47 protein-coding genes are annotated in these 46,508 nt (G+C 41.1%); 10 read left to right on the top strand and 37 right to left on the bottom strand.

The features are described from left to right. A partial coding sequence (locus H5073_RS08045; protein WP_182678504.1) for an IS3 family transposase occupies nt 1-117 on the top strand: 117 nt, incomplete at its 5' end. Here the strand turns inward: H5073_RS08045 and H5073_RS08040 are convergent. The 27 genes from H5073_RS08040 to yciH all read right to left on the bottom strand — a co-directional run bounded on the left by H5073_RS08040 (nt 90) and on the right by yciH (nt 26,402). Then, nucleotides 90-260 carry a hypothetical protein gene (locus H5073_RS08040; RefSeq protein WP_182678705.1) on the bottom strand — a complete coding sequence of 57 codons (171 nt, stop codon included), beginning with the start codon at nt 258-260 and terminating at the stop codon, nt 90-92. The two genes, H5073_RS08045 and H5073_RS08040, sit on opposite strands and share 28 nt — an antisense overlap. Further along, a complete protein-coding gene (locus H5073_RS08035) occupies nt 257-664 on the bottom strand; it encodes a type VII toxin-antitoxin system MntA family adenylyltransferase antitoxin (RefSeq protein ID WP_182678702.1) in 408 nt (135 codons plus the stop codon). The genes H5073_RS08040 and H5073_RS08035 overlap by 4 nt, the downstream gene beginning before the upstream one ends. A gap of 357 nt (nt 665-1,021) precedes the next feature. Next, nucleotides 1,022-2,032: a UDP-glucose 4-epimerase GalE gene (gene galE / locus H5073_RS08030; RefSeq protein WP_182678700.1), complete on the bottom strand. Its 1,011-nt coding sequence runs from the start codon at nt 2,030-2,032 to the stop codon at nt 1,022-1,024. Nucleotides 2,033-2,313: 281 nt separating this feature from the next. Beyond that, nucleotides 2,314-3,207: a UTP--glucose-1-phosphate uridylyltransferase GalU gene (galU, locus tag H5073_RS08025; protein WP_182678699.1), complete on the bottom strand. Its 894-nt coding sequence runs from the start codon at nt 3,205-3,207 to the stop codon at nt 2,314-2,316. Nucleotides 3,208-3,495: 288 nt separating this feature from the next. Next, complete coding sequence (locus H5073_RS08020; RefSeq protein ID WP_182678697.1) at nt 3,496-3,786, bottom strand: SGNH hydrolase domain-containing protein; 291 nt, start codon at nt 3,784-3,786, stop codon at nt 3,496-3,498. A 146-nt stretch (nt 3,787-3,932) separates the two neighbouring features. Continuing rightward, complete coding sequence (locus H5073_RS08015; protein WP_182678695.1) at nt 3,933-5,363, bottom strand: phosphomannomutase; 1,431 nt, start codon at nt 5,361-5,363, stop codon at nt 3,933-3,935. 3 nt (nt 5,364-5,366) lie between these two features. Beyond that, complete coding sequence (locus tag H5073_RS08010) at nt 5,367-6,782, bottom strand: mannose-1-phosphate guanylyltransferase/mannose-6-phosphate isomerase (protein WP_182678693.1); 1,416 nt, start codon at nt 6,780-6,782, stop codon at nt 5,367-5,369. Between the two features lie 13 nt (nt 6,783-6,795). Continuing rightward, the gene (locus H5073_RS08005) at nt 6,796-7,797 is read right to left on the bottom strand and encodes a hypothetical protein (RefSeq protein ID WP_182678691.1); all 1,002 of its coding nucleotides are present in this window, start codon (nt 7,795-7,797) and stop codon (nt 6,796-6,798) included. After that, nucleotides 7,790-8,380 carry a DapH/DapD/GlmU-related protein gene (locus H5073_RS08000; RefSeq protein WP_182678689.1) on the bottom strand — a complete coding sequence of 197 codons (591 nt, stop codon included), beginning with the start codon at nt 8,378-8,380 and terminating at the stop codon, nt 7,790-7,792. Before H5073_RS08000 ends, H5073_RS08005 begins: the two co-directional genes overlap by 8 nt. A gap of 2 nt (nt 8,381-8,382) precedes the next feature. Then, entirely contained in the window at nt 8,383-9,489 is a 1,107-nt protein-coding gene (locus H5073_RS07995) for a glycosyltransferase (RefSeq protein ID WP_182678687.1), read from the bottom strand. Next, the gene (locus H5073_RS07990) at nt 9,470-10,390 is read right to left on the bottom strand and encodes an EpsG family protein (RefSeq protein ID WP_259394852.1); all 921 of its coding nucleotides are present in this window, start codon (nt 10,388-10,390) and stop codon (nt 9,470-9,472) included. Before H5073_RS07990 ends, H5073_RS07995 begins: the two co-directional genes overlap by 20 nt. Before the next feature lie 38 nt (nt 10,391-10,428). Further along, entirely contained in the window at nt 10,429-11,319 is an 891-nt protein-coding gene (locus tag H5073_RS07985) for a glycosyltransferase family 2 protein (RefSeq protein ID WP_182678683.1), read from the bottom strand. Continuing rightward, nucleotides 11,306-11,902, bottom strand: a complete 597-nt coding sequence (locus H5073_RS07980; protein ID WP_182678681.1) for an acyltransferase — start codon at nt 11,900-11,902, stop codon at nt 11,306-11,308. Before H5073_RS07980 ends, H5073_RS07985 begins: the two co-directional genes overlap by 14 nt. Next, nucleotides 11,895-12,488 carry a CatB-related O-acetyltransferase gene (locus tag H5073_RS07975; RefSeq protein ID WP_182678679.1) on the bottom strand — a complete coding sequence of 198 codons (594 nt, stop codon included), beginning with the start codon at nt 12,486-12,488 and terminating at the stop codon, nt 11,895-11,897. Before H5073_RS07975 ends, H5073_RS07980 begins: the two co-directional genes overlap by 8 nt. After that, a complete protein-coding gene (locus tag H5073_RS07970; protein WP_182678677.1) occupies nt 12,466-13,941 on the bottom strand; it encodes a lipopolysaccharide biosynthesis protein in 1,476 nt (491 codons plus the stop codon). Before H5073_RS07970 ends, H5073_RS07975 begins: the two co-directional genes overlap by 23 nt. Continuing rightward, nucleotides 13,941-14,768, bottom strand: a complete 828-nt coding sequence (locus H5073_RS07965) for an NAD(P)-dependent oxidoreductase (RefSeq protein ID WP_182678675.1) — start codon at nt 14,766-14,768, stop codon at nt 13,941-13,943. Before H5073_RS07965 ends, H5073_RS07970 begins: the two co-directional genes overlap by 1 nt. Continuing rightward, nucleotides 14,769-15,326 carry a dTDP-4-dehydrorhamnose 3,5-epimerase gene (gene rfbC / locus H5073_RS07960; RefSeq protein ID WP_182678672.1) on the bottom strand — a complete coding sequence of 186 codons (558 nt, stop codon included), beginning with the start codon at nt 15,324-15,326 and terminating at the stop codon, nt 14,769-14,771. An 18-nt stretch (nt 15,327-15,344) separates the two neighbouring features. Continuing rightward, nucleotides 15,345-16,208, bottom strand: coding sequence for a glucose-1-phosphate thymidylyltransferase RfbA (rfbA, locus tag H5073_RS07955; protein ID WP_182678670.1), 864 nt, complete (start codon nt 16,206-16,208; stop codon nt 15,345-15,347). Nucleotides 16,209-16,297: 89 nt separating this feature from the next. Then, a complete protein-coding gene (gene rfbB / locus H5073_RS07950) occupies nt 16,298-17,374 on the bottom strand; it encodes a dTDP-glucose 4,6-dehydratase (RefSeq protein WP_182678668.1) in 1,077 nt (358 codons plus the stop codon). A gap of 27 nt (nt 17,375-17,401) precedes the next feature. Then, the gene (locus H5073_RS07945; RefSeq protein WP_182678666.1) at nt 17,402-18,370 is read right to left on the bottom strand and encodes an exopolysaccharide biosynthesis polyprenyl glycosylphosphotransferase; all 969 of its coding nucleotides are present in this window, start codon (nt 18,368-18,370) and stop codon (nt 17,402-17,404) included. A gap of 154 nt (nt 18,371-18,524) precedes the next feature. Continuing rightward, nucleotides 18,525-19,487, bottom strand: coding sequence for a Wzz/FepE/Etk N-terminal domain-containing protein (locus tag H5073_RS07940; RefSeq protein ID WP_182678664.1), 963 nt, complete (start codon nt 19,485-19,487; stop codon nt 18,525-18,527). A 269-nt stretch (nt 19,488-19,756) separates the two neighbouring features. Next, nucleotides 19,757-20,113, bottom strand: coding sequence for a four helix bundle protein (locus tag H5073_RS07935; protein ID WP_182678662.1), 357 nt, complete (start codon nt 20,111-20,113; stop codon nt 19,757-19,759). A 171-nt stretch (nt 20,114-20,284) separates the two neighbouring features. Then, complete coding sequence (locus H5073_RS07930) at nt 20,285-23,086, bottom strand: SLBB domain-containing protein (protein ID WP_182678661.1); 2,802 nt, start codon at nt 23,084-23,086, stop codon at nt 20,285-20,287. A 942-nt stretch (nt 23,087-24,028) separates the two neighbouring features. Further along, complete coding sequence (gene rfaH, locus H5073_RS07925) at nt 24,029-24,520, bottom strand: transcription/translation regulatory transformer protein RfaH (protein ID WP_182678659.1); 492 nt, start codon at nt 24,518-24,520, stop codon at nt 24,029-24,031. Between the two features lie 266 nt (nt 24,521-24,786). After that, nucleotides 24,787-25,206, bottom strand: coding sequence for a Holliday junction resolvase RuvX (gene ruvX / locus H5073_RS07920; RefSeq protein ID WP_182678657.1), 420 nt, complete (start codon nt 25,204-25,206; stop codon nt 24,787-24,789). A 225-nt stretch (nt 25,207-25,431) separates the two neighbouring features. After that, nucleotides 25,432-25,992 carry a YqgE/AlgH family protein gene (locus tag H5073_RS07915; protein WP_182678655.1) on the bottom strand — a complete coding sequence of 187 codons (561 nt, stop codon included), beginning with the start codon at nt 25,990-25,992 and terminating at the stop codon, nt 25,432-25,434. Between the two features lie 80 nt (nt 25,993-26,072). After that, nucleotides 26,073-26,402 (bottom strand): stress response translation initiation inhibitor YciH, encoded by a 330-nt coding sequence (yciH, locus tag H5073_RS07910; protein ID WP_182678653.1) that lies wholly within the window; start codon nt 26,400-26,402, stop codon nt 26,073-26,075. A 258-nt stretch (nt 26,403-26,660) separates the two neighbouring features. Between yciH and H5073_RS07905 the strand changes: the two genes are divergently transcribed. Beyond that, nucleotides 26,661-27,215: a DUF4136 domain-containing protein gene (locus tag H5073_RS07905; protein ID WP_182678651.1), complete on the top strand. Its 555-nt coding sequence runs from the start codon at nt 26,661-26,663 to the stop codon at nt 27,213-27,215. 278 nt (nt 27,216-27,493) lie between these two features. Here H5073_RS07905 and hemH read toward each other — a convergent pair whose 3' ends face one another. The 4 genes from hemH to H5073_RS07885 all read right to left on the bottom strand — a co-directional run bounded on the left by hemH (nt 27,494) and on the right by H5073_RS07885 (nt 31,600). Next, a complete protein-coding gene (gene hemH / locus H5073_RS07900; RefSeq protein WP_182678649.1) occupies nt 27,494-28,540 on the bottom strand; it encodes a ferrochelatase in 1,047 nt (348 codons plus the stop codon). A gap of 97 nt (nt 28,541-28,637) precedes the next feature. Further along, the gene (locus H5073_RS07895) at nt 28,638-29,186 is read right to left on the bottom strand and encodes a glutathione peroxidase (protein WP_182678711.1); all 549 of its coding nucleotides are present in this window, start codon (nt 29,184-29,186) and stop codon (nt 28,638-28,640) included. A 253-nt stretch (nt 29,187-29,439) separates the two neighbouring features. Further along, nucleotides 29,440-30,552, bottom strand: coding sequence for a PilT/PilU family type 4a pilus ATPase (locus tag H5073_RS07890; protein ID WP_182678647.1), 1,113 nt, complete (start codon nt 30,550-30,552; stop codon nt 29,440-29,442). A 10-nt stretch (nt 30,553-30,562) separates the two neighbouring features. Continuing rightward, the gene (locus H5073_RS07885) at nt 30,563-31,600 is read right to left on the bottom strand and encodes a type IV pilus twitching motility protein PilT (protein ID WP_182678645.1); all 1,038 of its coding nucleotides are present in this window, start codon (nt 31,598-31,600) and stop codon (nt 30,563-30,565) included. A gap of 34 nt (nt 31,601-31,634) precedes the next feature. Between H5073_RS07885 and H5073_RS07880 the strand changes: the two genes are divergently transcribed. From H5073_RS07880 to hemW, 6 genes are all read left to right on the top strand, one after another. Further along, nucleotides 31,635-32,342 carry a YggS family pyridoxal phosphate-dependent enzyme gene (locus tag H5073_RS07880; protein WP_182678643.1) on the top strand — a complete coding sequence of 236 codons (708 nt, stop codon included), beginning with the start codon at nt 31,635-31,637 and terminating at the stop codon, nt 32,340-32,342. A gap of 171 nt (nt 32,343-32,513) precedes the next feature. Then, nucleotides 32,514-33,332: a pyrroline-5-carboxylate reductase gene (gene proC, locus H5073_RS07875; RefSeq protein WP_182678641.1), complete on the top strand. Its 819-nt coding sequence runs from the start codon at nt 32,514-32,516 to the stop codon at nt 33,330-33,332. Nucleotides 33,333-33,476: 144 nt separating this feature from the next. Next, nucleotides 33,477-34,025: a YggT family protein gene (locus tag H5073_RS07870; RefSeq protein ID WP_182678639.1), complete on the top strand. Its 549-nt coding sequence runs from the start codon at nt 33,477-33,479 to the stop codon at nt 34,023-34,025. A gap of 181 nt (nt 34,026-34,206) precedes the next feature. Beyond that, nucleotides 34,207-34,656, top strand: a complete 450-nt coding sequence (locus H5073_RS07865) for a DUF4426 domain-containing protein (protein WP_182678637.1) — start codon at nt 34,207-34,209, stop codon at nt 34,654-34,656. Nucleotides 34,657-34,906: 250 nt separating this feature from the next. Further along, complete coding sequence (rdgB, locus tag H5073_RS07860; RefSeq protein ID WP_182678635.1) at nt 34,907-35,509, top strand: RdgB/HAM1 family non-canonical purine NTP pyrophosphatase; 603 nt, start codon at nt 34,907-34,909, stop codon at nt 35,507-35,509. A gap of 8 nt (nt 35,510-35,517) precedes the next feature. Beyond that, complete coding sequence (gene hemW / locus H5073_RS07855) at nt 35,518-36,720, top strand: radical SAM family heme chaperone HemW (protein WP_182678633.1); 1,203 nt, start codon at nt 35,518-35,520, stop codon at nt 36,718-36,720. Between the two features lie 296 nt (nt 36,721-37,016). Here the strand turns inward: hemW and phoR are convergent, their stop codons facing one another. The 4 genes from phoR to H5073_RS07835 form a co-directional block, all read right to left on the bottom strand. Next, nucleotides 37,017-38,315, bottom strand: coding sequence for a phosphate regulon sensor histidine kinase PhoR (gene phoR / locus H5073_RS07850; RefSeq protein ID WP_182678631.1), 1,299 nt, complete (start codon nt 38,313-38,315; stop codon nt 37,017-37,019). Nucleotides 38,316-38,433: 118 nt separating this feature from the next. Beyond that, nucleotides 38,434-39,123, bottom strand: coding sequence for a phosphate regulon transcriptional regulator PhoB (gene phoB, locus H5073_RS07845; protein ID WP_182678629.1), 690 nt, complete (start codon nt 39,121-39,123; stop codon nt 38,434-38,436). A 9-nt stretch (nt 39,124-39,132) separates the two neighbouring features. Next, nucleotides 39,133-39,273 (bottom strand): hypothetical protein, encoded by a 141-nt coding sequence (locus H5073_RS07840; protein WP_182678628.1) that lies wholly within the window; start codon nt 39,271-39,273, stop codon nt 39,133-39,135. Between the two features lie 29 nt (nt 39,274-39,302). Beyond that, nucleotides 39,303-40,256 (bottom strand): porin, encoded by a 954-nt coding sequence (locus tag H5073_RS07835; protein ID WP_182678626.1) that lies wholly within the window; start codon nt 40,254-40,256, stop codon nt 39,303-39,305. Nucleotides 40,257-40,520: 264 nt separating this feature from the next. On the opposite strand from H5073_RS07835, the gene rdgC reads away from it, so the two are divergent. Next, complete coding sequence (gene rdgC, locus H5073_RS07830) at nt 40,521-41,432, top strand: recombination-associated protein RdgC (RefSeq protein WP_182678623.1); 912 nt, start codon at nt 40,521-40,523, stop codon at nt 41,430-41,432. 301 nt (nt 41,433-41,733) lie between these two features. Next, nucleotides 41,734-43,599: a DUF885 family protein gene (locus H5073_RS07825; protein ID WP_182678621.1), complete on the top strand. Its 1,866-nt coding sequence runs from the start codon at nt 41,734-41,736 to the stop codon at nt 43,597-43,599. A 421-nt stretch (nt 43,600-44,020) separates the two neighbouring features. On the opposite strand, the gene H5073_RS07820 is transcribed toward H5073_RS07825, so the two are convergent. Beyond that, entirely contained in the window at nt 44,021-44,965 is a 945-nt protein-coding gene (locus H5073_RS07820; protein WP_182678620.1) for a LysR family transcriptional regulator, read from the bottom strand. 492 nt (nt 44,966-45,457) lie between these two features. Continuing rightward, nucleotides 45,458-46,294 (bottom strand): YggN family protein, encoded by an 837-nt coding sequence (locus tag H5073_RS07815; protein WP_182678618.1) that lies wholly within the window; start codon nt 46,292-46,294, stop codon nt 45,458-45,460. Nucleotides 46,295-46,508: the final 214 nt, after the last annotated feature.

The following is a 46,508-nucleotide window of genomic DNA, read 5'->3' as shown; positions in this document are numbered from 1 at the left end:
CAAGATGTGACTGCTTACATGAAATATTACAACTTGGAGCGACTTCATTCTGCTAATGGTGATCTGTCACCTGTAGAATTTGAAAATTCTCAACTAAAAGTGTCCAATTTGGGTTGACCAGTACAGCGTTCAGCAGCGCGGTAATCCCTGCCAGTTATTGTGGACAACAATGCGAGCTCATCGAGTTCTTGGCGGTATTCATTTAAATGATTTTTCACTTCCATTAAATAAAGGGATAAACCTTCATCTGCTTCATTCATATACCCTCATCCCCTTTAGAATGCGCTATGGTTTCGTATTCAAACTGACTATAAATCCTTTGACGCTCTTTCATTTCCCTTGAAATATTCTTATTCAGCAACACCTTACCATACTCAATGACATTGACTGCTAGATAGCTAGGGATAGTATTAATATCAACCACTGAAATCGTTTTTTCAGGCAAATTTAACTCACTATTCCATTGCAGAGCATACTCATGGGGACGAATAGCTCTATCAAAAGGACTCAAATTAAAATTGTTAAATGCAATCGCAATATCGAAGTCACTATGCTGTGTAGCAGTGCCTTTGGCTCTAGAGCCATATAACCAAATGATGGCTATATCGTCATCTGTTACAGCCTGCTTGACTATGTGGTCTAAAATTTTATCTGATGTTGGCATAATGTATTCAAAAAGGTTATAAAAAACGAACGCCCTACGGGCTTACAGAATACAGTTTACGGTAAACGAAGTATTCCGTTATCTGTAAGCGCAGCGTTCCGTATTCCGTGAGCAAAGCGTTCCGTTATAGATTCTAGAAGCGAAGCGCCCTCGCAGGACGAAGTCCGCCCTCGGTCCTAGAAGCACAGCGTTCTAATAAAGAAGATCCTAGGAACTCGCAAGCTCGCCGGAGGGCGTCGCTTCGCGACTGCTAGATTCTAGATTCTAGGTCCTAGCAGCGCAGCGTCCTCGCAGGACGAAGTCCGTCCTAGTCTCTAGCAGCGAAGCGTCCTAGAAGGCCGAAGGTCGCCCTGCTCTTTATTTATACCCATTAGGATTTTGGCTTTGCCATTTCCAACTGCTATTAACCATATCGCTCAAAGAATGGGTCGCTTGCCAACCAAGTTCATTTAGGGCTTTGTTAGGTTCTGCATAACAAGCGGCGATGTCACCTGCTCGGCGCTCAACCACTTCATAGGCAAGCTTTTTGCCACAAGCCTTTTCGAAAGCATTAATCATTTCAAGTACGCTATAGCCTTGACCTGTGCCTAAGTTGTAAGTCACAAAGCCGGAGCCTTTAGTGATTTTCTCTAATGCCTTGATATGACCTAAGGCTAAATCAACTACATGAATATAATCACGTACCCCAGTGCCATCGTGGGTGTCATAGTCATTGCCAAACACATTCACATGGCTACGCTTACCGACTGCCACCTGGGCAATAAAAGGCAATAAGTTGTTTGGAATACCGTTAGGATCTTCGCCAATTAGGCCACTTTCATGAGCACCGACTGGATTAAAATAACGTAAACAGGCAATATTCCAACTTAGGTCTGCTTTAACAAGATCTGCTAGCATGTGCTCGACCATGAGTTTTGATTGCCCGTAAGGATTGGTCGCACTGGTCGGGAAATCCTCAGTGATAGGCAAAGCCGCAGGATCGCCATACACAGTCGCCGATGAGCTAAATACTAGGTTTTTAACACCAAATTCTGCCATCACTTGGCATAGAGTTAAGCTACCAGTGACATTATTTTCATAATAACGTAATGGTTGCTCAACAGATTCACCCACGGCTTTAAGGCCAGCAAAGTGGATCACCGCCTCTATGGTATTGTTAGTAAAGATGTCACGTAAGCAAGCTTTATCTAAAATATCACCTTGATAGAAAGTGACCTTTTTCCCCGCTAGAGCTTCAACGCGGTTGATCGATTCGAGGCTAGAGTTAGATAAGTTATCGAGGATAATGATATCTAAACCGACGGCTAACATTTCTAAAATAGTGTGCGAGCCTATATAACCCGCACCACCTGTGACTAAAATACTCATAAATTCCATTATCTATTGTTGATTTGCCGTTAGCACAGCCTTAAGACGAACGCCCTTTGGGCTTACAGAATACGGATTTCAGTCTTCTGCTTTTTCTGCTATCCGTAAGCGCAGCGTTCCATTATCAGCAAATACGAACGCCGCTTTGCGACTACGGAACGCCCTGCGGGCTACAGAATACGGATTTCGGTAAACGCAGTGTTCCGTCTTCCGTAAGCGCAGCGTTCCGTTATCTATTTACGCTGGACGAAGTCCGCCCTCGCAGCCGTAGGCGCTCTATCTCAGCTTTTACTTATACCCATTACGCTAGCAATGCGATCACGAAAAGCAGCGCCCAGCTTAGCGTCACGCAAACCATATTCAACAAATGCCGCCATATAACCGAGTTTGTCGCCACAATCGTGTGATTTACCCGTCATATTAAAAGCTTCAACCGTATCTTGTTCGATCAGCATATCGATAGCATCGGTTAATTGAATTTCATCGCCGGCGCCCGCTGGGGTTTTTGCCAATAAATCCCAAATCTTTTCAGACAATACATAACGGCCAACCACTGCAAGATTCGATGGTGCCTCATCAATGGCAGGTTTTTCTACCATGGCTTTGATTTTTGCAGAATCACCAGGGGCAATCTCAACACCACCGCAATCGGCTATGCCGTATTTATTGACTTCAGATTCGGGTACTGCCGTCACCATGATCTGGCTGGCTAAAGTGGATTTGAAGCGCGCTATCATGGCCGCTAGATTTTCAGTTTTTTGGTTGGCAGTGTATTCATCTAAAATTACATCGGGCAAGACGACAGCAAACGGATTATTGCCAATACAAGGCTTAGCACATAACACCGCATGCCCTAACCCCTTAGCCTCACCCTGGCGCACATGCATTATGGTCACATCTTTAGGACAAATAGCTTGCACTTCATCCAATAACTGCCGCTTTACCCGCTTCTCAAGAGTCGATTCAAGCTCATAGGAAGTATCAAAATGGTTCTCGATAGCATTTTTGCTGGCATGGGTCACTAATACAATCTCTTTCACACCCGCTGCCACACACTCATTAACGATATATTGAATAAGCGGCTTATCGACTAACGGCGGCATCTCTTTAGGTATGGCCTTTGTTGCCGGTAACATACGGGTGCCAAGACCAGCAACAGGAATAACGACTTTCATAAAAAAACCTTAATAATAAAATGAGACCTAAAATTACATCCCTAAAAACAGTAAAATTCAACTACGCACTAACAAGATAATTTTTTTATAAGATGTCAATTATCAATTTGTTGTGCACAAAACGGCACCTAAAAAATATAAGAAGATAAAATTAGTCACTTAAAGCAAATAACGCGTTAAAGCTTGCACCGGCCTAAGCCGTTAAAAAACCATTTACTAATCGTTGATACGCGCTATGGTACAAAAAAAGACATGAATAAATGAAACTTAAAGGTGATATTAGAAAAGTTACAAATAACTATGGACTTTATCTTTTATTATATTTTCTACAATATATTTAGAACCTTCGAGTGATAAATGTCCATAATCCCATACTAAAGGAGTATTTTTATTATCGACTTTAGCAAGACAGCCTCTCTTGTCACATAACGGGTCTATTATAGAAATATATTCAATGTCAGAATTTTCATATTTAATATGTAAATTACGATTTACTTTAAACACGGCATTGACAAATGATACATCAAAAAACCTAATTTCATCAGGATTAAAATGTCGCTTAGCAATGATAACTGCCATTGAGGGACTGGCCCAACTAAAATTAGTTTTGACTTTAAATTATGCTCATGTAAATACTGGAGTATTTCGTTATAGTCATTTTGTTCATGATCAATGCGTTGAGCTAAGATAATTACTTTAGGCATGATTTTCAATAGATAGATTATTTAAACATTTAACTTTATAGATTCCAAGGCTTTTAAAGCCTTACATACAAATCGTCTAGATTCCAATACACTTTCAGCCTCGACATAACAACGAAACTCAGGTGCATTACCCGATGGGCGTAAATGAATAATTAATCCGCTTGCTAAGGTTAGCCGCAGGCCATCGGTTGCATTGACATTAACAAGCTTATCAGCATTAACGCCCAATATCGTAAGTAACTCTTGAGGTGAAGCATGCACCCTTGCAATGATTGCTTTGCTTTTGTCGGTTGGAAAATCTTTTAATCGGTCGCTATGAGTATAACGTTGCGGTAAATTTGCTACTTGAGCAGCAATACCTGTTGTTTTTGATAAGGCTAATACCGCTAAGACTGGTAACACCGCATCACGGGTTGGTAATGCGGTTAAAGGCTTACCTTTAACCATAATGTTAGAGCCTAATAAAAAACCACCATTAGCCTCAAAACCCGCAACTCTCTGGTATTTTTGTTTAAGCTTATCAAACTCAGCAATCACGTAAGGAGAGCCAATCTTTGTGCGACTAACATTTTTAAAATACCCACTAGCCTCGATTGCTGTATTGCAACTAACAGGAACCGCCAAGGCTTCTATGCCTAACGATTGAGCACATAACAACCCTAGAATATCACCCCGTAACCATTGACCATTTTCATCTGCAATCAAAGGTCTATCGCCGTCACCATCAGTAGAAAAAATAGCATCAAAACCAAACTCTTTAGACCATAACAACGCCTTTCGCACATCATCGTCTGATACAGCTTCTGTATCGATAGGAACAAACTCATCACTTCTTTCTAGGGATGTTACCTGGGCGCCAAGGCTTTGAAATAAAGCAGCATAGAGATCCCTACCAGCACTTGAATGCTCATAAATACCAATATGCTTACCTTTTAATAAGTCTTTATCAAACAGTGAAACATAACGCAGGCAATAATCTGTCGCAGCTGAAGCATCAACCGTTAAATCGGCTAAATCTGTTAGGGGGGAAAATGCCGTTTCAGTACTGAGAATTGCCAGTTCATCGGCCTTAGTTATTTCACCATCAGGACGGTAAAACTTAAGCCCATTACGATCAAAAGGAATATGACTTCCCGTTACCATAATGGCTGGAATAGCAAGCGCCATTGACTTAAAAGCTAAAGCTGGGGTAGGGAGCACTCCATAATAAATAACTTCTATGCCAATTAAATTAGCCGCACTAACACAGGCTTTAGCCATGTTTATACTACTAGGTCTATTATCTATCGCTAAGGCAATAGTATTAACCTTAAAGGAGGACTTCATTACTGCTAAAAAAGACAGTGTAAACGCAGCACAAACATCAGCGGTAAAATCGGTAACAAGTCCTCGTGCACCGCTAGTACCAAAAGCAACCCCTGAATTAGCTAAAACTAAATGACTAGTTAACATGCGTTATTTCCCTTCAATTCTGCCATAACGATCTTCAAAACGAACAATATCGTCTTCCCCAAGGTACGAGCCTGATTGTACTTCAATAAGCTCTAGGTCTACTTTTCCAGGGTTTTCTAATGCATGAATAACACCAACGGGAATATAAGTAGATTGATTTTCAGTCAGCAATATAGTTTTATCACCATTAGTCACTTTGGCTGTGCCTGTTACTACAATCCAATGTTCAGCTCTATGGTGATGCATTTGCACTGACAATTTAGCACCAGGCTTAACAGTTATGCGTTTAACTTGAAACCGCTCACCATTATCGATTGAGTCATACTTACCCCAGGGACGATACACTTCACGATGGAATGTAACTTCACTGCGATTTTCAGCTTTAAGTTGATTAACTATGTCTTTAACTTGCTGAGAATTGTCTTTATGAGCAACAAGAACCGCATCTTTGGTGTTAACTATGACTAAATTTTCAACACCAACGGTGGCAACTAATTTATCTTCACTAAAAACTAAGGTGTTATTAGTATCAACAGCTTTAACATCGCCTTTGAACACATTGCCATTGTTGTCTTTTGCAGATACATCCCATAATGCCGCAAAACCACCTACGTCGCTCCAACCTGCATCCATAGGTACAACGACAGCATCTTGAGTTTGCTCCATTACTGCATAGTCAATGGATTCATCTGGACAAGCTTCAAACGCGGCTTTGTCGACACGAATAAAGTCCAGATCATTATTTTGTACTTGCATGGCTGATTCGCAGGCAGCATAAATGTCTGGTCGAAACGCTTTAAGCTCGGTTAAGTAACGGCTAGCTTTAAATAAAAACATGCCGCTGTTCCAATAATATTCACCGCTTTGAATATATTGTTGCGCTGTGACGAGATCCGGTTTTTCAACAAAACTGTCGACAACAAAACCGCTTTGAAATTGCTGGCCACGCTTAATGTAACCGTAGCCAGTTTCAGGTTTATTACCAACAATACCAAACGTAACCAGCTTATCTTGTATCGCGAGCTCAGCCGCTTTAGCGACACTTTGTTGAAATGCACTTACGTCATCAATAACATGGTCTGCAGCCAAGACTAACAATAACGGGTCTTGGCCGTGCTCTGTGGCTTTAAATGCTGCTAATGCAATGGCTGGTGCAGTATTTCGACCTGCTGGTTCTAAAAATATTCCGCTATGTTCAATCCCAAGCTGCCTAATTTGTTCTGCTGCAATAAAACGATGTTCTTCATTACAGATTAGCATTGCTGGCGTATGTTCCAGCCCTTTTAAACGTGTGATAGTGTTTTGTAGCATTGTTTGCTCACCACTTAACGTTAAAAATTGCTTAGGGTAATTACCGCGTGAAAGCGGCCATAAACGTGTACCAGAACCGCCAGCCATAATAATAGGTGTAATTGTCATAATGCCGCCAATACTATTTTAAAAGTGCGTCCAACCAATGGGACAAAGAAAGAGGTGTTGTTGATATATTGCCAACGGTAAGTTGCTTAACAAATTGTTGTTTTTTCTCGTTGCTCCACACGGTTCCATTGGTGCGATCGAGAATGTCGATGGCTGCTATTGGTTGGTGTAATAACACGTATTGATTTGTTGTCAGCAAGTTGTAATCAAGGCTCAATGTTTCCCATGTGCGCATGGTTAAACCCGACTGTCCTTTATGGTGTATGTCGATAATATAACGACTATCAGAAAAAATATCGTTCATTGTATCTCTATCTATAATATCGAATGTAATCCATTCTTTAGGACATTTTCTTACATAGGGATCAAGTAAATAAAATACGCAGTATTGTATTTTGCTTTGAAAGTATATTTTGATAAATGACGAAGCAGAGTGAGTTTGTTCATTATTGATCAGCTTATATAACAGCTTTGCTCTGTCGCCGTGATAACTGCCAATAAAACTGTATTGATAGCTGTGGGCTGATTTGTTTGATGCTGCGCTGCGAGTGTTATCATCTGGATAAAATAATGGCACATACTCTAATTGATGTTGCTGGCAATCGGCAAAGTCGAATGACATAGCCTTATCTGCTACCGCAGCTAATTGAACAAATCCATTTGAGTTAGCTATAGAATCCCAACAATATACAACCACTCGGACTTTTGGATTTAATCTCTTAATCCCCTGTATTAAAAGCGATGAAATACATGTACCTTTGACAATAATAACGGTGGTTATATCGTGTATTAACGGGGTGATTTTTTCGAGTAGTTGTTGGCTATATTGACGCGAAATAAAGTGATTGTAGTTAGCCACGTTATATTTAATTAACGCTTTACCAATAGAAGAACATAGTGGTCTGTCGGAAAAAGAGTGTACAGAGGTAAAATACTTTGTTAGTTGATTTTCTATCAGTACTTTATAGTCGAAAAATGCGGGACAAATTAATACTGCGTGGTCGTTGTTACCCATGAATTGCTAGCCACTTTTTTTGCTCGAAGTTATAGGTTTTAATTACTTTGGCAGGATTACCTACTGCAATTGAGAATGCCGGTACATTTTTAGATACCACAGCATTAGCGCCAATGATTGCACCTTGGCCAATGGTTACACCGGGTAAAACAACCACTCCTTCACCTAACCATACATTTTGCTCTATTACGACGGGCGTACCTGTTAATGGTCTGTCTTTGCATATTGATAGAGGGTCTGAATGCAAGTCCCCGCCGTAACTACCATGATTGAGATCGGTAATAAACACTCGACTGGCGATTAACACATTGTCGGCAATACTGACACTTTTCAGGGCCGCGATGTGCACAGAGTCATTCACCTGACAATTGTTACCAATAGCTATATTAATTTCACCATGTTGGCCATGCGCTTCGAAACGACAATAACGACCGCTTGCAAAACCCTTTCCTATCCGCATATTTTGCTTACCACGACATTCGAACGGACGACGAATTATTTTGGCTTGTTTGAACAGAAAATAGGTTAATACTTTCTCATAAGCTAATGACAAAATACCAAAGTAGCCATAATGTTTGAACATACTTACCCCTTTAAAAACACAATACGAGAATCTAAAAAAGCATTAACACAAACATGGTTAACACCTGAAATATTGAACGCCTCAAAAACGGTTCTCCTATCAATACAATCGTTACTTTCTATGTACTTTGAAATAAATTTTGTTAATTCTGAATGATTTAAAACATAACCATTAATGCCATTACTCACTTTCGATACAAAAAATGGTAAATCTGAAACTAATACAGGCACCCCAAGTGAGTTAGCAATATCAATCTGCGATGTTGCAGTGACATTATCATACATGACATACATAAAATCAGACTGTGTCAGTTCTGCCGCAACAGCCTCTGAAGTAACAAAATCATTGACCCATTTAACATTACGGGCGTTGCAATAACGTTGATATAATAATGGGGCACAGGATTTTAAATCACCTCTCCCAAAGATTGACAGCTCGATAACAGAATCACTTAATTTCTCAAAAGTTTTTTCAAGTACTGATAATCCTTTATACTGAGTGATACTACCGAAGAAAAATATTCTTATTGGCTTTGCCTTAACAAAATTCTTACTTAAGGCATTACTAATAGTATAAAAATCTGCAGAAAGGGGTAATGGTGCGTATATAACGTTGGCACATTTATAAATTTTTTTAGCTGAACGAATTAGAGATTCAGAAGAAACTACGACTTGTTTCACTTTAAAAGACATTATTAAATCTGAAATATAATAATTTACTCCTCTAAAGAAACCAGCCCTATTGATACGAGACTCTAATTCATGCCCCCAACAATTAACTTCAACTTTTTTACTCATAAGTAATGTGAATAAAGCGGAAAATATTCCTTGGGAGAATATAAATACAGATAGATGATTTCTTCTAATATACAAAGCTAGTTTTGCAATTGAAATAAGACTTTTTACAGGAGAAGACATTTTATAAAAAAAAGTATTTCCGTTATAGTTCCCATCTAATTCAACAGTCGCATCTTTAGGGAAGTAGAACGTAGCATCCACATTATCTTCTTTAAATGCTTCATATAAACCAGCATAAGAAAACCACATAGCAGAATCACGACCTGACATAGAGATGAAAGCAACTGAATTTTTATTGATAACCTTTTTCATAAACGCCCTCTTTTATAGCGGATTGATCTGCAGAAATTAAAAGTCCTATTTTTAAGGTGCATAAAGAGAAAGAAGCAACCAATAAAATATATATCAAATATTTATCTTTAAACCTTAAGTAAACGAAAGGCATTACTAGTACTAAAGCCAAGGGATAAAGCCTCACCATTACAGGTGCAAAGCTTAATAAACAAATGAAAAAATATAAAAACAATGCTGTGTAATCACCTGAAAATTTATATAAGATAAATGGTAAAATCAAAAGAACCGCTAACTGAATAACAAAAACACCACTTCTTAACTCAAAACCTCCTAAATGATAATAATCGAAGAACTTACTCGTCAATAAAGGAAGAGCTATAGACACAACTATTACAACAAAAAATAACAAGAAAACCTTATTGACTTTCCAAATATAAAGCAGCAACAATAAAAGGCTAGAGATATGAGACAAAATAGCTAGAATTACAAAAAAAATAGAAAGTTTAATACAACCTTTTCTAAATGTAGTATAAAACAATAAGCTAAAATGAATTGCTAAAGATTGTCTCAATAAGTTCAACTCGAAAGTTATAAATGATATTGGGATATAAAAACACAAAAAAAACAAAACTGTATACTTGTCAGAATTAAACAAAAACACTGAAAAAAGTATTATATTTATAAATTTTAGAAAAATTAAAAAACCAAAGTATTCGAATCCAAAACTGTTCGCAAGATACATCAACAGTAAATAAAGTGGTTCAAATAACGTAAAGGTATCTTGTTCGTATGCCCACTGATATATCACATGATCAGGGCCCGAATTTAAGTGAAAAAGAATATAAAATGAATATAAAAAAACTAAAATTAACTTAAAAAACTTTAGCGCACCATCTTTACACAAAGGAAAGAAAAACATAGGAATATATAAAAACAATAAATAATAAAGTGTCATCCTTACTTTATACCTTTTAACCCATCGTACATCCCTCTAAAAAATGCATTCCTAAAATTTCTCTTTGATAATAAAGCCTTAATGGTTCTAGATAATAAAGTATAAAATATACTAACAAATCTATATGGAAATTTAAGATTTTTTCGAATAAAAAACAAACGATTCCGGGTTAAATAATAAACCCCGAAAGTTGATAAATCTCCACCAGTAGAAGAGCTAACTTTATGACTAATTACTGCATCTGTATTTAGGTAAACATATAATCCTTTACTACTACAGCGATATAAGAAGTCAGTATCGTCATAATAAACAAAGTAGTCTTCATCCATTAAGCCAACTTCATCGAACACTTGTTTGTCTATTGCTAAGAAACACGTTGGAGCATATGAATAATATTTTCGATAATTACTAGGTGAGAATGGTGCATTTCCTGCATTAATATGTGGAGCAACACCTCGGAGCTCATCAAAATAGCCTCCTGCATACCAAATCATTCCAGCTGGATAATCTAAAATTAACGGACTTACTAGCTTCTCACCTGTATTTAAGCTTTCATAAATACGGCTAAATACCTTAGTATCTAAAAAGATTAGATCGTTATTAATCAGAGTAACTACATCACAATTTTCAATTAAAGCTTGTTCAATACCTTGATTATTACCCGCTGCAACGCCTAGATTCTTTCCTTTATTATCAATAAATGATGCAGGTATCGAATATTTAGTCGATAGCGTTTTACATAAGTTTAAAGATTCGGGTGTTGAGCTATTATCAACAATAAAAAGATGGAAGTTAGTATACTCTTGCAATGAAATACTGATGAAAAAGTCACTTAAGACATCTGGAGAATTATATAATACTGTTACTAGCCCCAGTTTTTTATGTTGATTCATGGTTAACTTTTTCCCAAGTCTGGCTTTCATGACAATAACGTTTGATTATTCTGGCTGGCGCACCAGCGACTACACAGTAATCTGGTACATCTTTTGTGACGACAGAGTTTGCTGCGATAACTGAATTTTTACCGATACAAGCACCAATAATACATACATTTTCACCGATCCAAGCCCCTGATTTAATAAGCACATCACGGTGGTATTTAACGGGTTGATGAATTATCGGTAAGGATATTGAATCGAAGTCGTGTAAATTATCTGAAATATAAACTTTATCAGCAACTAAAACGGCATCTTCAATGATGACTTTTCTTACTGAAACAATATGAACATAATGGCCAATATAACAATCATTTGAGATGATTAACTGCGGATCATTATCATCAATTTTAAGCGCTAGTAACCAAGCATCAGGCATAAATGATGTTCTACAACCTAAATCGATATATTTTGCACCTTGAATATTTCTAGGCTTATAAATAGTCGTTTTTTTACCAAATGACTTAAAATCGCCTTGAAATAGAATGTTCCAAAATAATAAGTAAATACGACGATTTACTTTATAAATAAACTCATACATGTGAATCATCAACCTTGGATAAATATTCATTCAAGCTAGTATCATCGAGTTCCCACCACGGAATATTAGTCAATTCAGGTTGAGTTCGATACTTAATTATCTTTGCAGGTACTCCGGCGACTATAGCGTAGTCATCAACATTCTTAGTAACGATAGAACCGGCAGCAATAACAGCACCATTCCCTACAACGACACCATCCAAAATGATTGCATTTAATCCAATCCATACATCGTTACCTATAGTGACGGTTTCTGATTCAATAAATGGTTTTGATCTTGAAAAATGTCTATAAGGAAAAATAGTATTGCTAGAAAAAGTTGATGGATGTGTAGAAACCCAATCAAGCGGGTGTAATCCAATGCCAATTTTAACGCCATCGGCAATAGAGCAATAACTACCAATTATTGCGTTGCTCACAGTTCCCTTACCAGCAAAGTAAGTGTATTTCCCTATTGATGAATGAGATATATCTATTTTTTTAAAAAGTATTGTCTTGTCCGCAAAAATAGAACTTTTATTTAACTTTTTATAATAATTAGACTTTAATACAACTAAAAAATCTCTAACTAATTGCTTTAGTTTCATTAACAATACCTTTAACTTTCACAAAACATTTACTCAGATAGAACCCAGTAGCAATAAATACAACAACTTGTGCTAATTGCAGATAGATGCGATTAGCATCACTTACATAATCAAAGGAGAAAATTGAGATTACAGCTATTGAAGGTATTAGCAGAAATGACAAAAATATAATTAAAGCACTTTTATCTAAAATAGTTTCTTTTGAGTATTTTATTGTATACACCAACATAATAACTAATGCAGACAGTATTGTTGAATATGCTATACCGATAGCCCCAAATTCCTTTACGAGCAGCATTGATAGTAAAAAATTCAACACGCCTTCAAAAACAGGGAAGTGAGCAATTTTTAATTGCTGAGCATTAGCAACTAACTTCATACCGTAAGGTGCAATCACCATTCTAATGGCAAATGCGACTAGTAAATAATTGAAGTAGTTATTAGCTAGCTCACCATTACTGTCGCCAACCCAAAGCTGAAGTATTGGCAAAGAAATATAACTGGAAATGTTAACGCCCAAAAATATCGTCAATGAAAATATCATTGATAACGATATTACAAGTTCATCAACGCCTTTTTTATTATCTGCCTCATTCAACTTTACTATTGGTTGAATAATCGGGTTTACAATCGCACCTAACAGACCAACGATTGCATTCATCATGGTCATTGCTAATACAAAATAGGGGAGATTTTCAAAGTCATAAATGGAAACAACAAAAATGCCGATCCCTGATATAAGAAACTGAGCAATATTCCAAATAGTTAGCCCACCGAAGAACTTAATAAGCTCATCGATTTTACCTTGAAAACCAAATGAAAAATGATGTTTTTCAAAAGCACGAAACTGTTTGTACATAAACAAATATGAAAACACATTAATCACAAAATAACTTGACGCAATAGCAATTAAGCCATAGTCGGCTAAAGATACTACTGTGATACCAATAAACACTCTGGATATTAGATTAATATTTGCCGTGACATGGTTCTTCTCAATTCCAATGAAATAACCAATGAAAACCGTCGCAAATATACCGAGAGAAAATGTTCCAAAAACCAGTAAGAATGCTATTTTTGATTCAAAAATTATCTCATTTGGAATACTCGTGAATATTGATTCAAAATTAATAAGAACAACAGAAAGCACGAGTAAGAAAAAGATAAAAATATAGAGAGTAATATTGAAGTAGTTGTTAATAACGTGATTTAACCCTCGCTCATCATTGTTAAACTTGAACTGAGATGTAAAGCGACCTATGGTTATTTGTCCTGCTACACCAAAAATACTAACCGCAATTCCAGCTTGAAGACAAATAGACCAAACTGAAAACTCATCCAAACTTAATATGTTTATCAAAAATGGCGATATTACAATGCCTAAGATAACATTTGAAAAACCATTGATTATATTAGCCAAAGAGTTTTTTAATAAACGATTAAACCCGCTCATTAATTGGTTCTTAACACTTGTTTAAACTCGGTAATCATTTCTTGTAAATCGACTAATACATTTTTAGGGTGATAACTTGGGATAATGTTCTTTATTGATGTTAGCTCTGTTGTAGGAAATGACTCATTTGGGAAATCTATTTCATGCCAGATAATTTCGCATTGCGTATATTCTTGTAACACATCAGCAATTTGCTTTGCCGTTATGTTATAACCTGCTGCTACATTAATGATCTGATTATGACATTGATCGGTTGACGCAATTTCGATACAGCTAGAAGCAACATCTTTTACTGAAACATAATCTTTGGCATAATCTTTTGCGATATACATGTCGACTTTGCCATGGTTTATCGCATTACGAGTAATGGCGGGTAAAAATAACGGACTATTTAAGGCAACGCCATAAACATTACTTGGCCTAACAATACAGACATTTCGACCGCTTTTAAGGCATAACTCTTCTGCGACTAACTTAGTTAAATTGAATAGACGACGGTTATCATTGACACATACCGTTAGGTTTACTTGTTCATTAGCTAATGCTTGATTCATGTATACTCGAGTTGAAGATACATAGAGTAAACGTTCAAACTTTGCATGCTGTAATAGTTGGGCTAATAGACTCACATTGGCTTCTAATACAGAAAATGGGGTATTTTTACAGTCGCCGTTGCCGGCGCAGTATAAAATAATTCCTAAATCGCGCTCGAACACACTAGTGTCATCTCTTGCAGGTACAAAGGTACTATGTCCTTGGGCTTGAAGTTGATTGACGATTTCTGAACCAATAAAACCTCGGCCACCAAATACGGTATAAAGCGCCATTTATTGCCCCCACCCATTAATAATTTTATCTTTAATTGCCTCTAACGTAGGCTGAATATTGTCTTTAGCAGATAATAGTGGTTCGCTTAATGGCCATTGTATTTGCAGGCTTGGATCGTTCCACAATAAACCACTTTCGTCTGATGGATCATAGTAATCTGTGCATTTATATTGGAAGTCGGCAGTTTCACTGAGTACACAAAAACCATGAGCAAAACCTGGAGGCACATAAAACTGTAACTTATTTTGTCCAGTTAATATTATCGCTTCATGTTGTCCGAATGTTTCAGAGCCTGGGCGTAAATCAACCGCAACATCAAAAACTTCACCATCTGTTACCGTGACTAATTTCCCTTGAGGTTTCGTTTTTTGAAAATGCAAACCTCTTAAAACACCTTGGCTTGAACGTGAACGGTTATCTTGGACAAAGTCAGCATCTATTCCTGCAGCTTTATAACGTTCAGCTTGAAATGTTTCATAGAAGAAACCTCTATCGTCACCGAATACTTTGGGTTCGATAATTAACAAATCTTTAATTTTTGTTTTAATAATATTCATATTGGTTACTTTTTGAAATTATTTAGTAATGTTCAATAAATATTGACCATAACCGGTTTTAGCTAAGGTTTGCGCAATGTCGCGCACTTGCAGCTTTGTTAACCAGCCCTGTAACAAGGCTATTTCTTCTAAACAAGCAATTTTGAAACCTTGTCTTTTTTCAACCGTCTGAACAAATTGTGACGCTTCTAACAATGAGTCATGTGTACCAGTGTCTAACCATGCAAAACCACGTCCTAATTGCTCAACGTTTAAGTTACCTTGATCTAAATATGCTTGGTTAACACAAGTAATTTCAAGCTCACCACGTACAGATGGTTTAACGTTTTTTGCAATATCAATAACAGAGTTATTGTAGAAATATAGCCCTGTAACAGCCCAGTTTGATTTAGGTGCTATCGGCTTTTCTTCTATTGATAACGCTTTAAAGTTTTCATCAAACTCTACGACACCAAAACGTTCTGGATCCATGACTTGGTAACCAAATACCGTTGCTCCAGATAGGTTTTGAACTGCATGCTTTAATTGTTTACCAAATGCTTGGCCAAAGAAGATGTTGTCGCCCAATGCCAAGCAGACATCATCCGAACCAATGAATGATTCACCTATAATAAATGCTTGAGCAAGGCCGTCTGGAGATGGTTGAACTTCATAAGTAAGGTTGATACCAAACTGGCTGCCATCACCTAATAAACGGATGAACCCATCTTGTTCTTCTGGCGTGGTAATAATGAGAATCTCGTTAATTCCAGCCAACATTAATACCGATAATGGGTAATAAATCATCGGTTTGTCATAAATAGGCAGTAATTGCTTTGATACGCCTTTTGTTATTGGATGTAGTCTTGTACCTGAACCACCGGCTAAGATAATGCCTTTCATAAAACCTCGAATATGGATTACGGTATATGCTAAACCGAATCATAAAAATAATAATGTTACCCACTAGCTTAACTGCATATTGCTGCAATCTATGCGTTAATACCTAGACGCTCACGTTGGTAACTGCCATCTTGTACGTGCTGACACCACACTTGGTTAGCCAAATACCACTCAATCGTCTTCTTAAGACCCGTTTCGAAAGTTTCCTCTGGCACCCAACTGAGCTCATTCTGAATTTTTCGAGCGTCAATTGCATAACGTCTGTCATGTCCAGGCCTATCGGTAACATAAGTGATTTGTTCGCTATACATAGTTTCTTTTGGTACTAAAATATCTAAAATTGAACAAATTGTTTTAACCACTTCTAAGTTTTGTTTTTCGTTATGTCCGCCTATATTATAGGTCTCACCGACTTTACCTTCTGTTACTACTTTATAAAGTGCACGCGCATGATCTTCTACATATAACCAATCACGAATTTGATCTCCTTTACCGTAAATAGGTAATGGCTTGCCTTCTAAGGCATTTAAAATCACTAATGGGATTAACTTCTCAGGAAAATGATAAGGACCGTAGTTGTTAGAGCAGTTAGTCACAACGGTTGGTAAACCGTAGGTACGGTGCCATGCTCTGACTAAATGATCGCTTGATGCTTTAGACGCTGAGTATGGGCTGCTGGGGGCATAAGCAGTTGTTTCAGTGAACAAAGGCAAATTAGTTGTTGCCGAAACCTCATCTGGATGAGGGAGATCACCATACACTTCATCGGTTGAAATATGATGAAAGCGAAATGCCAATTTAGCTTCTAGCGTTAGTGTATTCCAATATTCTCTCGTTGCCTCAAGTAAGGTATATGTACCAACAATATTGGTTTGAATAAAATCAGACGGGCCAGTAATTGAGCGATCAACGTGGCTTTCTGCTGCTAAGTGCATTACAGCATCTGGTTGATATGTAGCAAATACACGATTTAACTCTGCATGATCGCAAATATCAACCTGTTCAAAATGGTAACGAGAATTGTCGTTAACTGTTGCTAGCGATTCGAGATTACCTGCATAAGTGAGTTTATCGACATTGATAACACTGTCTTGAGTGTTTTCAATAATGTAACGAACAACTGCAGAACCAATAAACCCTGCACCACCTGTAATAAGAATTTTCACAATATATCTCTTCTAGGCTAATTAAATTCAACGACCCATGCCAAATAGCACAACCTTAACTGTTTTAAACAAAATCTTAACATCAAGCCAGGCGCTGTGATGTTTAATATAGTAAATATCATATTTATGCTTCCAAACAGCATCTTCTATAGAAGCACCATAAGGATAACTAACTTGGGCTAATCCAGTTACACCTGGCTTTACTGCGTGTCTAAATCGATAATAAGGAATTTCTTTTTCAAGTCCTTCAATAAACACTTCCCTTTCAGGCCGTGGTCCGACAATAGACATCTCACCTTTTATAATATTGATAATTTGAGGTAATTCATCAATACGGGTTTTCCGAATAAAATTACCCACTTTAGTCACCCGAGCGTCATGTTTAGAAGCCCATTGTGCGCCTAATTTTTCAGCATCATTACCCATAGAACGGAATTTGATGACCTCAAACTCTTCGTTATATTGTCCTGTTCGCTTTTGCTTATAAAAAACAGGACCTGGAGTCTCTAATTTGATAGCGAGTGCTGTAAGCAAGCCAATTGGCAATGCGACAAGTGATAATAACAGTGCCGAAAAAAAATCAACGGAACGTTTCGCATATTGGGTTCGCTTTGTGGATAAGATTGAGAAAGCTTTTTGATGTAAAAAATAACTACTGTGTAATAATCTTACTTCTGTATAACCGAGTCTTGAATCAAGGTAACTCACAAGAGGTTCAACCCAAGCACCTAATTCTGTTGCTACAACCAAATAATGTCGCTGTTCCTTGGTTAAATCACTGGCATTATAATGACAAACAACCTTCTTATTTAGATTTGTAATTGTATAATCATTTATCATCATATCAAATGAAAAATCATCTACTATTTGACCTAATATTTTCTCCATCTCTGTAGGGCAATACACATAAATGACTTTTTGCTTAAGCGCTTCACTTCGTGACTTGAAACGATTGGTAACTTTTATCGCTTTAAATTCATCATTTTTATAAAACATTTAATTTCTCAAAAGCCTGTTTATATTTACACCACTAGAAGTAAAGTTCAGTAGTAATTTTAGAGATTGCTATTATATTAAACGGTTAAAATGCACCTATAAAAATAAAGCATACCAGCATCAACAGTTTTTACTTTATAGGGTAATTTAGTAGTTATTTTTTAACAAAATACCTAATAAGAACTAACATCACGCCTAGCATTCCACCAATCATAGTGCCTAACGCAACTATTAATGCACGCTTAGGTTTGGCTTTCTCTTCTTGAACTAATGCCGGATCGATAGTTTTAAATACGTATTCATCACGCACTTCGGCAAACATTATCGTCTTGGCTTGCTCTTCAATCAGCTTATATAACATAGTGCGTATATCGGCGACGTTAGTTAGCGCTATTTGCTTGTTTAAAAACTCCGTGCTGCGCATGGCCTCAAGCACATCACGCTCTTTCATCACTTTGTTGATGTCTTCAACAAGCCAAGTCACCCACTGCTGGGCAATGGCAGGGGAGACATGCTCGATAGATATAGTCACCATCCCAGTGTCTTTGGCGGCATTGACTGCAATGATTTTTTTGAACTCCTTGTATGCTTCTTGCATTGATGGTTGTGATTTAAAAGGCGCATCTGCCTGTCTTATCCACTCTTTCGTATCTACTCGATAATCATCGGCATCATAAATGACTTTATCATTTGCCATGTCCCAGTTTTTAGCCGCCATCACATCCGCTAAAATGTCATGTTTTTGAATAAAGTCGCTGGTAAATTGGCGCGACTTTATCACTTCGATAGCGAGCTGGGTTTTATCAGCGCCGCCAGCGCCACCGAGGTTGATGCCCGCCATACTGGCAAGGCCGCCAAATTGGCCAGCAAGGGCCGCCAAGCCACCGCCACCGTTTTGATCCGTAGAGGCTGGCGCTAGTAGTGCTTCTGATTTATAGATATTGGGCTGACTTAAGGCGAAGAGAACTGAGCCAATGGCAAACAAAGTGGTTATGGCAATGATGAGCCACTTGCCTTGCCAGATGACGGCAAATAACTCCCTCAAATCAATCTCATCTTCGCTTGCGCGTGAGGTAAATTCGGAGTCTTGTTGATATTTGGTAACTTCTATAGACATTTAAAAATTATCTCATCATTTGAGTTTTCGAATACGGTTAACGGAACGTGACTTCGTCACTACAGAACGCTTCGCTTACGGATTGCATAAAAAACGATCACGGATTACGGAACGCTACGCTTACGGCAAAAGCAAAGCGAAAAACGTTGACTGAATACTCCGTTCACCGAAGACGATGTACAGTTGACAGCGAGGGCTAAGCCCGTTTCGTAGCTGCGAAGCAGCGTGCTGTTATCCGTAAGTCACGTAGTGACGTTCCAGTTTAAGTTTCAACGTTCTGAATTTCGCTCTTTAATCGATTTGATTAATCCCGCAAGCATCCCTGATATACGCTCAGCAATTTGTAGCTTTTCGTCTACGAAACTAGCATCTAGATAACCAATGTCTCGTCCTATCATTAACTGAGTCATTCGCTCAGCCAGTGAAGCTTTAGCTATATATAAAAATTGAATTTGTTCTTTTATTCCTTGCCTCTCGATCCCCTCAGCTATATTTGAGGGGACTGACAAGCCTGAGCGTGTAATCTGATCTTTGAAGCCCCAATCTCGGAGGTCTTTTGTTGCCAAATAAATAGAAGATGATAACTGGTAACTAAGTTGCCAGACTTCTAGCTTTTGAAATTTCATATCCAATCCTTGGGAAAAAATGGAACGCTTCGCTCACAGAATACGGATAACGGTAAAAGCTGAACGCTTCTTTCATCGTCAGGGCAATGCCCGTTCTGTGAGCTGCGAAGCAGCATTCCGTTATCCGTAGCACCAAAGGGGCGTTCCGTCATCCACTAACAGATTTACTCTTTATAACCCCGATATCGCTGAGATTGCGACTGCTGTGTTGTAGATGATGCCGGTAACTTGAGTCCACAAAGTGAGGTTATCTTTGTAATCGGTATCTAACGGCACTATTACGGTATCACCTGCGTCTATGTTGGTATCGGCGGTAAACCATAAGCTATTTTGTGGCATCATCACTGAACCATCAGCCTTGATTACGTAAATACGTGAGTCATCGCCGCGCTCGCGACTGCCACCAGACATAGTAAGGTAGTCATCTAAGGTGAGGCCTGCTTTAAATCTGTGAGTCGATGGATGTTGTACTTCCCCCATAACTGCAACAGTTTGCTTAATCGCTGGCACATAAAGCACATCGGCATCTTCTAGCTGTAAATCTGCTTCTTCAATGCCAAGGTTTAATGCATTAAGATCAACCACTAAACGACCGAGGGCTTTGATATTTTCAAGGTCGGCAAGCATCATTTGTGCGTCGCTGTAATTAACTTGCAGGCCATCTTTTGAAACACCGCGGCTTGCTATATCTCGGCGCAGCTGATTAGCTAGCTTTTTGATTTCTAGCTGCTCTTGCTGACGCACAGATTCGCGCACAAATACCGCGCCGCTTGCCGATGCATATTGAGTTAAGCCGCCGGCACGGGTTAAAACATCCTTTAAGCTCTCACCACGGCCGATATTATAAGTACCAGGGAATGTCACTTCACCACGAATTTCGATACTTTTAGTTTCTTGCCAATCGGGTATGGTTTGCACCGTTAATACATCGCGGCCTTCAATGGCAATATTGGCTTGTTGGTCGCCGATTAAGGCACTTTGTAAATCTATCGCAATATGCCTAATATCAGAGCTTGCACCACTATTAACCGTGCGCGTTAGCTCTGCATTGCCAATGTAAGCCCCTTCCACTAGACCGCCAGCGGCTTTAACTAAATCAGTGACTTTAGCTTGTAAACTCAGAGGGTATAAACCAGGATGACGCACTTTACCCGCTACAGCCACGATTTGAATACTGGTTTGAGTACCTGCTTGCTGATAAAGCTTATTGATTATGGGGTATAGCAATTCGCTGCGACTCATTGCAGCACTTAATTTAACTAATTCAACATCATCAAATAAGTTGGCCAGCATTTGTGATACTTCATTGGCTACCGCTTTTTGCTCTAGCTGTTGTTCTTCATTAATATTTTTATCCGTCATCACCACGCCAGCAATATCTGCAGCAGTGTATTTTTTCTGAGCAGAGAAATTAATGCTGTCAAAACCTGCTTTAAATAAATCATCACCGAGTAAAGAATTGCCTTTAAGCTCCGAGACTTTCGCTAGCCTTTGCTTTACCAACTTATTTAATTCAAAGCGACTCTGTGTTGTATCGTCATAGTTGAAAACTAAAATTTTGTCTCTTGGCTTTAAAACTAAGTTTTCTTTTAAGCTGCCATCGGCAATCGCGGCACCAATAGCGAATTGAAGTACTTCAATATCGCCGTGCTTATTAATTTCTCTAACCACTAAAGCGTAATTAAGATCCGCCGTTGGCGATAAGTCGCCCCATACACTGGGAATAATATCTTTAACGGTTAAGCCTTCACGCCATTGGTACTTGCCCGCACGCACAACCGCACCGACTAAGGTAATGCTGTTTTCAAATTGGCTTGAAGCATTTTTAACTCGAATGTAATCACCCGCTTTCGCTTTTAATTGCTTATCTTTAGCTGTGGTTAAATCAAGATTAATAATACTTTTCAGGCCATTATCATTAAAGCGCTCTAGGCTAGTGGCTTGTGCATAAGCGCCGGCTTTCACGCCTGCTGCCATATTGACCACATCGCCTATGGTCTCATTGCTGGCCACTTCATAAATAGCTGGGCGGCGCACTTCACCTGTTACGCTAACTAAGCTACCCACCGCAGGGATAAACACCACGTCACCTGAACGTAGATTAATATCACCTGACGCATCGCCTCTTAATAACAAATCATACAAATCAAGATGCCCCACAAGCTTGCCATTGCGCTTCACTTGAATATTACGCAGGCTACCTATGTCGTTCACACCGCCAGCCACGAATAAGGCTTGAGTAATGGTTGATAGACTCGATACGGTATAAGAACCTGGCTTATAAGCATCGCCAGCGACAAAAATCCGGATTGAACGTAGCTCACCCATGCTGATATTGGATTCTATGCCAATCATTTGCTGCTTAATGCGCTGTTGCAGTGATTCCCTAGCTTCTGAAAAACTCATACCACTGAGTTGGATTGGCCCAAGTTCAGGAAATTGCACACTGCCATCGCGGCCAACCGTTAGGCTGTATTCTTGATTTTCTTTACCATAAAGCTGCACTTTAAGTTCATCGCCAGGGCCCATCTTATAATCACTTGGCACAGGTACATCAGACACAGGAGCAAAGGTAGTGGGTTCACCCGCAAACATGTCATAGCCAAAACGCTTTAGCTCATTTTTTTGACTATCTTGTTTGAAATCAAAATCTTCTTTTGCCTCTTGTTTGTTGTTTCTATCCCCAGAAGCATCATCTTGTGCAAACTCTCCCCTTGCATTAACAAGATTAGGATTTTCCATGGGTTGGGAGGCACCGCGATTGCCACCCGATAGCATTGCCGGGTCTATGCCGTATTGCTTAGCAATACGTTCTTGTTCAGATTTAGGTAGTTGTTTAAATTGCTCTATCATCTGCGGAGAGGGTGTAAAAGCCTGGGCTTGCCGAGACGGTGTCACTGCATGAACCTGAGCAGCCATTAGACATAGTGCTGCGACACTGGCAATTAGCATTGTTTTTGTTTTGTGTAACACCTGTTCTCTCCGTTGAAAAAATAAAATATAAAAGGCTTAGACGATGACGGAACGCTTCGCTTACGGATAACCGAACACTGCGTTTACCGTTTTCTGTCATCAGTAGCCCACAGGGCGTTCTGTAGTCGCGAAGCAACGTTCTGCTTTTAGACACGCTACCGATTACTCCGAACGTCCATGTTCTCCACCCTGCGGACCAGCGAAGCTGTTTAAACATGTTCCAGTCATGTTTATCGCGTGGCGGCCATGCCTACAAGGATGTAGGTAAGTAGAATAACGCAGGAGCAGTTATCGAGAGGCCTTCGGCGTCCACTAAAAGACAGAAACTGTTCTGTCTTTTGTCCTTTATGAATCACATCCTGTAATTCACCCTCCGGGCCAGCTAAAGCTGTTCAAAATTGTTCCAGACAATTTGTGTCAGACACGCTACCGTTCCGCGTGGCGGCCATGCCTACAAGGATGTAGGTAAGTAGAATAACGCAGGAGCAGTTATCGAGAGGCCTTCGGCGTTCGCTTAACGAATGAAACTTTTCATTCGATGCCCTTCGGACACGCTACCGCCCATAGATTGCGGCTTCTATATTGCCCTTCGCGGTGCGAAATTATGTATTGTTATGTTTGCTTCCAATTACTTACTGCCGTAAAGCAAGGCCATAATAATTAGAGGCGAAAGATTATACCTGAATTGACAAAAAACTGATGTAGATTAATCACTCAGTTGCATAAAGCCACTTTTTGAAAGTTAATGGCACAATAATTATAAAAACTCATGTAAAAAATAAAAACATCTAAACAGTTGATTTTAAGTTTAAAAAAACAAAATCAACACTAAAACCTAAAAAAATACTTTAATCCTATGGCGAATGTCTCACAGGTTATTCAGCCAATATCTACTCTAAGGAAGATATTTTCAAGGGTTAAAGGTGATTCTTATAGGGAAATTCAACAGCGTACAACTTGGTCAATATCCACTTGCAATGATTTTTGCTGCCCCATAATGGTAAACAGCACATTGCAGCGTTGATTGGCACAGTTTTCATCAAAAATGGCATCCAAATCCACAAAAGGCCCTTGGGTAAAGCGTACTTTATCCCCTTTAATCAACCCAGGTTCAACCTCTAGTTGATGATTACCCACTCTGTGTTTGATTTCGGCTATGATGGCATCATTTATCGGCGTCATTAATTCCTTGCAACCAATAATACGGCTAGCACCACGAGTATTGTGGATTTTGCTAACGCTAAATTCTGTAGGATCAAAATGAATGAAGAGATAATTCGGGAATAGAGGGACTTCAACAACTTTGGTTTTACCCCTAGCTGTTTTTTGTTCTTTGATGACAGGCAAGTAACTTTCAACTTGTTGTAATGCTAAATTTTGCTGGGCACGAAGCTCACTTTTGGGCTTACAGTACAATAAATACCAAGCTTTCATTTACTCATTAACCTTTTTGCTATGCCCTTATTAGGCACTTGGGACGAAATAGGCGAATGCGAGCACAAAGTTTACTATGCACTCCTTCGCAGAAGTGCAAGATTCTAACAGCAGTAAGGCTTGTAGGCTAGAGATTAGAGCAAAGAAGGAGGATATTAGAAGGAAGACGGAACGCTTCGCTTACGGATGACCGAACACTGCGTTTACCGTTTTCTGTCATCCGTAGCCCACAGGGCGTTCTGTAATCGCGAAGCGACCTCCTGCTTTTAAAGATATTGATTTTCGAAGTAACTTTCTATGATAAGTACCGCAGAGACGGCATCTACCTGGCCTTTGGTTAGCGCTTTAAAGCCGCCAAGTTCAAATAACCGTGCCTTGGCGTCGGCGGTGGTTAAGCGCTCATCTTGAGTAACCACTTTTACCCCGAAACGACCACTGATGCGATTGGCAAACTTCTTCGCCCTTTGGGTGATGTCTTGTTCTGTGCCATCCATGTTGAGTGGCAGACCAACAACCACCAGCTCAGGTTGCCATTCTTTCAATATTTTATCGATATCATCCCAATTTGGGATCCCATCCTGAGCTTTTAATGCCAACAAAGGGCTGGCGCTAGCGGTAATGCTCTGCCCCACTGCCACGCCAATACTTTTAGTCCCGTAGTCGAAACCTATTACGGTTTGATTCATTGTGATCTCTTTAATTAATTATACGAGCCCCTAGGAACTCGCAGGCTCGCCGGAGAGCGTCGCTTTGCTCCTTCTAGATTCTAGATTTAACAAGACGAACGGCGCTGTGCGCCTACCGAACGCCCTTCGGGCTACTGAATACGGTTTTCCTTCTTCCGCTTCTTCCGTAAGCGCAGCGTTCCGTTATCCGCCATCCGTCATCCGTCATCCGTCATCCGTCATCCGTTAAGCATGGCCTGTTTGGCTAGATAGCTGCCAAATATCAAAACCCAGCTCTTTGGTAGCAAGGGTCCAAAGCTCATCGTGTTCTAAATCAAACACCAGTTCAGCATTGGCTTTAATCGTAAGCCAAGTATTATCAGCAAGCTCTTGCTCTAATTGATCTTTACTCCAACCAGAATAACCCAAGGCAACTTTAAAATGGCTCGGGGCATCCTGAGTACCTATGGCGGTAAGTATATCTCTTGAAGTGGTTAAGGTGCAGTAATCGCTGACTGGCTCACTGTTTATCCAAGATTTTTCAGGGCTATGTAATACAAAGCCGCGCTCTGGTAGCACAGGCCCGCCAATCAGGACTTGAGCTTGCTCTGATAACAATGCGTTAGCTTCATTATCCAAGCCCATTTGTTCGAGCAAACCTTCGACCCCAAGACCAATGGGGCGATTGATAACAATACCCATAGCACCTTTTTCATCGTGTTCACACAGATAAATCACTGTCCGTTCAAAAAATGAACCATCTAGGGATGGCATAGCGATAAGCAAATGATCTTTTAGGCTTTCCATTATAAGTCCTATTACTTTTGGGGCTATTATTTTAGAAGCTATTGCTTTATGGAATTACTTTACAGGTTTAGCACACCGGGCTAACCACCGGCTAATTTGACTTTAAAATCCATTTTCTCAAGTAAGGTTTTAAGCTGCTCGCGATTATCTGTTTGTACTTCGATACAAAAATCTTTCACTGTGCCGCCGCAACCACACTGTTTTTTCAGCTTTTGCGCCAAGTCTTTAAGGTTTTTTTCATCTAGACCTAAGCCTTTGATAACACTCACTCCCTTACCCTTACGACCTTTGGTGTCTTTATGAATACGCACAATGCCATCACCTTCTGGTGCTGCTTGCGTAGCTTGCTCTGGGGTTATTCGACCTGTGTCCGTGCTGTAGACGAGGGAAACATTAGGATCTGCTCTCATAATATGTTCTCTTTTCTGTTCATATTCGCTATCTCACAAATACTATCAAACCTATGGTCAGATGGCTCATGTTTTCAACTTGATAGTAAATGGGATTAAATATCCACGCTAACTCTATCGCAGCTTTAAAATTAAGACTATATTAACAGTAAGTTAAGCATACAAATTCCTAAGGGGTAATCCCCTTTTGTTGCAGTTGAACTTTTAAGCTGCAAATGTCTCTACAATGTATCAATGAGTTAATATTTTGGAGCAGTTATGAGAATCCTTTTAATCGCCGCAGCCCTGTTTAGTTTGACGGCATGTACCAGCCTTTCAACCAGTTATGACTACGATCCTGAGATTAGCTTTGCGCAATATAAAAGCTATTCATGGGTAGAAAAGAAAGTTGACAATACCAGCTACCATTTAGATGGACTGATGGATCAAAGAGTCAAGCTCGCTGTGGCAAATGAATTAGCCCTTAGAGGGTTTAAGCAAGTCCCTGCTAGTGAAGCTGATGTATTAGTGAATTATCTGACTAAGGTTGATAAGAAAATTGATGTCGACACCTTTAGCACGGATTTTGGCTACAATCCGTTTTATGGCCCTCGCTGGGGCGTTGCGGGTACTGTGCATACGCAAACGGTTGTTAGAGAATATGAAATTGGTACCTTAATTGTAGATTTAATCGATAATAAAACCGCTAAACTGGTTTGGCGTGGCACAGTCGCAGACACGATTAACGACAGAGATACCCCACAAGAGAAAATCATCAATATTAATCTGGCCATAAGCGCCATGATGAAAAACTACCCGCCAAAAGTAAACTAGAACTGAACTAGATCCTAGGAACTCACAAGTTCGCCTGAGGGCGGACTTCGTCCTGCTAGATCCTAGGTTATAAGATCAGATTCTAGGAACTCGCAAGCTCGCCAAAGGACGTCGCTTTGCTCCTTCTAGATCCTAGGTTTAGAAAACGCACGCCACTTCGTGACTACCGAACGCCCTGCGGGCTACAGATTACCGATTTTCCATTATCCGTAAGCGCAGCGTTCCGTAGTCCGTAATCTTGCTTTATTCCTAGAATCTAGCAGCGTAGCGCCCTGCCTTTAAAGATATGGTTTAACCAAATTTGCCATCATCATTATGTGGTCATCATTATCATTTAATGCACTGATGTAGCGAAACGACTGACCGCCGGCGTGAATAAACACTTCTCGATTTTCCTGCTCAATTTCCTCTAAGGTTTCTAAGCAGTCAGCACTGAATGCAGGGCAGGCTATCGCAATATCACGCACCCCTTCTAAAGCGAGTTTTTCTAAGGTGACATCGGTATAGGGTTGTAACCATTTAGCTTTGCCAAAACGTGATTGAAAGCTGGTGATCACAGCTTCACTAGCAATATCAATCCCTTGCTGCTGCATCTTTTCTACTACTAGACGTGTGGTTTTCATGCAAAAGCAATAATAAGGGTCCCCAAGATGCAGGTTACGCTCGGGCATGCCGTGATAACTCAGGACTAAGCGCTCTGGTATGCCGTTGGCGTTAAAGTCGGCTTTGATAGATGAAAATAACGCTGCGATATAGTCACTATTATCATGATAGGTATGAATAAAATGCAGTGATGGCAAATAGCGCCACTGTTTTAATGTATCGGCTATTGCATCAAATACTGATGCAGTGGTGGGCGCTGCATATTGTGGATACAAGGGCAATACTACGAGGTTATCAATACCAGACTGGTGCATTTCAAGCATAGTGTGCTTTATTGATGGCGAGCCATAACGCATGGCTAAGTGCACGCTCACAGCTTGACCATTTTTATCGGTCAACTGGTGTTCATTCAAGTAAGTTTGTAATTTGACTTGTTGACGCTCGCTGATGGCCAGTAGAGGCGAGCCAGCTTCGGTCCAAATTTTCTGATACAAGGCTGCAGATTTTGCCGGACGTATGCGTAAAATAATCCCATGAAGAATAATTAACCACACAAGCCTTGGGATTTCTATCACCCTAGGGTCCTTTAAAAACTCGGCAAGATAGGCTCTAACAGCACTGGTTGTAGGCGCCTCTGGGGTGCCTAAATTAACCAGCAACACCCCCGTCTTATTTCTTTGTGTATGACCCAACTCTTTGGATAAACCACTCACTTTAGCCAAAATATTCTCCATCTCACTTAATCTAAAATATACAACTCACTATTAACCATTAACCCACGAACCACTCACCACTCACCACTCACCACTTCAGCCTACATTAGCTTTTCACGCTTGTTAATACCTTTTTTATCGCCTGATTAAGCTCAATGCTGTCAGGTTTAACTCGGGAGTTGAACTGCAGCACCTTGCTGCCATCAGGGCTAACAAGATACTTATAAAAGTTCCATTTTGGACTAGCGCTTTTATCCGCTAAGTACTTAAACACTGAGTTAACATCACTACCTCTCACCGCAGAGGTCGCCAACATGGTAAAGCTGACGCCATAATTAAGAAAACAGACGTCTGCGGTTTTAGCTTCATCATTTTCTTCTTGAAAGAAATCATCTGATGGAAAGCCTATCACCACTAAACCTTGTGCCTGATACTCTTGATGAAGCGCTTCCAAGGCCTTAAATTGCGGGGTGAAACCACAATTACTGGCAGTATTTACGATTAATACCGCTTTACCTTGAGTGAGCTCACACAAGTCAATAATTTTATCTGAATGTAATTTTCTCGCCTTAACATTTAAATATTCAGGACATATCGGTGCTGGGGCGGTTTCAACAATCGCTTGGTTATCAGCCCATGCAGCAGGAGAAACCATCAACAAAAAAGCCGTTGGCATGATCGCCAATAAGCACAGTTTTACTCGCAGATAAGCAAGGCTAAAACAAGATTTCAGATCTGATAAACAAGGTGAAATAAACGACATATCGAGCTCCAATAAAGCATTTTTGTCATAGTATCATATTGAATAAACAAAAAAGATCATTCAGCTGAATGATCTTTTATATTGAGATAACCCGCCTATGCTGTCCTTGATAAGCCAACACTTATAGGCTTAAGCTAATCCATGCTTAATCCATGTTCAAGGTCACGCCGTCCATCAAACCACTGCCGCCAGTTTCATTATTTTGCAGTTTAATCATCAAGCGTAAATCGTTTGGTGAATCGGCGTGATGCAAGGCATCGGCATAGCTAATTTCACCCTCTGCGTACAACTTAAGTAACGCTTGATCAAAAGTCTGCATCCCTTGCTCATTAGATTTAGCCATGGTTTCTTTGAGTAAGTGCAGCTCATTTTTGGCGATAATGCTCGATACCCTAGGCGTGTTGATCAGCACTTCGATGGCTGCACGGCGCCCGCTACCATCAGATTTTGCCACTAATTGCTGTGCAACAATACCGCGCAGGTTAAGTGACAAATCGAACAGCAATTGATGATGTTTGCTTTCAGGTACCAAGTGCATAATGCGATCCAGCGCTTGGTTAGCATTATTTGCGTGCAAAGTGGCCATACACAGGTGGCCGGTTTCTGCAAAAGACAGTGCAAACTCCATGGTTTCTTGACTGCGAATTTCACCAATAAGAATGACATCTGGCGCTTGGCGTAATGAGCTTTTCAGGGCAGCATCAAAGGATTCAGTATCTATGCCCACTTCGCGTTGAGTGATAATGCTACGTCTATGATCGTGAACAAATTCCACCGGATCTTCTATGGTAAGAATATGCCCGCGAGAGTTGGCATTGCGATAACCGACCAAAGCGGCAAGTGAAGTCGACTTACCAGTCCCAGTACCGCCCACCATGATGATAAGGCCACGTTTGCTCATGACTAAATCTTTTAAAATGGGGGGGAGTTTTAAATCATCTACCTCTGGAATTTTAGTTTCAATGCGGCGCATTACGCAGCCTGCAGATTCCCGCTGCCAAAAAGCACTAACACGAAAACGGCCCAAGTCTTTTTCCGCAAAAGCAAAGTTACATTCACTGGTGTCGTGAAACTCCTTTTTCTGCACCTCTGTCATCAAGGCTTCGACAAATGCCAAGGATTGCGCTGGGTTAAGCTTCTCTTCTGTTAATGGGCGTAACTCACCATCAATTTTCGCACTCGGTGGAAACCCTGCGGTAATAAACAGATCCGAGGCTTTACGCTCCACCATGACTTTTAAAAAAGGAATAACATCCATAAGACTTTCCTTAGAAGTTGGCTTGTTTGTTTGAGCTCTTAGACATAGCGTCTTCACGAGTAATAAGGCCACGATTCACTAACACTTGTAAACTTTGCTCCAAGGTTTGCATGCCATGAGACATCCCTGTTTGAATTGCCGAGTACATTTGCGCCACTTTATCTTCACGAATAAGGTTACGAATCGCTGGTGTGCCCATCATAATTTCATGGGCGGCAACTCGGCCTCCGCCAATTTTCTTGATCAAGGTTTGCGAAATAACCGCCTGCAATGATTCAGACAGCATAGTGCGCACCATGTCTTTTTCACCTGCTGGGAATACATCAACCACACGGTCAATGGTTTTTGCCGCTGAAGTGGTGTGCAAGGTACCAAACACTAAATGACCAGTTTCCGCTGCGGTCATCGCTAAACGAATGGTCTCTAAATCACGCATTTCCCCCACCAAAATAACATCGGGATCTTCACGTAGTGCCGAACGTAGCGCCGCATTAAAGCTGTGAGTATGCTTGTGGACTTCACGTTGGTTAATCAAACATTGCTTGTTTTGATGCACAAATTCGATAGGATCTTCAATGGTTAATATGTGGTCATGACGGTTCTCATTCACATAATCCACCATGGCCGCCAAGGTGGTTGATTTACCTGAACCTGTAGGGCCCGTCACCAACACTAAGCCACGTGGGAAGCTGGCGATTTTTTTAAATATTTCAGGTGCGCCTAGTTGCTCAAGGGATAAAATATCACTGGGAATGGTACGAAACACTGCGCCCGCACCCCGCGACTGGTTAAAAGCATTGACACGAAAACGGGCTAAATTAGGCACTTCAAATGAAAAATCAATTTCTAGGTGCTCTTCATAGTCTTTGCGTTGTTTATCGTTCATTATATCGTACACTAGGCTGTGAACGCCTTGGTGATCCAGTGCTGGCAGATTAATTTTTCTGACTTCGCCATCGACGCGGATCATAGGTGCTACGCCAGCTGATAAATGCAGATCTGAAGCCTTGTGTTTGACGCTAAAGGCTAATAATTCAGTAATTTCCATCGTGATAAACATCCATTCAAGCAATAATAAATATATGACAACAATAGCAGACAGACTCAAGCTCGCCCAGTTCAGAATAGCGCAAGCTGAACAAGAACATCATCGCCCTCATCAAAGCGTTAATCTTCTCGCCGTGAGTAAGACCAAACCCGTGAGTGACATCATCGAAGCCTACCAGGCAGGTCAACGCAGTTTTGGTGAAAATTACGTTCAAGAAGGCCAACAGAAAGTTATTAAGTTAACCCCAAACTATCCTGATATTGAATGGCACTTTATCGGCCCGCTACAATCAAATAAAACCCGCATTATTGCTGAGAATTTTGATTGGCTGCATACAGTTTCTCGAGAAAAAATTGCCCAGCGGTTACAAGAGCAGCGCCCAGCAGATAAGCCGCCTTTGAATGTGTGCATTCAAGTCAATATTAGCGGTGAAGACAGTAAAGCTGGCGTAGGTCTCATTGAAGTGGCGCAACTTGCTAGCGCCATCGCAGCAATGCCAAACCTGAGGTTACGGGGGATAATGGCTATCCCCAGCCAGCAAGCTAATTTTGATAATATTACACAAGCACAAGCTGAACTTTCAAAGGAATTTAGCCAACTTAAGGCATGTTTTGATACACTTAAGCAAACTTATCCTCAGCTAGACACACTTTCTATGGGCATGAGTGACGATCTCGGTCTTGCCATCGCTCACGGCTCAACCATGGTAAGGATCGGCAGCGCCATTTTTGGGGCTCGCTAGTCTGCTAGGTACAAGCTTTGATGCACACGGATTTTAGTGTTTACTGATTTTGATATGCGCCAGTTTTAATGCGCACTCATTTAAGGGCCGATTGTTTACATTTTTGAACCAAGGGCTTCTTTATCTCAGCTGATTAAACAGCGCAGCCTTTTTAACCCATTGGGAACCAACATGACACAAGCAAAAATCTGTTTTATCGGCGCCGGCAACATGACCCGCAGTATCGTCAGCGGCCTAGTAACACATGGCTACCCATCACAATTGATTTACGCCACCAATCCAAGCCAAAGCAAACTCGATGCCATGGTCACTGACTTTAATATTAAGGTGTCCAACGATAACCTCGCCACAGCAAAAGAGTGCGATGTGATAGTGTTAGGTGTTAAACCTCAGCTGATGCAGCAAGTGTGTGAGGCGCTGCAATCCTTGGACTTAAACGGTAAGCTAGTGATCACTATCGCAGCAGGCATCACGGCAAATCGCTATGATGACTACTTTAAGCAAAAAGTGCGCTTGATCCGCTGCATGCCAAATACCCCGACTCAAATCGGCCATGGCATGACAGGGCTTTTCGCCGTAGCAAACGTCAATGATGAGCAAAAGCAGTTAGCAGAAACTTTGATGAAAACGGGCGGCAAAGTCATGTGGGTAGACAAAGAAGCTGAGCTTAATTTAGTCATAGCTCTGGCTGGCAGTTCACCAGCATATTTTTTCTTATTTGTTGAATCCATGATTGAAGCTGGTGTTGCCTTAGGTATGGATGAAACAAAGTCACGACTATTGGCCGAGCAAGCCGCCCTTGGTGCGGCGCAAATGATAGTTCATAACCAAGATTTAAGCCCTGCAACCCTTAGAACAAACGTGACCTCAAAAGGCGGCACAACCGCGGAAGCTTTAGCCACTTTTGAGCGCGGAGATATTCGCGGCTTAGTTAAACAGGCAATGGTGAATTGCATTAATCGAGCCGATGAAATGGCTAAAACATTTTAAATAACTCAATATGTGTGCCCCGTCAGATAAAATATCATTTATCTGACGGGGTGAACCGTGCACAATCAAGTGTAATGTTTAATCGTTAATCTCCAATTTCAAGCAACTAACGCTCCATAGCTACAACAACTAAGGCACATGAACATGAATGCAATGAGTTTTTTGATCACCACCCTGTTCGATCTTTATTTAATGGTTGTTATTTTGCGCTTTTGGCTCCAGTGGGCCAAGGCCGATTTTTACAACCCATTCAGCCAATTTATCGTTAAAGCCACCCACCCTATCTTAGCCCCTATGCGCAGAATCCTGCCTTCATTGGGTAGCATAGATACCGCCTCTATTGTGTTGGCTTTTTTGGTGGTGTTGGTGAAAATGTTAGTACTTACTCTGCTTGCCGGTGCGACCATTGAAATTCTGACTCTGTTGTTATTCTCTCTGGTGTCAGTTGTCAAAGAAGCCGGAGTATTACTGTTCTGGCTTATTCTCATTCGCGCATTATTAAGCTGGTTCAATCAAGGTCATAATCCAATTGTTATGATGATGACTCAATTAACTGAGCCAGTTTTAGCCCCAGTACGTCGCATCATTCCTCCTATGGGTGGGTTAGATTTATCTGTGATGTTTGTCATTATCGGACTTAATTTTTTAAATATGTTGCTCGCCCAATACGTGCCATTTTGGGCCATCATCTAGTTAGTAATGACAGCATGCTTGTACGCCATAAATTATCAATATATGGCGTACAAGCAATTATGTTCCTTAATGCCAGCTGCAAACATTAAGTTTCATGCTCAATATACGGCCTTAGCCTATACTCAATTTATGATCCGTTCCCTAGGCCATTCAGGCCAGAGACTCAACGAGGACACCACAAATGCTAAATCCCCTATTCCGCTTGGCCGCATTAGTGTTAATACTGATAAGTATCAGTTTTTCAGGCCTAGCCAATGCAGAGCAAAAACAAAAAGTCGGTAATTACGATATCCATTACATGGCTCTTAGCAGTACCTTTATTACCCCAACCATAGCTAAAACTTATGGCATAGAGCGCAGTAGCTATACAGGCTTAGTTAACATTACCGTGCTTGATACTAGCCAAGAAGGCATGCCAGCCGTGGCGGTGGAGATATCAGGAATTGCCAACAACTTATTAGACGCCCGCATTGATCTTGAGTTTAAAGAAATCAGAGAAGGTGATTCAATTTACTACATAGCGCAAGTGCCATACCGTGATGACCAAGAGATCAACTTCGACATTTCAATTAAATACAATACAAAGCTTAATACTTCGGTTAAGTTTAAACAGAAATTCTATATCGATTAATACCTAAGCGTTAGCTGTTAGTTGTTAACTGTTAGTTGTTGGGAATGGTTTAAAATTTTGCCCGCAGCTCGAGTAACGCCTCTCTTAAACGCCTTGCTGATGCAGGGTGTTTTTATTTCCCCTGAATTCATCTTCAAAGTATTTAAGTAGTAAGCTAACTCAGCTTCTTCATTGGGATTGCCTTGTTGATGAGACTGGGGTTAGGTATCATAGCGGCCTATTCACTTATCACATCTTCGGCAGGTTATTCATGCAGCAAATCGTGCTCGCCAGTGGCAATAAAGGCAAACTCAAAGAATTTGAGCAAATGTTTGCTCCGTTTAACATCAATGTCTTGGCCCAGAGCCAATTCAATGTCACCGAAGTGGCCGAAACTGGCACTACCTTTGTTGAAAATGCCATCATTAAGGCCCGCCACGCGGCACAAGTAACCGGCATGCCAGCCATCAGTGATGATTCAGGTTTAGAAGTTGATGCATTAAATGGAGCGCCAGGCATATATTCAGCCCGCTACGCCGCCCCCAATGCTAATGAAAAGAATAACTATCTTAAGCTGTTAACTACCCTTGAAGGCCAAGCTAACCGCAGTGCTCGCTTTCAATGTGTACTGGTTTATATGCGCCACGGCAGCGACCCAAGCCCTATTATCTGCCAAGCCTCGTGGGAAGGTGAAATAGCGCTCGCGCCCCAAGGTGAGAATGGCCATGGCTACGATCCTATTTTCATTCCACAGCAGCAAGCATGCACAGCATCACAATTGAGTGACAGTCAAAAGAACAGTGTCAGCCACAGAGGCAAGGCACTTAAGCTACTGATCAGCGCATTAACAGCCCACGGCATTATTACAGGATAAGCCATACCATGTTGCAATTGCCGCCATTAAGCCTTTATATCCATATCCCTTGGTGTGTTCAAAAATGTCCTTATTGCGATTTTAATTCCCATGGCCAACATGGTGAATTACCGCAACAGGCTTATGTGGATGCACTATTGGCAGACCTTGCCCAAGACATGGATTATGTTCAAGGTAGACAGTTGCACACCATTTTTATCGGTGGCGGCACCCCGTCACTGTTTGATGCCAAGCAAATTGAGCGGTTGCTGCTTGGAGTACAGGCACTCATCCCCTTCGAAAAAGACATTGAAATTACCATGGAAGCCAACCCTGGCACACTTGAACATGATGATTTTAGCGCTTACAGAGCCGCCGGCATTACTCGCCTCTCCATTGGGGTGCAGAGTTTCGCCAAGGACAAATTAAATTTACTTGGGCGTATTCACGATCAAAATGAAGCTGTGGTCGCGGCGCAAAAAGCCAAGCAAGCCAATTACCTTAGTTTTAATCTTGATTTGATGCACGGCTTGCCCAATCAAAGCTTTACTGAAGCCATGAGTGATATCGATACTGCTGTGGCGCTTGAGCCGCCGCATTTATCTTGGTATCAGCTCACCATTGAGCCCAATACCTTATTTCACTCCAAACCACCGCAGTTGCCCGATGATGAAGACTTGTGGCAAATTTACCAGCAAGGGCAGCAAAAACTGGCAGCGTTAGGTTATGAGCAATATGAAATATCAGCTTATGCCAAGCCTGGTTTCCAATGCCGCCATAACCTTAATTACTGGCAGTTTGGCGACTACTTAGGCATAGGCTGCGGCGCACACGGCAAAGTCACCTTGATGGATAACGCCTGCATAGTTCGCACTGTGAAAATAAAGCATCCTAAGGGCTACCTTGCCTGCGCTGAAACAGCGCTTTGTGTTAATCAGTCACATGACGCTGCCCCATCAACGTCCGCTAAGACTAATCACTTCGCCACTGCTGTGACGCCAATCTTAAGTGAAGATATGGGGCTTGAATATTTGATGAATCGCTTAAGGCTAATGACTGCAATTCCTAAGGTCGAATTCGAGCAGCGCACAGGTCTTACTCACACCAGTCTCGATGCGGGCATGGCTAAAGCTCAAGCACGAGGGCTGATTACTCAAGATGAAACTCACTGGCAGCTCACCAGTAAAGGGCATATGTTTGTAAACGATATTTTGTCGCAGTTTATTGACTAGCATGATTAGTTAACCTCAGCTCGGGATAATAAATGCATATCAAACAGCCCTTTGCACCGCTAACTGCGTTGAATTCACTTGCAATAGGCTAGCTATTGACGCGCAAATTCGCCTTGTTTTCAGCGCAAAGTTCAAGTTTGAATGTAAGGTATTGAATTTTTTTGATAATTCACTACCGTTTATCCATCTCTTAACCCGAGTTGAGGTTAGTTAAGTGTAGCTAAAGCCTTGGAACACTTAGTAGATTAACTCTGGCTACTCTCTCGCCCATCAGCATCAATAGATAGCTCATGACATTAGTGTGGTGAACTGAGTAAATGATTAGGAATAACGAAACTAAAGGTACTGCCTTTACCTAGCTCACTCTGAATAGAAAGCTCACTATGATGATGATTTAATGCATGCTTTACGATGGCAAGTCCTAATCCGCTGCCGCCAGTTTTACTTGAGCGGGCATTATCGACTCGATAAAAACGCTCAGTTAAGCGATTAATGTGCTGCGGAGCAATTCCAAGCCCAGTATCTGTAACACTAAACAATGCCCCAGTTGCCACTCTGCGCCAGCTAATACTGACTTTGCCGCCCGGTGAAGTATAACGAATCGCATTAGAAATCAAATTAGTGCAAGCACTACGTAACTGCAGCTCATCACCATGACTATGCAATCCCTTATCCCAGCTAAATTCCACTTGGTAGTTATCCAAAGCGAGCGCCTTAGCCTCTTCTTTTAGCTGGAGCATTAACTTATCCATATCCACTTGGCTTGATAAGTTTATCTCGCTGGCATCTTCAATACGGGACAGGGCTAATAGCTGTTCCACCATACTCTGCATTCGTTCAGTTTGCTGCTGCATCAGTTTTAGTGGCTTGGCCTTTGGTGAGTCATCCTCCTCCATGCCCTGCATGATTTCCAGATACCCCTGCAACACGGTAAGAGGGGTTTTAAGCTCATGGGATACGTTAGCGACGAACTCTTTACGCATGCCTTCAAGTTGCACAATTCGAGTAATATCACGGGCGATAAGCAGTAATTGCCTGTCACCATAAGCCATGATGCGAATTTCGAGCAGGCGTGAGTCTGACACCGGCGATGCCAAGGACAATGGCTCATTAAAAGCGCCACTTTTAAGGTATGCTGAGAAGTCTGGATGACGGATGAGATTGTCAATGCGCTGACCATTATCTTGCGGCCACACAAAGCCTAAGATTAACTGCGCCAGTTTGTTACACCAGAGAATATTATGTTCAGAATCAAGCACGACTGCGGCATCGGGTAAAGCTTCAGCCCCTTGTCTAAAGCGGCCAAGTAGGTTCGCCAACTGACCCACTCGGCGGCGATTTTTTCCTTGCAAGCGATAAATACCGTTGAAAATCCCTTCCCAACTGCCACGACCTTGAGGCGGCGTGAGGCGTTTATCTTTCCAGAGCCAAAAATTAAGTCGGCTAATTTGCCGGTAATGCCAAGCTAATAATCCAATGACACCAAGCAATAGCATCAAGATCACTTCATCTAATATCAGCCCCAATAGAGAAAAAACCAACAAGATACTGGCTAACTTAATCCCTAAGCGAACCCCTGAGTACGCATCAAACATAAATAACCTAATAAATGGTCGCTGAGCCCAACAAACGAATAAACCCACAGATTGTATCAGGTTTAAACCTAGTGTCAGTGGTTACTCGTCAATCTCAGCATAATGTTCCTGAAATACTCTACATACGTGTTGAGAAGCGGTAACCCGCACCACGCACTGTCTGTATTAGCTTGTCATGACCTGTGTTTTCAACGGCTTTACGTAAACGCCTGATATGCACATCCACAGTCCTGTCTTCCACATAGACATTAGTGCCCCAGACATTATCAAGCAATTGCTCACGACTGTAGACTCGCTCTGGATGAGTCATAAAGAAGTGCAGCAACCTAAATTCTGTCGGCCCCATGTCAAGCACTGACTCACCAACACAGACCCTATGGCTGACAGGATCTAGCTGTAGGCCCTGAACATCGATAGTCTCTTCCAAACGTGTCGGCGCACTGCGGCGCAGCACAGCTTTTATCCGCGCCACCAGCTCTTTAGGTGAGAAGGGTTTAGTGATGTAATCGTCGGCACCCACTTCTAAGCCTTTGACCTTATCTTCTTCCTCACCGCGAGCGGTCAGCATTATGATAGGGATCTGACGTGTAAACTCATCTTGCTTTAAACGCTTGGCCAATTGAATACCGCTACCACCGGGGAACATCCAATCCAAGATAATAAGATCTGGATAAGGTTCTTGCAGGAGCGCTATTGCCGAGTCAAAATCCTCAGCCGCGACTGTAGTAAAACCGTGTTGTTCCATAACAAAAATAAGCATTTCACGAATCGCTGATTCGTCTTCTACTATTAAAATCCTAGCTGTCATAATCGAGTTCTACTCTTGATTTGCCACTTGAACATTATTGGTCATTTCTGTTACAGATTTATGACCTTGAGTGCAATGAGTGATGATTTTGCCATCAAAATCCACCCTTGTCATAAATCTTCGAAAATGAATGATAAAAAAGGAGGGCATAAGCCCTCCTGATGTTTATTTGTTACGACTTAGAACTTATGTTCAATGCCGATGCCGAAATAATTGTCATCACTGGCTTGCGCTTCTAAGGAACGGCTAGAGTAAAATGCCAATAGTTTGGTTGGCTTAGCAAGCTTATAGTCGCCGCCCACTGACCAAGAGTCCCCCTTGTCTTCCATATCTTGGAACTGAGCTTTTAAAGTCACTTCAGATATCTGGTATGCCGCACTTAGTAGATAACCATTTTTGCTGTCGCCGCCGTCAACTTGTTCTTCCTGCTGGTACATACCACCAAGCACTAAATCCGCAAACTTAGCTTGTACAGTTGCACGCAGAATATCATAGCCTTTAACTTCAGAATCATAGGCAAGCGCCGCATAGAAATTAGTGGTTTTAAGCTCATCATCACCATACATGGCAGCTAAGCTGAAGCCATCGCGAGTTTGTTCGATATTGTTAAGGTCAGTATAAGCTTGATCGCTGTCACCATCGGCAACATAAGTCACACCAAACTTAAAATCACCCACGATTGGCGTGTAGTAAGTCATGGTTTGCGCCATGCGATTTTCACCTTTAAACAGGTTTTTCGCATCGCCTTCTAAATCATTGAACTGATCAACCTTACCTTGTGACACTTTTAATAACGTATCGTTACGGCCAACAGAAATAGCACCGAAATTACCCTTTAAGCCCACAAACTGGTTACGCGCCTTGAAGTTTTCTTTGTCTTCATCACCAGTGTCGACTTCATATTCGATGGTATAAAACGCTTCTAGATCATTATTTAACGCTAAATCACCTTTAACGCCAAAGCGAGACGCATTGCTCTGAATCGTGGTTTTAGTGTCACCTTTTTCATCATTTGATTGAGCTGTGACGTTTAACTTACCGTACACTTGAAGCGGTTCACCTGCGTGAGCAGTTGAAAGAGTTGCAGTTGCAATCGAAGCTGCGAGTAAAGATTTGCTAAAAACGTTCATCATTTCATCCTTTTGACGTTAGACGTTATTTATCGTCTTGGTAGTGGGTTTTGGAACGAGCGCAAGTGTGCCTTGTTTATATTGCAGAAATATTTCAGGGGCGATAAAAAACCAATAACAGGCACAGAGTAAGGAGAAACTAAGAAGACATATAGGATGCCCAAATAATGAATCTGATTGCGATAAATACAAATACCCTTGCACTAGGTTTACCCCATGGACGGTATACCGTAAACTGCGTTTTTATTTATTTGATGAGAGCCTGCTATGTGGTTTAAAAATCTTACCCTCTATCGTTTTAACAAGCCTTTTTCTGTGGATACCGAGGCACTGGAAACTGCATTAGCCGATTTCACTTTTTCTCCTTGTTCTAGCCAAGATATTAGCAAGTTTGGTTTTTCTAATGCCTTAGGCAAAAAAGGCAGTGCCTTGGTCCATAGCGCTGAGAACCGTCACCTCATCTGTGTCACCAAAGAAGAGAAAATTCTCCCAGGGCAAGTTATCAAAGAGGCCCTAGATGAAAAAGTGGCTGAGATTGAAGAGCTAGAAAACCGTAAAGTCACCAAGAAAGAAAAAGACACCATTAAAGATGAAATCACCACCACTTTACTGCCACGGGCATTTTCTCGTCGCAGTCAGACCCGTGCCTTGATTTTACCTGAAATCGAAATGATTTTAGTGGACAGCTCAAGCGCCACTAAGGCCGAAGAGTTATTAGCTTTATTACGCAAAGCGCTAGGAAGCTTACCGGTTATTCCCTTAAGTTACACAACGCCTATCGAACAGACCTTAACTCAATGGTTGCAGGCCGGTGAGTCGCCATTACCCTTTGCTATGCAAGATGAAGCTGAACTTAAGTCTGATTCAGATGAAGGCGGGATCGTTAGGTTCAAACAGCAAGTGCTGCAAGAAGATGAAGTGCTGGCCCATATTGCAACAGGTAAATCTGTGCATAAGCTAGCGCTACATTTTGCGCAATCCATTGCCTTTTTGGTTCAGTCTGATGCCAGCGTTAAGCGACTTAAGTTTTCTGAAGAATTTAGGGCCAATAACGATGAAGTCAGCGGTGAAGATCCATTAGCCAGACTCGATGCCGACTTTGCCTTGATGGGCAGCGAGTTAATCGCCTTTGTACAAGCCTTAACTCAAGCATTAGGGCCTATGGAAGAAAGCATCTAATTTTCATTTAATACATCAAGCCTCAAGGGGTTTACTTGCGCCGCAGTGCATAAGCTAACCCCTTAAATTTATCAACAACACTCAAAATTCATGTCAGCTTCGCTCCAATCATCCTAGCCCTTACCTTTGCTTAATCTAGAACCATTGATGGGCTGACACATTCGCTAACATTCTATATTGCCTTTTTATCTCCCAGTTTATTAGCATTAGTTGCAGATTATATTCAGCAGCTACAGCAGTAATTTAACCAAAAATAAAATAAGCGCCGCTCGCGGTAAACTCCAACTAAAGGTTTTAAACTATGCCTCTTTATCGTCACAATATCCTCTCTCTTGCGCTATTTTCGGCGTTAAGCGGACTGGCATTCAATGCCAATGCCCACGACGCCCCGCCCCCTGCACCAAGCTCGGCGCATCAATCACAGTCCGGCTCAGATCCAGTCATGGATGCATCAACTCAAGCGCTGCAAATTTTTGATGACATATTCACCGCAGAGTTAATGGCCAATCCTGTATCGCAAACCTTTTTAGGCATAAAACAAGATTATGATAAGTGGAGTGACATCAGTGACGCCGCTGAAGATAAGCGTATGCAGCGAGTTAAAGGGCATTTGGCCAAGCTGGCGACGATTAATCAAGGCTACTTAGATGCACAGACTCGTTTAAGCTACGAGTTACTTGAAGCCGATCTCAAGCTAACGCTCGCTCAAGACAAATGGCGCTATCATAGCTACCCAGTGAACCAAATGTATGGCCAGCACGCTATGCTTGCTTCACTGTTAATCAATCAGCATCAAATTGCCGATATCAGCGATGCCAATGCCTATATCAGCCGTCTTAATGGGATCCCTGCGGTATTGACGCAACTTGAAGTGAACCTTGAAATTAGAGCGAAGAAAAACATCATCGCGCCTAAGTTTGTGTTCCCTTATGCTATTTCTGACAGTAAAAACATCATCAAGGGCGCCCCTTTTGATGACAGTAATCAAGCCAGTGCAATTTGGGCCGACTTTAACCGTAAAGTAGATGCTCTGACTCTTAAGCCTGAGCAGAAAACCCAATTATTAGAACAAGCTAAAACGGCTTTAGTGACTAAGGTAAAGCCCGCCTACCAAGGCTTTATAAGCTATATCAAAACCTTGGAAGCTAAAGCTGATACCCGTGATGGTGTGTGGAAATTCCCTGATGGCGAAGCTTATTATAAAGATGCTTTAGCCAAAACCACCACCACTGAGCTGACCTCAGCGCAGATCCACACACTGGGACTTACGGAAGTGGCGCGTATTCATCAAGCGATGGAAGAGATAAAAACCAAAGTTAACTTCAGTGGTAGCCTGCAAGAGTTTTTTGCTTTTATGCGCGACGACCCACAGTTTTATTACCCTGATACCGAAGCTGGACAAGCCGAATACCTCGCCAAGGCAAGCAGCGTCATTAACACCATGAACTCTCGCTTGGATGAAGTGTTTAACATCAAACCTCTGGCAGAGCTGAAAGTCAAAAAAGTGGAAGCGTTTCGTGAAAAATCAGCAGGTAAAGCCTTTTATGAAGCACCGGCTCCTGATGGTTCAAGACCGGGCACCTTTTACGCTAATCTGTATGACATGAAGTCTATGCCTAAGTATCAACTTGAGGCGCTGGCTTATCATGAAGGGATCCCTGGACACCACATGCAGATAGCCATAGCCCAAGAGCTCACTAATGTGCCTAAATTCCGTAAGTTTGCAAGCTACACGGCCTACAGTGAAGGTTGGGGGCTATACACTGAGTATTTCCCTAAAGAAATGGGGTTCTACGCTGATCCCTACTCTGATTTCGGCCGGCTTGCGATGGAATTATGGCGCGCTTGTCGCCTTGTGGTAGATACAGGGATTCACAGCCAAAAATGGACCCGCGAACAAGCCATTGCTTACTATGTAGACAACACCCCGAATGCAGAATTGGATGCGATTAAAATGGTTGAACGTCATATTGTGATGCCATCTCAAGCCACCGCGTACAAGGTCGGGATGATTAAAATTCTTGAATTAAGAAGCAAGGCACAACAGCAACTTGGGGATAAATTCTCTTTAGATAAATTCCACACTCTGTTACTTAAAAATGGGCCTTTGCCGCTTACTGTATTAGAAGAGCAAGTAGAAGAGTGGATTAAAGCCCAGAGTATTTAATACCAATCGTATTAATTATCTGGTCATTCAGCGGGAGTATAATTCATCGCCAAAAAATAACCCCAGCCAAAGGCTGGGGTAACCAAAAAAGACAGGATGATGGTTTAAGTCCGGTATTGTTTTAGTTATAAACCGCTACCAGTAGTGATTTGAACTAGGCCAAGCCATTAAGCTTACACGCATTGAGATGGGGTCATATCTCACTGCCTGCTGTAATAAACTTATCTCAAATCAACTAGAAACTATTGTATTGAAATAAGAACACACTGCAACCTTATGATTTAACTTAGCTAAATTAGCGCTAGTGATTATCAACACTGCAAAACACAAAGCAAAGAAATAACTCAATGAATTTAAAGTAAAAAACACAAAGCCGCGATATCCATCACGGCTTTATATTAACAATAAAACACTGTTTCCATTATTGCTTACGCTGCTTGTAGAGATGTTCGTACTTTGCATCCCAATGAGGAGGTGATCCAATATGGGTTTTAATAAAATCAATAAAAGCACTGACCTTAGGTGCTAAGTGCTTACGTCTTGGGTAAACAGCTTGTAGCGGTAAATGGTTAGTGAGCTGCCAATCAGTCAGCAGTGGAATAAGAGTGCCTTTTTCTATCTCATCTTCCATTAAGTAGCTGGCAAGATAAGCAACACCTAAACCACTTACGGCCGCAGATTTTAGTGCGGGTGCATTGTCGACTCTAAAGTTGCCAGATACACCAATTTCACAATAATCTTCGCCACGCTTAAATTGCCACATGCTGTGTTCATGCCATTCGCCTTGATACACTAAACAGTTGTGATCAACCAATTGCTCAGGGCTTGCAACTACGCCATGTTGGGCGATATAACTTGGAGAGGCAACTAATAAGAACTGGCACTTCATCAAAGGCCTTGCCACCATCCCAAGGGGAAGCTGCTCAGACATGGTCAACAATAAATCCAAGCCTTCGCTGACAACATCGACTTTATGGTCCAGTAAGCTAACTTGTAGTTCAAGCTCTGGGTGTCTTGCCATAAAATCAGGCAATGCAGGGATAATGTGCATGGTACCAAAAGATTGAGAAATACCCACCTTTAGTACACCGCGAGTCGCATCATTGAGGTTGTGAACACTGGATACGGCTTGCTCAGCATCACGTAATAGCTCTTCGCCTTGAACGTAGAGTAAATTACCGGCTTCCGTTAAGCTTAAACTCCGTGTCGTACGCTGAATAAGCTGTACACCTAACTTATGCTCAAGATCGGCAACCTGGGTACTCACTTTTGATTTAGAAATTCCCAAACGTCTTGCTGCTGCGCTAAAGCTGCCGGCTCGAGCGACATGGGTAAAAATGGCAATGGGTTCTAGCAGTTCTAACATGTAAGTCGCCTTAAGCTATGTACGACATGAATAATCTTCGACAATCTTTTAAGAGACTAAAACCGACTTAGTGAGTTCAACATAACGCCTAGACTTGTTGTGCTACAGCACAATCAAGACGTCAACACTCACTATGCTACGGCTCCTAACCAAGTTATATAAAATTAAGCAGTTAGGAATTTTAGCTCAGACTGTAATTTGGCAGGGAGTATATCAAATTAACCGACAATTGCTCTATATTTATAATTGACAATTTATAAATACGAACAAAGATACAGGGAATAAAAAAATCCCTGTAAGTCAGACTTACAGGGAGCCAAATTGGGTAGGGAATACCGCAGAGACTAAAGGCATGAAAACATGCAGGGAGTGGGTTAAATCTAGGCTAGCTGTTCAAAAAACCTCAAAAAAACCTGAATTCACAACAAAATCAACCACTTAACATGATGCACGATTCAACTTAAAGGCTAGTTCTTAAGCGTAAATCGTCAGTTATTTTTTGCTGCTGTTTTTGGTGACATTGTTACTGGCAATGACATAAGGCGACAATTGTGGGATTTGCTGGTGAAGTTTTTTCTCTTGCACCATTAATCCTTCAAAATTACTGCATAACTTGTCGGCTCTAGCCTCTAACGTCTTAGTTTGAGACTCGACTTGCAATTCAATATCTTTACCTACATTGTCCATCTTGGTTGAGAAGGCATTCATTTTCTCTTCAAAAGTGCCTCCCTCTGAAGACATGATCTGGCTACCAATTGTCATCATCAAACTACCTAGTGAACTCATTACCATCTGCTCAATTTCTTGTTCAAACTCTTCATTAAACGTGTCTTCAATGGAAGAGTCTGTGGCACCTAGATAAAATTTATCACCTTGGCGGTAGGCAAGAGTGTCCACCTTGGTTTGGATCCCTTGCATCATTTTATCTAAATGAACACTGGTTTGTTCGCCCAAAATAGGTGACAGCGCCGTGGTGACAGATTGGTTAACTATCACCATCACTTCTGAGACTAAGGCGATAGCCTCTGGGACTTGTGTGGATAGCGAATCAGAATAACTTTGTAGCGCCTGACTCTGCTTAGGGGTTAGCGTCACCGACTGACCTTGAACATAAAGCTTATCGAATTCAACTCGATACTGCTCCACCCCTTTATCACTCACCAGTAACTTTTTAGGCTCCACCGTCACATCAAAATTAAGCGATAAATTACACTGCTCATTATTCAAGGACATTTTTGCCTGTGCTGGAGTTGCCATCGTCATACTCAATAGCGCCGTACATAAAGCACTGGCAATAAGGGGACGACTTTTCAAGGTTGGTAGCTTCATTGTTATTATCCTTTCTGGAACAGACTTAATGGGTATTAGGTTTCAATATCACAAGATTCAGGTAGCACAAGGTTTAGATAGCACAAGCCATGCCAACAATTCAAGCTATTGATAATACGTGATTTTATATAATAGCAACATGCCAAATGGTAATGGAAACAACACAGTTATAGTTAGAGTAAGTGAAATTAACCACATAATGATTAATTTCACT

Source organism: Shewanella sp. SR44-3 (assembly GCF_014163735.1).
GTDB lineage: Bacteria > Pseudomonadota > Gammaproteobacteria > Enterobacterales > Shewanellaceae > Shewanella.
Note: the sequence above shows the minus strand (reverse complement) of the source record. Positions and strands in the feature narration are given on the sequence as shown.

What these genes read in the sequence shown, in the direction of transcription:
- H5073_RS07975 (WP_182678679.1), bottom strand. Translation starts at nt 12,488, where the DNA reads ATGAAACTAAAGCAATTAGTTAGAGATTTTTTAGTTGTATTAAAGTCT.
- H5073_RS08020 (WP_182678697.1), bottom strand. Translation starts at nt 3,786, where the DNA reads ATGGCAGTTATCATTGCTAAGCGACATTTTAATCCTGATGAAATTAGG.
- H5073_RS07980 (WP_182678681.1), bottom strand. Translation starts at nt 11,902, where the DNA reads ATGTATGAGTTTATTTATAAAGTAAATCGTCGTATTTACTTATTATTT.
- H5073_RS07840 (WP_182678628.1), bottom strand. Translation starts at nt 39,273, where the DNA reads ATGCCCTCCTTTTTTATCATTCATTTTCGAAGATTTATGACAAGGGTG.
- phoR (WP_182678631.1), bottom strand. Translation starts at nt 38,315, where the DNA reads ATGTTTGATGCGTACTCAGGGGTTCGCTTAGGGATTAAGTTAGCCAGT.
- H5073_RS08005 (WP_182678691.1), bottom strand. Translation starts at nt 7,797, where the DNA reads ATGGGTAACAACGACCACGCAGTATTAATTTGTCCCGCATTTTTCGAC.
- galE (WP_182678700.1), bottom strand. Translation starts at nt 2,032, where the DNA reads ATGAGTATTTTAGTCACAGGTGGTGCGGGTTATATAGGCTCGCACACT.
- H5073_RS08035 (WP_182678702.1), bottom strand. Translation starts at nt 664, where the DNA reads ATGCCAACATCAGATAAAATTTTAGACCACATAGTCAAGCAGGCTGTA.
- rfbA (WP_182678670.1), bottom strand. Translation starts at nt 16,208, where the DNA reads ATGAAAGGCATTATCTTAGCCGGTGGTTCAGGTACAAGACTACATCCA.
- H5073_RS07885 (WP_182678645.1), bottom strand. Translation starts at nt 31,600, where the DNA reads ATGGAAATTACTGAATTATTAGCCTTTAGCGTCAAACACAAGGCTTCA.
- rfbC (WP_182678672.1), bottom strand. Translation starts at nt 15,326, where the DNA reads ATGAATATTATTAAAACAAAAATTAAAGATTTGTTAATTATCGAACCC.
- H5073_RS08000 (WP_182678689.1), bottom strand. Translation starts at nt 8,380, where the DNA reads ATGTTCAAACATTATGGCTACTTTGGTATTTTGTCATTAGCTTATGAG.
- H5073_RS08010 (WP_182678693.1), bottom strand. Translation starts at nt 6,782, where the DNA reads ATGACAATTACACCTATTATTATGGCTGGCGGTTCTGGTACACGTTTA.
- H5073_RS07870 (WP_182678639.1), top strand. Translation starts at nt 33,477, where the DNA reads ATGAATGCAATGAGTTTTTTGATCACCACCCTGTTCGATCTTTATTTA.
- rfaH (WP_182678659.1), bottom strand. Translation starts at nt 24,520, where the DNA reads ATGAAAGCTTGGTATTTATTGTACTGTAAGCCCAAAAGTGAGCTTCGT.
- rdgB (WP_182678635.1), top strand. Translation starts at nt 34,907, where the DNA reads ATGCAGCAAATCGTGCTCGCCAGTGGCAATAAAGGCAAACTCAAAGAA.
- H5073_RS07865 (WP_182678637.1), top strand. Translation starts at nt 34,207, where the DNA reads ATGCTAAATCCCCTATTCCGCTTGGCCGCATTAGTGTTAATACTGATA.
- H5073_RS07895 (WP_182678711.1), bottom strand. Translation starts at nt 29,186, where the DNA reads ATGGTTTCTCCTGCTGCATGGGCTGATAACCAAGCGATTGTTGAAACC.
- H5073_RS07825 (WP_182678621.1), top strand. Translation starts at nt 41,734, where the DNA reads ATGCCTCTTTATCGTCACAATATCCTCTCTCTTGCGCTATTTTCGGCG.
- rdgC (WP_182678623.1), top strand. Translation starts at nt 40,521, where the DNA reads ATGTGGTTTAAAAATCTTACCCTCTATCGTTTTAACAAGCCTTTTTCT.
- H5073_RS07935 (WP_182678662.1), bottom strand. Translation starts at nt 20,113, where the DNA reads ATGAAATTTCAAAAGCTAGAAGTCTGGCAACTTAGTTACCAGTTATCA.
- H5073_RS07995 (WP_182678687.1), bottom strand. Translation starts at nt 9,489, where the DNA reads ATGAAAAAGGTTATCAATAAAAATTCAGTTGCTTTCATCTCTATGTCA.
- H5073_RS07940 (WP_182678664.1), bottom strand. Translation starts at nt 19,487, where the DNA reads ATGTCTATAGAAGTTACCAAATATCAACAAGACTCCGAATTTACCTCA.
- H5073_RS08015 (WP_182678695.1), bottom strand. Translation starts at nt 5,363, where the DNA reads ATGTTAACTAGTCATTTAGTTTTAGCTAATTCAGGGGTTGCTTTTGGT.
- H5073_RS07880 (WP_182678643.1), top strand. Translation starts at nt 31,635, where the DNA reads ATGACAACAATAGCAGACAGACTCAAGCTCGCCCAGTTCAGAATAGCG.
- H5073_RS07905 (WP_182678651.1), top strand. Translation starts at nt 26,661, where the DNA reads ATGAGAATCCTTTTAATCGCCGCAGCCCTGTTTAGTTTGACGGCATGT.
- hemW (WP_182678633.1), top strand. Translation starts at nt 35,518, where the DNA reads ATGTTGCAATTGCCGCCATTAAGCCTTTATATCCATATCCCTTGGTGT.
- H5073_RS07965 (WP_182678675.1), bottom strand. Translation starts at nt 14,768, where the DNA reads ATGGCGCTTTATACCGTATTTGGTGGCCGAGGTTTTATTGGTTCAGAA.
- galU (WP_182678699.1), bottom strand. Translation starts at nt 3,207, where the DNA reads ATGAAAGTCGTTATTCCTGTTGCTGGTCTTGGCACCCGTATGTTACCG.
- H5073_RS07820 (WP_182678620.1), bottom strand. Translation starts at nt 44,965, where the DNA reads ATGTTAGAACTGCTAGAACCCATTGCCATTTTTACCCATGTCGCTCGA.
- H5073_RS07835 (WP_182678626.1), bottom strand. Translation starts at nt 40,256, where the DNA reads ATGATGAACGTTTTTAGCAAATCTTTACTCGCAGCTTCGATTGCAACT.
- H5073_RS07985 (WP_182678683.1), bottom strand. Translation starts at nt 11,319, where the DNA reads ATGAATCAACATAAAAAACTGGGGCTAGTAACAGTATTATATAATTCT.
- H5073_RS07970 (WP_182678677.1), bottom strand. Translation starts at nt 13,941, where the DNA reads ATGAGCGGGTTTAATCGTTTATTAAAAAACTCTTTGGCTAATATAATC.
- H5073_RS07890 (WP_182678647.1), bottom strand. Translation starts at nt 30,552, where the DNA reads ATGGATGTTATTCCTTTTTTAAAAGTCATGGTGGAGCGTAAAGCCTCG.
- H5073_RS07915 (WP_182678655.1), bottom strand. Translation starts at nt 25,992, where the DNA reads ATGGAAAGCCTAAAAGATCATTTGCTTATCGCTATGCCATCCCTAGAT.
- H5073_RS07945 (WP_182678666.1), bottom strand. Translation starts at nt 18,370, where the DNA reads ATGTTTTATAAAAATGATGAATTTAAAGCGATAAAAGTTACCAATCGT.
- H5073_RS07815 (WP_182678618.1), bottom strand. Translation starts at nt 46,294, where the DNA reads ATGAAGCTACCAACCTTGAAAAGTCGTCCCCTTATTGCCAGTGCTTTA.
- yciH (WP_182678653.1), bottom strand. Translation starts at nt 26,402, where the DNA reads ATGAGAGCAGATCCTAATGTTTCCCTCGTCTACAGCACGGACACAGGT.
- H5073_RS07990 (WP_259394852.1), bottom strand. Translation starts at nt 10,390, where the DNA reads ATGTTTTTCTTTCCTTTGTGTAAAGATGGTGCGCTAAAGTTTTTTAAG.
- proC (WP_182678641.1), top strand. Translation starts at nt 32,514, where the DNA reads ATGACACAAGCAAAAATCTGTTTTATCGGCGCCGGCAACATGACCCGC.
- ruvX (WP_182678657.1), bottom strand. Translation starts at nt 25,206, where the DNA reads ATGAATCAAACCGTAATAGGTTTCGACTACGGGACTAAAAGTATTGGC.
- H5073_RS08040 (WP_182678705.1), bottom strand. Translation starts at nt 260, where the DNA reads ATGAATGAAGCAGATGAAGGTTTATCCCTTTATTTAATGGAAGTGAAA.
- phoB (WP_182678629.1), bottom strand. Translation starts at nt 39,123, where the DNA reads ATGACAGCTAGGATTTTAATAGTAGAAGACGAATCAGCGATTCGTGAA.